The organism is Bradyrhizobium sp. McL0616 (assembly GCF_049993385.1).
Taxonomy (GTDB): Bacteria; Pseudomonadota; Alphaproteobacteria; order Rhizobiales; family Xanthobacteraceae; genus Bradyrhizobium.
In genome coordinates, this window is the sequence record NZ_CP188255.1 from 8241530 (window position 1) to 8297190 (window position 55661).

Consider the following 55661-nt stretch of genomic DNA (forward strand, 5'->3'; position numbering starts at 1 on the left):
CGCGCTCTGCTCGGGCAATGGCGCACCCAGCAGATGGTCGCGGCGGAGTGAGACCCGGTCAGTAGTCGGTCGAGACGCTGAGCGCGCGCCACTTCTCGAGCTCTTCGAGACGAAGCTTGTCGGTCGCCGCGATGGCATTGACGGCGTCGCTGCCGAGCGCGATCCGCAGGGGCGGGCGATCCATGTCGGCGAGCTTCAGTACGACGGCGGCCGCCTTCTCCGGGTCGCCCGGTTGGCGGCCATCGTAATCACGCTGCATCCTCACTGCAGCGCCAACGACCGCGTCGTATTCCGGGCGTCCTTCGTTCGTTTCATGCGCGGCTTGGGCAAAGCCGGTGCGGAAGCCGCCGGGCTCGACGATCGTCACGTGCACGCCGATCAGCGCCATCTCGCGCGCAAGCGACTCCGAAAACCCTTCGATGCCCCATTTCGCCGCTGAATAGGCCGCGCGTGCCGGCGCACCGATCCGTCCGCCGACGGACGAGACCTGCACGATGTGGCCACGGCGTTGCCGGCGCAGTACAGGGATCGCGGCCTTCGTGACGATGATGGTTCCGAGCAGGTTGGCGCCGATCTGTTGCCGGAATGACTCCAGGCTGGTGTCCTCGACCGATCCGAGATCGCCATAGCCCGCGTTGTTCACGACCACATCGATGCCGCCGAACGCCTCGGCAGCCAGGCCGATAGCGGCTTGCGCAGCCACCTCGTCGGTGACGTCGAGCTTTGCGAGCCGGAGCTTCCCGCCAAAGCGCTGAAGCAGCGGTTCGAGCGGCCGGAGATCCCGCGCGGTCGCAACCACCCGGTCTCCCGCTGCGAGTGCGGCTTCCGTGATGGCGCGGCCAAGGCCGCGCGAGCTGCCGCTAATGAACCAGGTCTTCAAGATAGCCTCCGCATGGTCTCAGGGCGCAAGCCGGGTGAAAACGTAGTCGTGCCCCTTCGCGCGGGCTTCGTGGCAGGCAAAGCAGGTGCGGTGCTGCGCCTCATCCACCGGCTTGCCGTTGATGAAGCGGCCAAAACCCCAGCCGCCGGTCGCGGCATATTTCTTCGAATCCTTGACCATCACCTGCACCGTTGTGGCGGCACCGGGAATCGTTGCGGATGCGAAATCAGGAGATTGCGTGCGCTTCCAGGCGCGTTTGACGAGGATGGTGCCGTCAGGGAATGGAAGCTTGCCGCCTTGATAGGCGTCGATTGAAGTCTGGTTGCCGACGACGGCGCGAAGCTCGTTCAGAGGTGCCGCCTCTTCGGCCGGCGCGATCAGCTCCCACTGCTTGTAGCCCGCGGGAATCGTGACGCCGAAGATCGGCGAGGCATCTGCCGTCGCAGGGCTTTCCGCGAGCGCGATCGAAACCAGGTACGGCACGCTCGTCAGGAGAACGACGAGAAGCAGCACGGCCAACGTGATGACCGTGGCGCTGGAGGATTTTTTCTTTTGAGATTCGATTGTCGTCATGGTGTTTCTCGAGCTGGGATCGGGGCGCTTCCTCGGTCCAGCCGCGCCGGACCGAGGTGTTCGACGAACGCTCAGGCGCCGCCGTCGGCGTCGATGACGGCCTTGGCAAAGGCCTGCGGCGCTTCCTGGGGCAGGTTGTGACCGATGCCGCCGGTGATCAGGCGATAGTCGTAGCGGCCGGAGAACCTCTTGGCGTAGGCGCTCGAGTCGGGATGCGGCGCGCCGTTGGCGTCGCCCTCCATCGTGATCGTCGGCACGCCGATGATGGGGGCTGCCGCAAGCTTCTTTTCGATTTCCTCGTACTTCGCCTCACCTTTGGCGAGCCCGAGCCGCCAGCGGTAATTGTGGATCGTGATCGCGACATGATCCTTGTTGTCGAGCGCCGCTGCACTCCGGTCGAAGGTGGCGTCGTCGAACTTCCACTGCGGCGAGGCCAGCTTCCAGATCAGTTTTGCGAAATCATGCGTATACTTCTCGTAGCCGGCACGGCCACGCTCGGTCGCGAAATAGAACTGGTACCACCATTGCAGTTCGGCCGAAGGCGGCAGTGGCGCGCTGCCCGCGGCCTGGCTGGAGATCAGATAGCCGCTGACCGACACCAGCGCGCGACAGCGCTCCGGCCACAATGCCGCAATGATATCGGCGGTGCGCGCGCCCCAATCGAAGCCTGCAACGACCGCCTTCTTGATGTCGAGCACATCCATCAGCGCGATGATGTCGACGGCCATCGCCGCCGGCTCGCCGTTGCGCGGCGTCTCGCTGGAAAGGAAATGCGTCGTGCCGTAACCGCGCAGGTGAGGGATGATGACGCGATAGCCAGCCTGCGCCAGGATCGGCGCGACGTCGACGAAGCTGTGAATGTCGTAGGGCCAGCCGTGGAGCAGGATCGCCACGGGACCGCCCGCCGGACCGACCTCCGCATAGCCGACGTTCAGGACGCCGGCATTGATCTGCTTGATCGTGCCAAAGGACGCATTCGCGGCGGAGGAGCGCGGCGCTTCCGTTTCGGCATGCGCGAGGTCGATCACGCCGAGACCTACAGCGACGGTTCCTGCGGCGACACCGAAAAACTGACGACGGTGCTGGTCGACAATCTGTTTCATCTTCGTAGGACCTTGTTGATGGGTGGTGGATTCTTCAGATCAGCTCGACGGTGACGCCGATATTGTCGCGGACGGCTTTGGAATAGGGGCAGGTCTGGTGCGCCTCGTTGATGAGAGCACGCGCGACGTCGCGGTCGAGGCCGGGCAGGCTGACATTGAGGCGCGCCCTGAGCGCATAAGCGTCCTCTTCGAGGACGAGGTCGATCTCGGCGTCGATCGCGCATCTGCTGGGCAGCGCGATCTTCCGCTTGCGGGCCGCGATCTCCATGGCGCCTTCGAAACACGCGGACCAGCCGGCCGCGAACAATTGCTCGGGATTGGTGCCGATGCCGGCGCCACCCGGCGGCGATAGCCGCACGTCGAGCCGCCCGTCGGAGCTGCGCGACATGCCGTCCTGGCGCCCGCCGGTGGTGTGGGTGCGGGCCGTGTAGAGCAGTCTTGCCGTTTGCGCCATGAAGGTCTCCTTGCCGTCGCGCAACTGACTATCAGCGGCTGCCGCCGGATACCCGTTTGGACTTGTGAGAAGTTGTGAGGCCGGCATGGAACCCGGTTATGAGGCCTGCAAACGCGGTCTGATGCCGATGCAAAGCCGGCCTTGCCGGATTGCTGGCGGCTGGCTATCCGGTTCGCCAGATGAGCAAGGTTTCGCGATGACCGAACTGGCCGGGCCCGCCGCAGCAATATTGTCGTTCGGGCCGTTCACCGTGACGCCGCATGAGAGGCTCTTGACGCGCGACGGCGTCGCGCTGCCGATGGGCGCCAAGAGCTTCGATACGCTGATCGCGCTGATGTCGCGGCCAAACGAGGTCATCAGCAAATGGGATCTGATGGGCCTGGTCTGGCCCGGCATGAGCGTCGAGGAAGCGAACCTGCGCTTTCACATCGCATCGCTGCGGAAAGCGCTCGGCGACGGCAAGGATGGCGCCCGCTACATCACGACGCTGTCAGGCCGCGGCTATTGCTTCGTGGCGCCGATCGCGCGAGCCGGCCTTCCGGCCGAGCGAAGCGCTGCGCCGCGGGCGGAATTGCCGCCCGTAAAACTACCCAACCGACTGCAACGGATGGTCGGGCGCGACGATGCGGTCGGCGCTGTGTCGGAAAAGCTCATCGCTTCGCGCTTCGTCACGATCGTGGGCCCCGGCGGCGTCGGCAAGACCGCAATTGCGGTGGCGATCGCGCACGACCTGCTCGCGACATTCGCCGGTGCCGCACATTTCGTCGACCTTGCCGCGCTCGGCGATCCCGATCTCGTGATCACCTCGCTGCTGCTGATGCTCGGCCTGCCGGTCCAGGCCGACGATCCGATGCCTGCCTTGCTGGCGCATCTGCACGACAAGAAGATGCTGCTGATCCTGGACAATTGCGAGCACGTGATTGCGGCCGCGGCGCCGCTGGCCGCAGAGATCTTTCAGGCCGCGCCGCAGGTCCATATCCTGGCCACGAGCAGGGAAGCCCTGCGCGTCGAAGGCGAGCAAGTCTACCGGCTGGCGCCGCTTGCCGTTCCACCCGACGTCCCCGCACTGACGGCTGCGGTTGCCCGGACCTATCCCGCGCTCGAACTGTTTCTCGAACGTGCGGCCGCCGGCGGCGCGCAGATCACGCTCGACGATTCCAATGCCGCCATTGCCGCGGGCATCTGCCGCAAGCTCGACGGCATGGCGCTCGCGATCGAGCTCGCCGCCGGCCGCGTCGAAGCCTACGGCCTGGAGCAGACCGCGACGCTGCTCGACGAGCGCCTCAATCTGCTCTGGCAGGGGCAGCGCACCGCGCCGCCGCGGCAGAAGACATTGCAAGCCACGCTGGACTGGAGCTACGGGCTCTTGTCCGACCTCGAACGCCTCGTGCTGCGCAGTCTTGCGGTTTTTGCCGGGCATTTCACCATCGATGCCGCGCTCGAAATCGTGCCTGACGAGCAGGTCGACCGCTCCCGGCTGTTCGATGCCATCGACAGTCTCGTCGCCAAATCGATGGTCGCGCCGCGGCCGATCGGCGCCATGATGCGCTACCGTCTCCTCGACACGACGCGCGCCTATCTGCTCGCGATCGAGGACGACAAGCCGGCACTTGCTGCCCGCCACGCCACCTACTACCGGCGGTGGCTGCAACAGGCCGGCACCAAATGGGCGACGGTGCCGAGCGCCGATGAGCGCGCCATTCATTTCTCCGCGCTCCACAATGTGCGCGCCGCGCTCGACTGGTGCTTCGGCCCGAGCGGCGATGCCGGCACCGGCGTTGCGCTGGCCGCCGCGGCGGCGCCCATTTTCCTGGCGATGTCCCTGCTCACCGAATGCCGTCGCTGGTCCGAGCGCGCGCTGCTCGCGATCGATCCTCCCTCGCGCGGCAGCGCCGAGGAAATGCACATCCAGGCCGCGCTCGGATTGACCTTGATGTTCACGCGCGGCGGCAGCGAAGCTGCGCACAGCGCCCTGACCAGGAGCCTCGCGATTGCCGATGCGCTGGGCGATGCGCCGAACCAGCTCCAGCTGCTCGGCCGGATGCATATCTTTCATGAACGGATCGGTCAGTTCGATGCTGCGCTCGGCCATGCGCAGCAGAGCGTCGCAGTCGCCGAAGCGCTGAGCGACCCCGCCTCCCTCGCACTTGCCCAATCGCTGCTCGGCGTCTCGCTGCATCTGGGCGGCGACCATCGCGGCGCGCTGAAGATGCTGGAGGCCGCCTGGCGAGGTCCGGGCACGGAGCGGATCAGCACGGTCTACGGCTTCGACCATCGCAATCGGGCCGGCATCACGCTGGCGCGGGAGCTCTGGTTACAGGGTCAGCCTTCGCAAGCACGGCAATTGGCGCAGCAGTCGGTGGCTGATGCCGCGCAGATGGATCATCCGATCACGCTCTGCATCGCACTGATCTGGGCCGTATCGATCGATCTCTGGAGCGGTGACCTCGCCGGCGCGGAAGAGAATATCGATCGTTTCATCGCTCACGCCCAGTCGCGCTCGATGGGGCCTTATCTCGCTGTCGGGAGAGGCGTCAAAGGCGAGCTTGCAATCCGGCGCGGAGACGCGGAGAGCGGCGTCGAGACGATCAGGCGCTGCCTGCAAGAACTGCACGACGCAGGCTATGAGCTGCTGACCACGACCTTCAACATCGCGTTGGTACACGGTCTTCTGGCACTCGATCGGGTCGAGCAGAGCGCGCAGGTGATCGACGATGCGATCCGGCTCGTCGCAGAGAACGGCGATCGCCTTTATATGCCCGAGCTGCTGCGCATGAAGGGCAAGGTGTTGCTTTCACTGCTCAAGTCCGACGAAGCGGAAGCCCACATCATGCAATCGCTGGAGCTGAGCCGCAGCAAGGGTGCGAAGGCCTGGGAACTACGCGCCGCGATCGATCTTGCCAAGCTCTTGGCCGAACGCGGCCAGCGCGAGGACGTGAAGCGACTGCTTCAATCGGCCCTGGAAGGCTTCGTCGAGGGTTCCGATACGGCAGATACCAGAGCCGCCAAAGCGCTCATGGAGACGCTGTAGCGAGAACTACCCCGTCGGGGTGCCCTGCTTCCACTGCCCGCCGGCGATCCTCGCGGCGGCGATCACGGCCTGGGTCCGGCTCTCGACGCCGAGCTTTTGCAGGATCGCGGAGACATGCGCCTTGATGGTCGCCTCGGAGACGCCGAGCTCATAGGCGATCTGCTTGTTCAGCAGCCCCTCCGACAGCATCATCAAGACCCGCATCTGCTGCGGCGTCAGCGTCACCAGGCGGTCGCGCAGACGAGTCATGTCGGGGTCGGCGGGGGCCGACAGGTCAGTGTCGGCGGGAACCCAGACGTCACCGTCCATGACCTTGAGGATGGCGTCACGTAGCGTCTCGACGCCGAATCGCTTCGGGATGAAGCCGGAGGCGCCGAAATCGAGCGAGCGGCGAATCGTGGCGCTGTCGTCCGAGGCCGAGACGATCACGACAGGGATCGCCGGATATTGCGCGCGCAGATAGATCAGGCCGGAAAAGCCGGAGATGCCGGGCATCGAGAGGTCGAGCAGGATCAGGTCGACGTCGGAGGTCTGCTCCAGCAGCTTCGTCAGATCCTCGAACGAGCCGGCCTCGTCGATCTTCGCCGTGCTCAGGACACCTGCCACCGCCTGCCGCAGCGCATCGCGGAACAGCGGATGGTCATCGGCAATGACGAGATGGGTGGAGGAAGCGTTCATCGATCTCTTGCTGTCGTTTACAACCGCGCCAGTAGTCCGGTCCGGCGCCGCGGTCAATTCTTCCCCGACCGGCCGTGGCATGCAAGGGCACATTATTCCTTTGCGGGAAGGGGGTTAATCCGCGCCCTCGTTCCGCCGCGCTGCACCGGACGCCCACAACGTCAGGTACGTGTCAGTGCGCAAGGCCGAAAGTCGTATTGGGGCCGGTTTCACGCCGATGTTACCTTGGGGGCAAGACCCAGATTGATCCGGCGCGTCCGGACATCCCGGGGCGCGAGGAAACGAAATTCGGGGAGTGGAACTATGACAATGGCAGCGGCCGCCGGCGGCGTCAGGGCACGGGTAATGACCGGCGAAGAGAAGAAGGTCATCTTCGCATCCTCTCTCGGTACCGTGTTCGAATGGTACGATTTCTACCTGTACGGCTGGACCGCGGCCCAGATCGGCAAGGCGTTCTACTCGGCGTTCGACGCCAATACGCAGTTCATCTTCGCGCTCCTGACCTTTTCGGCAGGCTTCCTGGTTCGTCCCCTCGGCGCGCTGGTGTTCGGCCGCGTCGGCGATCTCGTCGGCCGCAAATATACCTTCCTCGTCACCATCACCATCATGGGCCTGTCGACCTTCCTGGTCGGCCTGACGCCGGGCTACCAGACGCTCGGCTGGCTGGCTCCGACGATCCTGATCGGTCTGCGTCTTCTGCAAGGACTCGCTCTCGGCGGCGAGTACGGCGGCGCCGCCACTTACGTCGCCGAGCATGCGCCGCAGGGCCGTCGTGGATTCTACACGTCCTGGATTCAGACCACCGCGACGATCGGCCTGTTCCTGTCGCTGCTCGTTGTCTACATCGTCCGCAACAGCATGAGCGCCGATGCATTCAGCGATTCGAGCCTCTCGGGCGGCTGGCGTATCCCCTATCTGCTCTCGATCCTGCTGCTCGGCATCTCGATCTGGATCCGCATGCAACTGTCGGAATCGCCGCTGTTCCAGAAGATGAAGGACGAAGGCAAGGCGTCCAAGGCGCCCCTGACGGAAGCCTTCGGCAACTGGCAGAACGGAAAGATCGCGCTGATCGCCCTGCTCGGCCTCACCGCGGGTCAGGCCGTGATCTGGTACGGCGGCCAGTTCTACGCGCGCGTCTTCCTCGTCAACACGCTCAAGGTGCCGGCGAACTCGGCTGACATTGCGCTCATTATCGCGCTGGCGATCGCGACCGTCGGCTTCCTGTTCTTCGGCTGGCTCTCGGACAAGATCGGCCGCAAGCCGATCATCCTGGCCGGCTGCTTGCTCGGCGCATTGACCTATCATTTCGCCTTTAGCCTGCTGACGTCCGCCGCCAACCCGGCGCTCGAGAAGGCGCTGGCCAATGCACCGGTGACCGTCATCGCCGACCCGAAGGACTGTAACGTGCTGTTCGACCCGGTCGGCGGCAGGGTGTTCACCAGTTCCTGCGACGTCGCCCGCAACGCGCTGATCGCGTCGTCGGTGAACTTCAGGCTGGAGCCCGGTGCGCCCGGCAGCCTCGCCAAGGTCGTCGTCGGCAGCAAGTCGTTCGACTCGGTGAACGGCGCCGGTGCCGATCCCAAGGCCTTCGCAGCCGCCCGCACCGCGTTCACGGGCGCCGTGACCGCTGCGGTCGGCGAAGCAGGCTACCCCGTCAAGGGCGCCGATCCGGCCGCGATCAACATGCCGATGCTGATCGTCGTCCTGACCTACCTCGCGATCCTCGTGACCATGGTGTACGGCCCGATCGCAGCCGCTCTCGTCGAGCTGTTCCCGACGCGGATCCGCTACACCTCCATGTCGCTGCCCTATCACATCGGCAACGGCTGGTTCGGAGGTCTGCTGCCGCCGATTGCGGTCGCGCTGGTCGCAGCAACAGGCAATATCTACGCAGGCCTCTGGTACCCGATTGCGATCGCGTCGATGACCTTCATCGTCGGCCTGATCTTCGTCCCCGAGACCAAGGACGTCGACATCACCAAGACCTGATCGCGTCGCGACGCGTCTGATCAGCCGGCCGCGGAGCGATCCGCGGCCGGTTTTCTTTTGGGCTCTATTTTTTGAGCATGATCTTTTCGGAAAACCGCTTCGCACTTTTCCGGATCAATCTCTACTGATTGCCGCCGATGAACTGCAGCACGACCTCCCGTCGATGCGGACGCGCGCGATGCTCGACCAGATAGATCGCCTGCCAGGTGCCGAGCGCGAGCGCGCCGCCCAGCACCGGCACATGCAGCGAGGTCTGCGTCAGCATCGTCTTGACGTGCGCCGGCATGTCGTCCGGCCCTTCGGTGTCATGGGTCCAGGGCGCATTTTCAGGTGCGAGCCGCGATAGTGCCGTCGTAAGATCGACGAGCACGGAAGGATCGGCGTTTTCCTGAATCGTCAGCGAGGCCGAGGTGTGGCGAATGAACAGCGTCAGTGCGCCGTCGCGCGCGTGAACGTCCCTGATGAATTTTGCGACTTCCGCGGTGAGATCAGTGAAGCCGCGGCCCGGCGTCTGCACGGTAAGCAGTGACGATGAAATGGTGGTGGCGTGCACAGTGGATGGCGCTGAGCGTGTCAGTGATCTCGTTGATGTCATGAACGACTCTCGTTACGTCGTCCTGGCGAAAGCCAGGACGACACCGGAGAAACCTCTCAAATCTTCCCCGACACGTCCTTCTGCACGCGGTTGGCCAAGTCGATCAGCCGCCGCCAGGCCTTTTCCAGGAACGACATCGCTCGGTCGAGGTCCTGGTCGCTCGGCAGCGGGATCTCGATCCTGCGGTCGCCCTCGGCGACCTTCGGCTCTGCCTTCTTCAGCGGATCGGATTTCGGCAGCGCCTCATCGACCTTGCCCGAGACGGTCGGCCCGGTCGCGAGCTGGCCCTTCAGCTTCTCGACCTCGGCCTCGAGCCTGCCGATCTCGGCGTCGAGCGCAGAGCGCTCGTCGGGCACGGAATAGCAGGCCCAACCGGCGCCGTTCCTGGTGCAGGTCGAGACCATGCCGGTGCGGGTGTCGAGCCGCAGCACGCCCTCGGGGATCGGTGTCATGCTGTAGCGGCCGTTTTCACCGTCAGGCGCCGATTGCGCGGTCACCAGGCCGCCGCTGGTGGCCATCACCGCGGCAATCGCCGCCGCCGCGAGCCATGATGTTGTGGATGATTTCGCTGCTCTCATCGCGCTCTCCGCCACGACGCGCCGGTGGTACATCGTGGGAATTCTACACCCCGGCGAGCGACGGCGCATCGCCCGGTCGCTCGAATCCGCCGCCAAAACGCATCTGCGAAATCAACGACCGCCGCAGTCCGTTTGATCCCGGCAGCGCGGCGAAATGTCGGCCATATCCGCGGATCGCAGGGAGAGCTGCTGCGGTGCGGCGTCACGCTGTGTGCAGCGCTGGCGTGCAAGGCAATATCACCAATCAAATCAAATATATAACCGAACGCGACGCAATCGTGACTTGGCTTGACTTGATTATGGGCCATCAGTATGGTCCGCGCGGCTTTTGAGGGTGGCGGGCGTAATTTCCATTCAGCCGCGTCGTTTCGGGTCTTCGTTGCATGGCACAGGGCACGGGGCACGGCGAGAATGGAGATCGCGATAGATCGCTCGAGGAAGCCGCGCTTTCCGAACGGCTCGGAAATCTTGATCAGCGGTTGTCCGAATTTCGCGACCGCCACGTCAAGACCGAGCAACCCGCAGGTGACGGTGAAGACAGAGCGGCCAGAGCTTCGGCGATGGCGCTTGGTTTCAGGTTATCCTCCGAGTTGGTCGCCGGGGTCGTTGTCGGAGCGGGGATTGGCTGGGGTTTCGACCGCTTGCTGTCGACGTCGCCCTTCGGGTTTATCGTGTTCCTGCTGCTGGGCTTCGTGGCCGGCGTGGTGAATGTGGTGAGAACGGCGGGCGCGGGTCAAAACAGGCGCGGTGATTCTTAAAGCCAATCCGACGTGGAGAGGAATGATCGCGCCGGCTTCGCCGGAGCGGGCCGGCCCGGCCGGCAGACCGAGACCAGCCGGCTAAGCCCGGCAGACCAAGAGATGCCGCGCCGATGAAAATCGATCCGATCCACCAGTTCAACATCGAGCCTCTCTTCACGATCGGCCATATCGGCAATCAAACGATCGCCTTCACCAATTCATCGCTCTACATGCTGGTCGCGGTGGCGATCATCTCGATCCTGATGCTGGCCAGCGGCACGCAGCTGGTTCCCGGGCGCCTCCAGTCGGTCGCCGAGATCTCCTACGAGTTCGTGGCCTCGACCATCCGCTCGACCGCCGGCTCGGAAGGCATGAAGTTCTTCCCGCTGATCTTCTCGCTGTTCATGTTCATCTGCGTCTCGAACCTGGTCGGCATCATCCCCTATACGTTCACGATCTCGAGCCATCTGATCGTCACCGCGGCGCTGGCGCTGCTGGTCTTCTTCACCGTCCTGATCTACGGCGTCGCCAAGAACGGCCTGAAATTCTTCTCGATCTTCGTGCCCCACGGCGTCCCCGGCTACATCCTGCCGCTGGTGATGTTCATCGAGATCCTGTCGTTCTTCCTGCGGCCGGTCTCACACAGCGTCCGTCTGTTCGCCAACATGCTGGCCGGCCACATCGCGCTGAAGGTGTTCGCGGGCTTCGTCGCCATGCTCGGCTTCTCGCTCGGCGCGCTGGGCTGGTTCGGCGGCGTGCTGCCGCTGGCGCTCACGGTCGCGCTGTACGCTCTCGAGATTCTGGTCGCGTTCCTGCAAGCCTATGTGTTTGCGATCCTGACCTGCATCTACCTCAACGACGCCATTCATCCGGGACACTAAGCGGTCCGGGGAATTTCCACCCAAAACCCAATCTTTCTTCCAAGGAGTCTAAAATGGATCCGGCAGCAGCAAAACTTATCGGCGCGGGCATCGCATGCATCGGCATGGGCGGCGCGGGCGTCGGCGTGGGCGTGATCTTCGGCAACTACCTCGCCGCGGCCGTTCGCAACCCGTCGGCCGCTCAGGGCCAGTTCGGCAACCTGATCTTCGGCTTCGCCGTGACCGAAGCGCTCGGCATTTTCTCGCTGCTGATCGCGCTGCTGCTGCTGTTCGTTCCGCTCTGAGGACGAATTTTCGCGCCGCTTCAACCGAAGCGGCGCGCATGACGGCAACAGGAGTAATCCATGGCTGAGAGTCATGGCGGGGCGAAAAGTCCGGCGGCGGGCGCCCACACCGAGTCCGAAGGCGGTCACGGTGGCGGTTTTCCGCCGTTCGAGAGCAGCACCTATGCTTCGCAGCTGGTGTCGCTCGCGATCTTCTTCGTCGCGCTTTACGTGATCGTGTCCAAGCTCGCTCTGCCGCGCGTCGGCGGTGCGATCGAGGCGCGTCAGAACAAGATCGAGGGCGACCTCGCCGAAGCGCAAAAGCTGAGGGACCAGTCCGACGCGGCGCTGAAGGCCTATGAAGGCGAGCTCGCTTCGGCGCGCACGCGGGCGCAGGCGATCGGCAACGAGTCCCGCGACAAGGCGAATGCGCAGGCGGACGCCGAGCGCAAGGCGCTGGAACAGCAGCTGGCGGCCAAGCTGGCGGAGGCGGAAAAGACCATCGCCTCGACCCGTGCGACCGCCATGAGCAACGTCCGCGGCATCGCGGCCGATGCGGCAGGCTCGATCGTGCAGCAGCTCACGGGCGTCGTTCCGGATGCGGCGTCGGTCAATGCCGCCGTTGACGCGTCCTTGAAGGGTTAGTCGATATGGTCTTCGAACCTGAATTCTGGGTCGCCGTCGCCTTCGTGATCCTGATGGTCGCATTCGGCTATCTCGGGGTCTTCAAGAAGGCGATGGTTGCGCTCGATCATCGCGCCGACCGCATCAAGGCCGAGCTCGACGACGCGACGCGCCTCAAGCAGGAAGCCGCCAAGGTGCTCGCCGACTACAAGGCGCGTACCGCCTCGGCCGAACGCGAGGCCGCCGACATCATCGCCAACGCCAGGAGCGAAGCCGAGCGCATCGCAACTGAGGCCAAAGCCAAGGTGGAAGACTTCGTCGCCCGCCGCACCAAGACCGCGGAAGGCAAGATCGCACTCGCCGAAGCACAGGCGCTCGCCGACGTCCGCGCCGCAGCCGCAGAAGCCGCCGTCCGGGCCGCTTCAACGATCCTGTCGCAGTCGGTCAAAGGCCATGTCGCCGACGATTTGCTCGCCAAAGGCATCACCGAGGTACGGCAGAAGCTGAACTGAGGGTTTCGCCTTCACCAATCAAAAAGCCGGCGCGATGAGCGCCGGCTTTTTTGTTGGCTCGGTACAGCAACCGCAAGCTCGATGGTCATCACCCGCGAAAGCGGGGGCATGACAGCTGAAATTGCCGCCCCTTACTTCTTCTTCCCCCGCGCCTTCGGCTCCGGCGCGAGCGCCTGCGGGTCGAAGCCGACATAGAAGATGTAGGAATCGGCGACTGCGGCCGACGGCACCGGATAGGTCAAATCTTCGGCGACGAAGGTGAACGGCACGCTGCCTCCCTCCGACATCTCGACCGTGGTCCGGTAGGCCTTCGAGGCGATCACCTTCTCGCCGACGCCGCCCTGGACCACGGCGACGCGCATGGGGACCTCGACCGTGGCAGGCGCGCCGGCGGGGCCCGCGATGACGCGGCCCTGGATGCCGACGCGCACCGTGATCTCGGCTCCATTGCGGGTGCATTCGCGCGCCATCTTGGTGATGGAGGCCTGGAAACGCACGTCATTGCCGACGGCCGGCTTGCCCGTCGCGCCGACCCCATAGGTGGACGCTCCGGCGCGTACCGTGACCTGAGGACAATCGACGTCGTCATCGGCGGCCGGCTGGCCCGGCGCGGGCGCCGGCTTGGCCGGCTCGTCGGACTTGCCGCCGAACAGGCCCTTGAAGCGATCGGTCAGCGACTGCGCCGCGACCGGCGAAACGGCCACGAGTGAAACCGACAGTGCCAGCGCGATCACCGGACCTCGCCGCAGCGCATTCCGCAATGACCGAAGCTCGTTCATCAACGCCTGTACTCCATGACGACATCCCGGCCAATCGCCGGCTCGATGCGGGTTATATCGCCAAAATCGGCGATCCCAAGGCAGGAAAAAAGCGGAGTTTGGCCGTTACGAGAAGCCCGGCTCAGCCGCGAAAATCCTCGTGCAGCAGGCCGAACAGCAAATGATCCTGCCAGACCCCGTTGATGCAGAGATAGCGACGCGCCAGCCCCTCGCGGGAGAAGCCGCATTTCTCCAGCACCCGGATCGACGGTGCATTGGTGGGGATACAGGCGGCCTCGACCCGGTGCAGATTGAGCTCGCCGAACAGCGTCGGCAGCAGCACCCGCAACGCCGCCGTCATGTAGCCGCGATGGGCGTGGGGCTGGCCGACCCAATAGCCGATAGTGCCGGCCTGCACGATGCCGCGCCGGACATTGGCGAGCGTGATGCCGCCGACCATGGCACCGTCGAGCTCGCGGAAGATCAAAAAGGGGTAGGAGCGATCCGCCGCGATATCCTCGGAATAGCGGCGCAGGCGGCGGCGGAAGCCGGACCGGGTAAGATCGTCTGACGGCCAGATCGGCTCCCAGGGCGTCAGGTAATCGCGGCTGGTCTCGCGCAGATGCGCCCACTGCAAGAAGTCCGACATCTGCGGCGCACGCAGCAACAGCCCATTGCCGCGGGGGGCGAGAGCAGCAGGTCCACTGGATGGCAGGCGAAAGAGGGCCATGGTGATGCTTCCCGAGTGGGCGGGGGCGCCTTTGCGCGGCTCCTAATGCAGCCGCGCCTTGGCGCGCGCCTTGGTCAATCCTTCCGCAAAAGACACCGCCGTGTCCAGACCCCTGCCGCTGCCCAATGCAACTACCGCAGGGCGGCTGCGCGAAAGCAGTGCACGCGCCGCATCGCGGGTCGACTCGACACTGACCGCGTCGATCCGGGCCACCAGCTCCTGCGCCGTCTGCGGCCGTCCATAGGCCAGAACGTGCCGGGCGAGCTGCTCGGCGCGCGACGAGCAGCTCTCCAGCGCCATCAGCAGGCCCGCCTTCATCTGCGCCTTGGCGCGGGCGATCTCGGCCTCGGTCAGCGTCTCCACCGAATCATTCATGACATCGATGACGACCTCCATCATCTCCGGCGCGTCGGCGGGATCCGTGCCGGTATAGAGGCCAAAGAAGCCGGTGTCGGTATAGGGCGCGTGGAACGAGTAGATCGAGTAGCAGAGGCCACGCTTCTCGCGCACCTCCTGGAACAGCCGCGACGACATCCCGCCGCCGAGGATGTTGGTGAAGACCTGGAGCGAGAACAGCGACAGATCGCTCTGCGGCACGCCTTCCAGCGCCAGCGTCAGATGCGCCTGCTCGAGCTCGCGATGCACCACCTTGGTGCCTCCTTTGCCAAACATGGCCGCCTGGGGCTTCGGCCCCGGCGTTCCCTCGAAGCTCGCAAAGCGCTTTTCGACCTCGGCGACGACCTGCTTGTGATCGACGGCGCCCGCCGCTGCCACGACCATGTCGGGCCCGCGATAATGCGTCGAGAGATAACCGCGCAGCATGTCGCGGTTGAAGCCTTTCAGCGTCTTGGCCGTGCCGAGCAGCGAGCGCCCCATCGGCTGGTCGGGATAGCAGAGCTCGTTGAGATGCTCGAACACGACGTCGTCGGGCGTGTCCTGGGCTGCGCCGATCTCCTGAACGATGACGTTCTTCTCGCGCTCGAGCTCTTCAGGCTCGAAGGCGGGATTGGCCAGGATGTCGGCGAGCACGTCGAGTGCCAGCGGCACGTCGGCCTTCATCACACGCGCATAATAGGACGTCGTCTCGGTCGAGGTGCCGGCATTGAGGTCGCCGCCGACCGCCTCGATCTCCTCGACGATCTCGCGCGAGGAGCGCCCGGTCGTGCCCTTGAACGCCATGTGCTCGAGAAGATGTGAGATGCCGTGCTCGTTCGGCTTCTCGTCGCGGCCGCCGACGCCGGCCCAGACGCCGAGTGCGGCGGTCTCGAGGTGAGGCATGTTGTCGGTGACGACGGTCAGGCCGGACGCAAGCTTGGAAATCTCGACGCTCATCCGGCAACTCCCTGTTTCACGGCGCGGCTGACCGACAGCACGAACCGCTCGACCTCGGCCTGGTCGTTCTTCACCACCTTCATGTGTTCGGATTTGGTCATGAGACCGTCGAGCCATGCCGGCAATTGCGGCCGCTGGCCACAGGCCGCCTGCACGGCGTCCGGGAATTTGGCCGGATGCGCGGTGGAGAGCACGATATTGGGTACGGTCGTGTCGGTGGTGTCGCGGTCGGCGACCGCGAGCGCCACGGCGGTGTGGGGATCGACGAGCTCGCCCGCCTCGCGCCAGGCGGCGCGGATCGCGGCCGCAGTCTCGGTCTCGTCGGCGCGGCCGGCGTCGAACTCCTCGCGGATCGCGGCCAGCGTGGCATCGGGCAGCACGAAGCGCCCGGACTGTTTCAGTGACTCCATCAACCGCCGCACGCCGGCCGCATCGCGCCGGCCGGCTTCGAACAGCAGCCGTTCGAAATTCGAGGAGATCTGGATGTCCATCGACGGCGAGGCGGTCGCATGCACCTCGCGCACCTCGTAGATGCCGGTCTTGAGCGTGCGCGCGAGGATGTCGTTGACGTTGGCGGCGATGCGCAGCGTGCGCACAGGCAGACCCATGCGCTTGGCGACATAGCCTGCGAAAATATCGCCGAAATTACCGGTCGGCACGATGAAATCGACCGCGCGCGCCGGCGCGCCGGCGGCAACGGCCGAGGTGAAGTAGTAGACCACTTGCGCGACGATGCGCGCCCAGTTGATGGAATTGACGCCGGACAGCGCGGTCGCATCGCGGAAGCGATGGTTGTTGAACATCCCCTTCACCAGCGCCTGGCAGTCGTCGAAGTTGCCCTCGATGGCGAGCGCGTGGACATTGGCCGCGCCCGTCGTCGTCATCATGCGCTGCTGCACCTCGGAGATGCGGCCGTGCGGGAACAGCACGATGAGGTCGACATTCTCGAGCCCGGCGAACGCATCAACGGCGGCGCCGCCGGTGTCGCCGGAGGTCGCAACCACGATGGTGGTGCGCTGGCCACGCTTGGCCAGCACATGGTCCATCAGCCGCGAGATCAGCTGCATCGCCACGTCCTTGAAGGCGAGCGTCGGACCGTGGAACAGCTCCAGCACGAATTGATGCGGCGACATCTGGCGCAGCGGCACCACGGCCGGATGACGGAACGTGGCATAGGCCTCGTTCGCCATGCGGCCGAGCTCGGCATCGGAAATTTCACCGCCGACGAAAGGACGGATCACGTCGACCGCGACCTCCCAATAGGGGCGACCGAAAAAGCCCGCGATCGTCTCGGCCGAAAGCTGCGGCCAGATGGTCGGCACATAGAGGCCGCCGTCGCGGGCAAGCCCGGTCAGCATCACGTCACAGAAGCCAAGTTCGGGGGCCTCGCCCCGGGTCGAGATATAACGAGTCAAACTGCCCTCCAAAGGCCGGCCCGGCCTGAATCCGGGCCTTAAGCCTTTGATTTCACGATATTCCTAGTTCGCCTTGACAGGCTTTGCGGCACCATAGAGTGTTTTGCGGCGTCGGGAAACCGCTTCCCGGGCAACGAAAAAGGGCTGCGGCGATGCCGCAGCCCTTTCTCTTGGAAGGTCTGTCGTTGATGTGTGCAGACCGGCTTTCCGCGTCGGGGCGCCTGCCCCCGAAATCGTTGTCCGAGCTATCGTCGCCCGTCATGGAATCGTCAAGGACAAAAACGGCGCGCGTCGCCAAATGTTCCTGTTTTTCCCGATACGCTTCGGCTGCGCTCCGCATCAAACGGCACGGAGCACGATCTCACTGCTGCTTTTTCCCGATCAAACCTGTCGAATAAGGAACGAACGCCGCGTCGGCCCATTGTGTCGGCGGATGGTGTCAGCCGTCGTCACTCATTGCCCGGACGCACGGCGTTGCCGATCCGTCGACCGAACCGGCCGCATCCTGGAGCAGCCGGTTCGGTCCCTGACGGGTCAGTTCATCCCGATTTCCACCGCGATCCGGATCAGGTCGGAATGGTTCTTGGCGCCGAGCTTCTGCTTGAGCAGGGATGTGGTGTTGGCGACCGTCTTGTAGGAGATGCCGAGCGCCTCGGCGACCTCGACAATCTTGTCGCCGCGCCCGAGCAGGCGGAGAATTTCGAGCTCCCGCGGCGTCATCAGCGAGGCTGGATTGGCCTTGATTGCGGCGCCGGAGAACGTCACGGCCTCCGCGAGCTGCGGCGAGATGAAATTGTCGCCCGCAACCACCTTGCGCACCGCCTTGAGCAGGATGCGCGGATCGTCGCCCTTGGAGACATAGCCCTGCGCGCCCAGCTCGACCGCGCGCACCACGAAGGCCGGATCGTCGTTCATGCTGAACATGATGATCTTGGCGTCCGGGTCGTCCTTGCGAATCCGGCGCATCAGCTCGAAGCCGGAGACATCGGGCAGGCTGATGTCGATGACGGTGACGTCGGGACGCTTGCTGATATAGGCCCGGTGCCCGGACTTGGCGTCGGTTGCCTCGTCGATGCGGATCGAATGATCGGACGCAAACAGGGTGCGACAACCTGACAGCACGACGGGATGGTCGTCGACGATCAGGATCCTGGTCGCCGGCTTGGCGGTATCTTGCATCGCAACTCTCTTGTTTTTCGAGTCATAAACCGCCGGGAACAAATGGAAAGAGCAAATCCCGCCGATGCGCGTTAGAATTGGCCTAATGTGGCAACGGCTCTCCTTCAGGACGCAACTGTTTGTTCCGCTCGGCGTGATATTCATCACGGCCTTGGTCATGGGCGGCGTCCTGCTGCACGTCTTCACGACCGGCCAGCTCGCCGAAGAGAACCAGCCGGCCCAGCGGTCGACCCGCGCGGTCGCCGAAGCCCTCAACAACACGCTGCGTTCGTCCGACAACCCGCGAAAGACCCTGGATGCCTTCGTCCGGATGCTGGACCCATCTTCAGATATCCAATTCCTTGCTGTGGAAACCGGTTCTCCCCCGTTTACGCCGAGGCCCCTGCACAGCCAGCATGGCCCGCCGGCATGGTTCATCAATCTGCTGACCATTCCGGACCTGCACACCGCATTTCCCGTAACCATCGGCAGCCAACATATCGGCGACATCTTGTTTGTGCCCGACCTGTCCGCTGCATTGTTCGAGACGTGGGTCGGCTTTCTCGCACTTGCCGGCTTCGTTGTCGTGCTGAGCGGGCTGACCGGCGTCATCGCTTACGTCCTGGCGGGGTCGGCGTTGCGTCCGCTGCAGGCTCTCGGCGACGGGCTGACGCGGATGCGCCGCGGCGATTACGCGAAGCCGATCCCGGTCGGGGGGCCGCCGGAGATCCGCCAGAGCTGCGCGGAAGCCAATGCGCTCGCCGCCACGCTCGCGCAATTGAGCCAGGATAATCGTGACCTGTTGCACCGTCTGGTGTCGCTCCAGGACGACGAGCGGCGCGACCTCGCCCGAGAAATGCACGACGAACTCGGCCCGCTATTGTTCAGCATCCGCGCCGGCACGGTCGCGCTGGTCGAGGCCATGCCGGCTCCGGGACATCTCGGCAATTCGGCCCACGAGGTACTGCAATCGGTCGAAGCGCTCCAGCAGACCAATCGCCGCATCCTCGACCGGTTGCGGCCGCTCTACATCGAAGAATTGGGGCTCGAGACCAGCGTGCAGACGCTGCTCCGGAATTTTCGCCGGCAGGCGCCGCATATAGGCCTGACGGCAACGATCGACCCTGCTCTCAACGGGATCGACGGGCCGCTGGCCCAGACCGTCTACCGCGTGATCCAGGAAGCACTGACCAACGTGCTGCGCCACGCGAGAGCGCGCAACGCCCATGTGCAGGCGGCGATTGCCGGCGATGCGCTCGCGGTCGAAGTCTCCGACGACGGCGGCGGCTTTGCTGCCGACAATGTCTTCGGCCGCGGCCTGACCGGCATGCACGAGCGCGTGCGGGCGCTCAGCGGATCGCTGTCACTCCTGCGAGCGGACGAACGCACCTATGTGCGCTGCCGTTTGCCGGTCGGGGAGATGCGCGGTGCGCCGATCTCCGGCTAGCACGCGCCGCAATTCTGCGAGCCCTGCCGCGCGGGCACGCAAAGTGTGCTGTGGATCTTGCCTTCCGGGCTGAAGCGAAACGAGGCGTGGATGCGCAACGCGCCCGCGACCGAATACTCAAGATCAACGCCGTTCGGCACAGGATTGATTTCTTCGAGGCCAAAACCCGCCGACGAAAAGGCGTTGAGCCGCGGCCCCCAATAGGTTTCGAGCTCGCGCCGGCCGCGATAGAGATGCGTGCCGTTGCACGTGCATTCGATCTCGGCATCGTCGGCATAGAGGTCGAGCAGCGTCGCGAGGTCGCCCTTCCGGCAGGCATCCAGCCAATCGACGACAATTCCCATCTGATCGAAATCGCGCACGCCAAGTATCCTGTCTGCCGCGAAAAAATCTAAAGGCGGCTTAGGATCACACTCGTGAATATGCGCTGAATAATAAAGCCCGGGCGATCCCGGGTCCCCCCCCCCGGGGAACTTACGGGCTCGCGTCGCTCCGCCGCCGTCCTCTCACCCAGACGGCAAACGCGATCAGCACGGCAGCTGCGAGCGCGAACCAGGTGATGGCGTATTGCAGATGATCGTCCTTGAGATACACATCGAGCGGTCCGGGGCGCGGAATGTTGTTCTCGGGCGCCGGCTGCTCCAGGTCGATGTAGAACGGCGCAACCGCACCCCAGCCGAGCGCGCCTGCGATCGCCAGATGATCGCGTACGAACCAGAGACGCGTCTCGTGGTTCTCAGCCGGCGTGAGCCAGCCCGGCTGTTCCGGAAAACGCAGATAGCCCGTAAGCGTGACAGGCGCGCCGGTGACGAGCTTCTTCACCGCGCGATCCTCGACGCTGCGTTCCTGCATCGTGTTCTCGACGAAGCCCGCATCGATCACGACGATCTCGCCGGTCGAGAGACGCGCCGGCAGAAAGGCCCAGGTGCCGGGACCGGAGGCATCCTTGCGCACGGCGGAGCCGGACGAATAGACCATCGCATCCGGCGAGGCTGCGTAGGTCGCGGTGAAGCTGACGCGGCGGAATTCATCGCGCGCGGGATTCAGTGCGGCCCATTGCGCCGGTGGCGGCAGCGCGACCGGCGCTTCCGCAAGACGCTCGGTGAGCGCGGCGATCAGCTCGTGCTTGGCGGCGCGTCGTTGCAATTGCCAGCCGCCGAGCGCGACGAAGGCCGCGGTCAGGAGAAGCGTGAACAGCGCGAAGCCGGCCACGCGGGGCTTGTGCGTCGCAGTCTCGTTCATTTCGCGCGGTCGACCAGCCGGCCCGGCGCGGCCTTGTGGTGGAATTGCAGCGCGATCAGCAGCGACTTCATGGCGCGCAGCGGCAGCAGCGTGGTGGCGAGGATCAGCGGGAACCACAGCACCGCATGCAGCCAGAACGGCGGCTGGTACTTGACCTCGACGACCAGCGCACAGCCGACCACGATCGCGCCGGCCAGCATGATGATGAAGATCGCAGGGCCATCGCCGGCATCGATGAAGGCGTAGTCGAGCCCGCAGCGCTTGCAGGACGGCGCCAGTGTCAGGAAGCCCGCATAGAGCTTGCCCTCGCCGCAGCGCGGGCATTTGCAGGCAAGCCCGCGCAGCGCGCTTTGCAGGACCGTGGTTTGAGGCTCGGAGGTGCCGGTCGTTTCATTCATGACGAGCTGAGTCTATCACAATTTCCGCCGAAGCCGCGGCCGCTGGAAAGTGAAAGGGCGGCCCCGCGGCCGCCCTTTCCTGATCGATCAGTGGCGGCTCAGTGCGCGCCGTGGGCCATCGTCTCGGCGCCGTGTCCCCAGACATAGATGCAGAGGAACAGGAACAGCCAGACCACGTCGACGAAGTGCCAGTACCAGGCGGCGAACTCGAATCCGAGGTGCTGGGTCGGCGTGAAGTGACCGGCATAGGCGCGCGCCAGGCACACGATCAGGAAGATGGTGCCGACCAGCACGTGGAAACCGTGGAAACCGGTCGCCATGAAGAAGGTCGCGCCGTAGACGTTGCCGGCGAACGAGAACGCCGCGTGGCTGTACTCGAAGGCCTGCACGCAAGTGAAGGTCGCACCCAGCAGGACGGTGAGGATCAGGCCGTATTTCAGGCCCTGGCGATCGTTCTCGAGCAGCGCGTGATGCGCCCAGGTCACCGTGGTGCCGGAGGTCAGCAGAATCAGCGTGTTCAGCAGCGGCAGGTGCCAGGGATCGAAGGTCTCGATGCCCTGCGGCGGCCAGACGCCGCCGAACAGCGCTTCTCGGGTGGCGTGAACGGGATCACCGGGGAATAGCGCCGCGTTGAAATAGGCCCAGAACCAGGCAACGAAGAACATCACCTCGGAGGCGATGAACAGGATCATGCCGTAGCGATGGCTGATCTGTACGACCCGGGTGTGGTCGCCCTTGTACTGGGCTTCCTGGATCACGTCGCCCCACCAGCTCGCCATGGTGTAGAGCACGCCGATGGTGCCGATACCGAAGATGATCGGCGCGGCCGAGAGCATGTGATGCATCCAGGTGATCGCGCCGACCGCCATGACGAAGGCCGAGATGGAGCCGACCACCGGCCACGGAGACGGATCGACCAGATGATAGTCGTGGTGCTTGCCTTGCGCGGTGGCCATTTCGGTCTCTCTCCTCAATCCCGTGCCTGTCCGGCACTTATCCCCTTGTTCCGACCCCGGAGCGTGAAACCGGCGGTCAGAGATTTCCCTTGCGTTTGTCGTCATCGCCCGACGCGAGCGGCTTCGCCACCGGATCGCGCACCGGATAGAACGTGTAGGACAGCGTGATCGTGCCGAGCCCGTCATTGTCGTGATCCTCGACGATTGACGGATCGACATAGAACACCACAGGCATTTCCCGCTTCTCGCCGGGCGCCATGGTCTGCTCGGTGAAGCAGAAGCAGTTGATCTTCTGGAAATAAGACCCGACCGTCAGCGGCGCGACGTTGTAGGCGGCTTGCCCTGCGGTGGTGCGCGCGGCCTGGTTGGTGACGGTGTAATAGATGGTGGTGACCTGGCCGATATTGACCTCGACCTCGCTCTGCTCCGGTTCGAACTTCCAGGGCAGGCCGGGCGCGACGTTGGCATCGAAGCGCACCGCGATCTTCCGCGCGATCGGGCCGGTCGCGGGTGCGGAGGTTGCGACCTGGGTCGTGCCGTTAAAGCCGGTGGCGCGGCAGAACCAGTTGTAGAACGGCACTGCCGCATAGGACGCGCCGACCATCAGCGCGACCACACCGCCGCAGATCGAGGCGACCAGCGCGTCGCGACCCAAACCACGGCGCACCGCCTTTGGGGTCACGTCCTGCGATATGATCGGCTTCTGATCCATCTGTCTCATATCGGGCGAACTAGAACCGCCGGTCCCTTGACCATGGTGACGGCGAAAAACAGCACGACAAGCACACCGAGTGCGAGCGCGATCGCGATCGAGCGCTGACGACGGCTCTTCTTCTGCGCCTCGGTGAGGACAATTCCAACTGGCTCGGGTTTGTCAGCCATCCCGTTCTCATGCGCCCCCTACCATCGGAGCAAGCGCTCGGTACACGACCTCGGCAAGCAGGGTCGCAAACAGCGCAAACAGATAAAGGATGGAGAACGCAAACAACTTGCGGGTCGCCCGCAGCGACTGGCTGCGTTCGCGGCGCAGATAGACGTTGATCGCGAGCACCAGCATGCCGGCACCGAGCACCAGCGAGGTGACGCCATAGATGGCGTCGAAATAGCCGAGCGCCCAGGGGGCGGCGGCCACCGCGATCAGCACGATGGTGTAAAGTAGGATCTGGAGCCGCGTCGCATCGGGGCCGGCGACATTGGGCAGCATCGGAATGCCGGCGCGGGCGTAGTCGTCGGAGCGGAACAGCGCCAGCGCCCAGAAGTGCGGCGGCGTCCAGAAGAAGATGATGGCGAACAGCAGCAACGGCTCGACATCGACCGTGCCGGTCACCGCAGCCCAGGCCACCACCGGCGGCAGCGCGCCGGCAGCACCCCCGATCACGATGTTCTGCGCGGTCCAGCGCTTCAGGACCATCGTGTAGATCACGACGTAGAAGAAGATGGTGAAGGCGAGCAGCGCGCCCGCGATCCAGTTGACGAGGATGCCGAGCGTCATCACCGAGAAGAAAGCGAGCGTCATGCCGAACGCCATCGCCTCGGGCCGGGTGATGCGGCCGCGCGGGATCGGCCGGTTGGCAGTGCGCGACATCTTGGCGTCGATGTCGCCCTCCAGCGCCATGTTGAGCGCACCGGAGGCGCCGGCGCCGACGGCGATGCAGAGCAGCGAGGTGATCGCGAGCACGGGGTGGAAATGTCCCGGTGCCATCGCCATCCCGACCAGCGCGGTGAAGATCACGAGCGACATCACCCGCGGCTTGAGCAGCGCGATGTAGTCGCCGACCTCCGCTTCGGAGATCCGGGGATTGACGTCGACGGCGTTCTGATCGAGGACGGACACTTAAACCTGCTCGCTTCGTTATAGAGTCGCGGCACCCGTCATGGGCGCCGCGGACGTTTGCTTACTGCACGCGGGGCAGCACTTCGAACTGGTGGAAGGGCGGCGGCGACGGCAGCGTCCACTCCAGCGTGGTGGCGCCGGCACCCCAGGGATTGTCGCCTGCCGGGACCTTCTTCATGAAGGCGTCGAACACGCAGTAGAGGAAGATCAGCACGCCGAAGCCGGAGATGTAGGAGCCGAGCGACGAGACCAGGTTCCAGCCCGCGAACGCGTCGGGATAGTCGACGTAGCGGCGCGGCATGCCCGACAGACCAAGGAAGTGCTGCGGGAAGAACACCAGGTTGACGCCGATGAAGGTGACCCAGAAGTGCGCCTTGGCGATCGTCTCGTTGTACATGTAGCCCGTCATCTTCGGGAACCAGTAGTACCAGCCGGCGAAGATCGCGAACACCGCGCCGAGCGACAGCACGTAATGGAAGTGCGCGACGACGTAATAGGTCTCCTGGAGCACGCGGTCGACGCCGGCATTCGCCAGCACGACGCCGGTGACGCCACCGACCGTAAACAGGAAGATGAAGCCCACTGCCCAGATCATCGGGGCGCGGAACTCGATCGAGCCGCCCCACATCGTGGCGATCCAGGAGAAGACCTTCACACCGGTCGGAACCGCGATGACCATGGTGGCGGCGACGAAATAGGCCTGCGTCGCCGACGACATGCCGACCGTGTACATGTGGTGCGCCCACACCACGAAGCCGATGCCGCCGATCGCGACCATGGCGTAGGCCATGCCGAGATAGCCGAACACGGGCTTGCGCGAGAAGGTCGAGACGATCTGGCTGATCATGCCAAAGCCGGGCAGGATCAGAATGTACACCTCGGGGTGACCGAAGAACCAGAACAGATGCTGGAACAGCACGGGATCGCCGCCGCCGTCGGGCGCGAAGAAGGTGGTGCCGAAATTGCGATCGGTCAGCAGCATGGTGATCGCACCGGCGAGCACCGGCAACGACAACAGCAGCAGGAACACCGTCACCAGGATCGACCACACGAACAGCGGCATCTTGTGCAGGGTCATGCCCGGCGCGCGCATGTTGAAGATGGTGGTGATGAAGTTGATGGCGCCGAGGATCGACGACGCGCCCGCCAGATGGAGCGAGAGGATCGCGAAGTCGACGGCCGGTCCCGGATGGCCGGAGCTCGACAGCGGCACATACATGGTCCAGCCGGCGCCGACACCGTTGGCGCCCGGCTCGCCCTCGACGAAGGTCGAGATCAGCAGCAGCGCGAAGGAGGCCGGCAGCAGCCAGAACGAGATGTTGTTCATGCGCGGGAACGCCATGTCCGGCGCACCGATCATCAGCGGCACGAACCAGTTGCCGAAGCCGCCGATCATCGCGGGCATGACCATGAAGAAGATCATGATCAGGCCATGGGAGGTCACGAACACGTTATAGGTGTGCGTCTCGTGGAATATCTGCACGCCCGGATACATCAACTCGGCACGGATCGCGACCGACATCGCGGCACCGATGACGCCGGCGATGACCGCGAAGATCAGGTACATCGTGCCGATGTCCTTGTGATTGGTCGAATACACGTAGCGCCGCCATCCCGTCGGATGGGCGTGCTCGTCATGTCCGTGGTCTTGCGCGTGATCGCCGTGTGCCGCTGCGCTCGTTGCCATTGTCAAATCCTGCCTTGCGTCCCATTCGGACCTTCGGAGGTCCCGCCCTTTATGTCGCTTTCAGTCCCTCAAGCCTCACCCGACGCTTACTGCGCCGGGCCGGCCGCGGAGGCGAAAGTGCTGGTGCCGCCGCTCGCAAATTTCTTCTTCGCCGTTTCGACCCAGGAGGCGAACTCCTGGTCGCTCACCACGCGAACCGCGATCGGCATGAAGGCGTGGTCCTTGCCGCAGAGCTCCGAGCACTGGCCGTAGAACATGCCGGTCTTGGTGGCCTTGAACCAGGTCTCGTTCAGCCGGCCCGGAATGGCGTCGATCTTGACGCCGAAAGCCGGCAGCGCGAAGGCGTGGATGACGTCGGCGCCGGTGACCTGGACACGAATCACCTTGTTGATCGGCACCACCAACTCGTTGTCGACGCCGAGCAGACGGGGCTGCTTGTCCGCCGCCATCAGCGAGTCGAACTCGAACTTGCCGTTGTCCGGATAGGCGTAGGACCAGTACCACTGCTTGCCGGTGGCCTTGATGGTCAGGTCCGCCTTCGGCACGTCGAGCTCGAGGAACAGCAGGCGGAACGACGGCACCGCGATGCCAACCAGAATCAGCACCGGAACCAGCGTCCAGGCCACCTCGATCAGCGTGTTGTGGGTGGTCCGCGACGGCACCGGATTGGCCTTCGAATTGAACTTCACCACCACGACGACGAGCAGCGCCAGCACGAACAGCGTGATCACGATAATGAGCACGGACAAGACGTCGTGGAACCACACGATGTTGTCCATCACCGGGGAACCAGAGGCTTGCAAATGCCATTCCCACGGCTCGGGCTGCCCGAGCTCGGCGAATGCCGCGCCACCCGTCGCCAGCGTCATGCCAGCCGCCACCAAGGCGATGGTGGCCATTCCCAGCAAATGCCGGACCACCCGACCTATCGACATCCTCATGCCGTTCGCGCTCCCCTAACGAAATCACCCCAAGTGCATTCCCCTATTTCCGGGAAATGCTTATTCGACCCGCCCGTCTGACAAACCGCCGCGCAAGAATACCTCTAAGAGGAATTGGGGCCAGATCGCTAGAACGCCGAAATCAAGCCTCTCAAACCATAATTCTTGATCTATCGCAATGCAGTCTTGAGCCCCTCTGCCATCGATCACCCGCAAGATATTTCCTAGTAACATCAGACAAAAATACCGTTTCCCGGGATGCCGCGGCTTGACAGCGGGATTGCCCGCGGTAGGCACTGGCGGACAGTCGTGCAGGAACCTGATTCGTGCCGGCGATGGCGGGCCGAGGCGGCGCGGGATTTGCTTGGGAATTGCCTTCAAGACGCCGTCATTCCCGTATCAGTCCACCAGCGCGAGCGACCCAAGCGAGCAGAGGGACCGACCCCAATGGGGCTTTCGAGATGCATGGCAAGGCCGGCTAACAGCCTCAAGGGGCTGATCGGCCTCCTGGCCGCCACCCTTCTCCTTGCATTGCCGGGGCTTCTCTTACCAAGCCTCGCCCATGCGCAGGGCGCGGTGCGCTCCGTCCATGGCGACTGGCAGATCCGCTGCGACACCCCGCCGGGCGCCCAGGCCGAGCAATGCGCCCTGATCCAGAGCGTGGTGGCCGAGGACCGTTCCAACGCCGGCCTCACCGTGATCGTGCTCAAGACCGCCGACCAGAAGAGCCGCCTGATGAGGGTGGTTGCCCCCCTCGGCGTGCTGCTGCCCTCCGGCCTCGGGCTGAAGCTCGACAACCAGGACGTCGGCCGCGCCGGCTTCGTCCGCTGCCTGCCCAATGGCTGCGTCGCCGAGGTCGTCATGGACGACAAGCTGCTCGGCCAGCTCCGCAGCGCCAAGACCGCGACCTTCATCATCTTCGAGACGCCGGAGGAAGGCATCGGCTTCCCGCTCAGCCTGAACGGGCTCGGTGAAGGGTATGACAAGCTGCCTTAGAAAGCGGCGTCTGGTAGTGTCTCAGAACAGCACGGACATCATCACGATATCGTGGAGAACGCCGTCGACCTGAACGGCGCCGCGCTGACATCCCTCGACTTCAAAGCCGACCTTCTCATACAGCGCGATCGCATTGACGTTGTCGCGCCGCACCGTCAACTCGACGCGACGGAATCCAAATGCCTTCGCCGCATCGAGAGCCCTGAGAATCAGCCTCTCGCCAAGCCCCTGCCGCCGGAACGCCGGCAGCAAGGCGATCCCGAGCACGCCGCCATGCGCATGCACCGGCCGCGCCTTGCGAACCACGTCACACCAGCCGACCACCGCCCCTGCCGAAAGCGCGACAAACTGCGGATAGCCGTTCGCGATGTTGTCCAGAACAAAGGCCCGCGTGGATTCGATCGGCGGCGCTTCCAGGAATGCAAGATATCGGCGCTCGCGCGACACCGTGTCGAGCGCGCGGTGAAAGCTTTCGATCTGCGTTTCCGATATTGCAATGATTTCAATCATGTCGTTTCAGTAATGTGACGGCCGGCCCTCTCGCCGAACGGCCGCGAAGCCATTATCTTGCCAGACATGTCTCCGACAATGGGTGATCGATGACCGACCCTGCCACAACCTCCCTGCTCGACCGTGCCAATCTCGACCGCGACCAGGTTCGCCACGAGCTCGCGCGCGGGCTTGCGGGCGCCGACGACGGCGAATTGTTCCTGGAATACAGCCAGACCGAAGCGCTGATGTTCGACAATGGGCGGCTGAAGCAGGCGACCTACGACACCTCGCAGGGTTTTGGCCTGCGCGCCGTCAAGGACGACGCGGTCGGCTACGCGCATTCCTCGGACGTGTCGCTGCCGGCGCTGATTCGCGCCGCCGACGCGGTCGCAGCCGTCCGTGGCGGCTATTCCGGCAGCTTCGCAGCCCCGCCCCCGCACACCAATGTGCGGCTCTATGCCGACGACAATCCGCTGGACGCACCCGGCTTCGAGACCAAGGTCAAGCTGCTCGCCGAGATCGACGCTTATCTGCGGGACAAGGATCCACGGGTCCGGCAGGTCAGCGTCAGCCTGGGCGCAACCTGGCAGGTCGTCGAGATCCTCCGGCCCGATGGCGAGAGCTATCGCGACATTCGCCCGCTCGTGCGCGTCAACGTCTCCGTGGTCGCCGGACAGGGCGATCGCCAGGAGAGTGGCAGCAAGGGTTATGGCGGCCGCGCTGGCTATGCCGAGTTCATCGAGAGCAAGAACTGGCGCGACGCCGCCGACGGCGCGCTCCGCGAAGCCCTGGTCAATCTGGAATCAATTCCCGCCCCCGCCGGCGAGATGGACGTCGTGCTCGGCGCCGGCTGGCCCGGCGTGATGCTGCATGAAGCGGTCGGCCACGGCCTCGAGGGCGATTTCAACCGCAAGAAGACCTCGGCTTTCGCCGGCCTGATGGGCCAGCAGGTCGCGGCCAAGGGCGTTACCGTGGTCGATGACGGCACCATTGCCTCGCGGCGCGGCTCGCTGTCGATCGACGACGAGGGCACGCCGACCAACCGCACCGTGCTGATCGAGGACGGCGTTCTGGTCGGCTACATGCAAGACCGCCAAAACGCGCGGCTGATGAACATGAAGCCGACCGGCAACGGCCGCCGCCAGGGCTATGCCCATGTGCCGATGCCGCGCATGACCAATACCTACATGCTCGCGGGCGACCGCGACCCGGCCGAGATCCTGGCGTCGGTGAAGAACGGCGTGTTCGCCGCGAATTTCGGCGGCGGGCAGGTCGACATCACCTCGGGCAAATACGTGTTTCAGTGCACCGAGGCCTACAAGATCGAGAACGGCAAGATCGGCGCGCCCTTGAAGGGCGCCATGCTGATCGGCAACGGGCCGACCGATTTGCATCGGATCCGCATGGTCGGCAACGACCTCGCGCTCGACACCGGCATCGGCACTTGCGGCAAGAACGGCCAGGGCGTGCCGGTTGGCGTCGGCCAGCCCTCGCTATTGATGGAGCGCATTACAGTGGGTGGAACGGGCGCATGAGCGTTGAGAAAGTGACTGTCACCACGAAGCGGAAGAGCAGCGGCTGGGCCGGCCAGCTCGTGCAACTCGCCGGCATCGTCGCTGCCGTGTTCATCGCCAAGGGCGCGCTGGCCGAACCGTTTTACGTGCCGTCGGGCTCGATGGAGCCGACGCTGTTGATCGGCGACGCGCTGCTCGCCTCGAAATTCCCCTATGGCTACGGCACCTCGTCGCTGCCGATCCAGATCAACCTGCCGGAAACCGGCCGCGTGTTCGCGGAGACGCCGAAGCAAGGCGACGTCGTGGTGTTCCGCTGGCCCGGCGATCGCTCGCAGGCCTGGGTCAAGCGCGTCGTCGGCCTTCCCGGCGACCGCATCCAGATGCGGCAGGGCCAGCTTTTCATCAACGACCGTCCCGCCGAGCTGAAGCCGGATGGCGTCGGTGCGGCCGAGGACGATAACGGCGGCAGCGAACCCGCCTACCGCTATGTCGAGACGCTGCCGAACGGCGTGTCGCATCTGATCTTCAAGATGCGCGACAACGGCCCACTCGACAACACGCAGGAAGTCACGGTTCCGGCCGGACATCTCTTCGTGCTCGGCGATAACAGGGACAATTCCGCCGACAGCCGCGTGCCGCTGCGCTCCGGCGGCGTCGGCCTCCTGCCGGTCGACAATCTCGTCGGCCGTGCTGACGCCGTGCTCGGGTCCTGGGATCTCGGCATGCGCGGCCAGCCGGTATGGACCTGGCTGTCCGGCTTCCGCCCCGCGCGGTTCTTCACCGCCGTGCGCTGAGCCTTTCCCATGACCTTCGACGACGTCAGAAAATTTGCACTGACGTGGCCGGAGGTCGAGGACGGCACCTCCTACGGCACGCCGGCGCTGAAAGTGCGCAAGAAGCTGCTGGCGCGCCTGAAGGAAGATGGCGACAGCCTGGTGATGCCGGATGTGCCGATCGACGAGCGCGCGATGCTGGTCGAGAGTCAGCCCAAAGTCTTCCATTTCACCGATCACTACGCCGACTATCCGATCGTGCTGATCCGCCTGTCCAAGGCCAAGCGCGCAATCGTCGAGGCTTTCCTGCGGCGGCGCTGGCGCGCGCTGGCCTCGAAGGCTGCACGAGCGAGCTATGATGCGCGCGAGGGCGCGTGAGTGGCGCGATGGACGAGGCCCGTTTCCTCGCGCTGGCGCTGACAAACCCGGTCAACATTGCGATCATCGATGAGCTCGCGAACCTGGCACTGCCGGATGCCTGGGTTGTGTCGGGATGCCTGGTGCAGTCGGTGTGGAATGCGCTCACCGGGCGCGCGATCGATCACGGCATTGCCGATTACGACGTGTTTTATTTCGATCCGGACACCTCGTGGGAGGCGGAGGATGCCGTGATCCGGAACCTGCATACGCGGCTCGGGCATATCGACGTCAAGATCGAGACCCGCAACCAGGCGCGCGTGCACCTCTGGTATCCGGGCAAGCACGGCCTGCCCTATCCGCCCTTGACGTGCTCGACCGACGGCATCGACCGTTTTCTCACGCAGAACACGCAAGTGGGAGTGAGGCGCACAGGCGATGGTTACGCGGTCTACGCGCCGCATGGCTTCGATGATATTGCAGGGCTGTTCGCGCGGCCCAATCCGGGACCAAATTTCTCCGCAACGAACTACTCAGTGAAGGCCGCGCGGTGGAAGGCGCTATGGCCGGAGCTCACGGTGATTGCAGCGGAATGAGATGCGCGATGCATCCTGATCGTCGGAAAGAGCTACGCCTACCGCACCACACCCGACGTGAATCCCGCCTTCCTGCGCGGCGGCTTGATTTCCTTTTTCAGGAAGCAGCGCGCCTCGCGCCCGGTATAGCCGGGGCGGGCGTAGGTGAAGGCGCGGCATTTGTTGTCGGCGGTGCAGGCGGCCTTGCAGGCGTCCTCGCCCTCGCCTTCCTTGAGCTCGAAATTGCGCAAATCGCCGCCAGGGCGATCGATCGAAGTCTCCACGCCCTCGACGCGCGGCTCGATCACGCCGGCGCCGCGCACGCCGGAAATGCAGCAGCTGCCCGGCACCCGCGGCGGCACGGTGTTCTTGAGCCAGCACACCGCCGAGGCGCCGTCGATGTCGGGATAGCTGAAGCTCCAGGAGCGGCAGCGGCGATCGCGCTCGCACAGCAGCGCGCAATCCTCGGGATCACCTGAGGTGACCGGCGTGCTGAAATAGTCGCCGCCGGGCCGGTCGAACGCCGTCTGGGCACGTGCGGGCACGCTCGCAAACAGGAGCGTAAGCAGCGTGGCGCATGCCACGACGCTCGCCATGACGGCCCGGGACAGGCGGCCCTTCCCCATCGGAACAGCTTTCGAGTTATTGACGACGCTCAGGTTTTTTCCGCCGTCATTTGATCGCCGCAAACCTGTATGGGCGATGAACGGCCTAAATTCTGGTCGTTGGTCTATCGGCCTAGCGTTTTCGAGCGAAGTGGGCGCCGGTTCGCGCAAGTAAAACGCGTCAAAATAAGAATCTTGAGCCCCGTTCCGATTTATCGGAACGGAAATGGCCCTAAAACGCGTATTCCGCGTAGGCCGGTTCCACCGAGCCGTTCCAGGCGCCCTTGAACTTCTCGAGCATCTCCTCGGCCGGTGTCCGGCCGGAATCGATGATGCGGTCGAGCGGCTCCAGATGCCGGGTCTCGTCGCGGCCGAGCTGGTCGATGCGGCCGCGCCGGCGCAGGCCTGCATGTGCCAGAACAAGGCTTTCTTTAGCGATCTCGAACAGATAGCGGTCCTTGATCCGCGCCTTGAAGCCGAAGCGCGGCACGTCGTCGCGCAAGGCCTGGCGCTCAGGCGCGGTCCAGTGCTTCACCATGTCCCAGGCGGCATCGAGCGACACATCGTCGTAGAGCAGCCCGGCCCAGAACGCCGATAGCGCCGGCAGACGGCCCCACGGGCCACCATCAGAGCCGCGCATCTCGAGATAGCGCTTGAGCCGCACCTCCGGGAAAATCGTCGAGAGATGATTGGCCCAGTCCGACAACGTCGGACGCTCGCCGGGCAAATTGTTGTTGCGGCCATCGAAGAAGGCGCGGAACGAGGAGCCCGACACATCGATATAGTCTTCGCCGCGCTTGACGAAATACATGGGGACGTCGAGCGCGTAGTCGACATAGCGCTCAAAACCCATGCCGTCCTCGAACGCCCACGGCATCATGCCGGAGCGCGCATTGTCGGTGTCGCGCCAGATCTCGGAACGGAACGACAGGAAGCCGTTCGGCTGGCCTTCGGTGAACGGCGAATTGGCAAACAGCGCAGTTGCAACCGGCTGGAGCGCGAGCGACACACGCAGCTTCTTGACCATGTCGGCTTCGGAGGAGAAGTCGAGATTCGTCTGCACCGTGCAGGTCCGGTACATCATGTCGAGGCCGTATTGGCCGACCTTCGGCATGTAATTGGTCATGATCTTGTAGCGGCCCTTGGGCATCACCGGGATGTCGGCGCGCGACCAGGACGGCGTCATGCCGAGCCCGAGGAAGCCGATGCCAAGCGGGGTTGCGATCTCGCGCACCTGCGCCAGATGCGCCATCAGCTCGCTCTGGGTCTGGTGCACGTTCTCGACCGGCGCGCCGGAGAGTTCGAACTGTCCGCCGGGCTCGAGCGAGATCGCGCCGCCGCCGGTGACGTCATAGAGGCCGATGATGTTGCCCTTCTCCATGATCGGCTCCCAGCCGAGCAGGAGCTTCATGCCTTCGAGCAGCGCGCCGATGCCGCGCGCGCCCTCGTAGGGCACGGGACAGTGGCCTTCGAGCGTGAACGGCGTCTTCTCGTGCTCGGTGCCCATGCGGAATTCGGACGGGTCCTTGCAGCCTTCCTCGAACCACGCGACGAGCTCGTCGCGCGATTGCAGCGGCGTCATATCGATCTGGTCTCGCGCCATATCAAACTCTAATCAAAAGCGCTTCGGCCGAACGCGCGCGGGTGACAGGGATGGTCCGCGAACCCACCGGCTGCGCGGACGTGCTGGTTTGCCGCGCGATCATCGCGGCGGCGTGCTTTCGTTGACGTTGACGACGGGCGGCAGTTTCATCTCGCCGCACGAGCAGCCCAGCCGGTCGAGCAGACCGCTGAGCTTGATGGCATCGGCATCCGACAGTTTCGAGCCGACATATTTCTCGATCGCGGCCGAATAGGCGCCCCACATCCGCTTCTGCAACTCGCGGCCGGCCTCCGTGATCTCGACGAACTGGCCGCGCTTGTCGATCTTGCATTCGCGCCGCGAGGCCAGCCCCTCGTCGACCAGGCGGTCGATCAGCCGCGAGGTGGAATATTGCGGGATCAGCATCTGCCGTTCGAGTTCCACCGGGCGGAGCTCGCCCGAGGGTGCGCGCGACAATTCGAGCAGCGCGTCGTACCAGGCCAGCGGCGGAAAGCCGGCCTTCTTCAGGTCCTGCTCGACGCAGTCGAGCACACGGCTCTGCACCCGCATCAGGCGGATCCAGGCGGCTGTTGCCTCGGTCGATGGTTTGCGTTTCATGGTCCCGCTCAAACTCGTCGCTCGCTTCTTACCCCACTCGATGCACCTGCATCAATCTTGCTATTCCATGCAGGTGCATGTAGGCGTAATTTCGCCTGAGCCAAGACAAAACAGGAGGAAATTCCATGAAACTATATTATTCGCCCGGCGCCTGCTCACTCTCCCCCCATATCGCGCTCCTGGAGGCCGACCTGCCCTATGAGCTGGTCAAGGTCGATATCCGGGCCAAGAAGCTCGAGAACGGTGACGACTATCTGAAGGTGAATCCGAAGGGTCAGGTCCCCGCGCTGGGCCTCGACAGCGGCGAGATCGTGACCGAAGGCCCGGTCATTGTCCAGATAATCGCCGACCAGGCCGCCGCAAAGACGCTGGCGCCCGCTCACGGCAGCTCCGAGCGCTACAAGCTGCTGGAGTGGCTGAACTTCCTCACCTCGGAGGTGCACAAGAGCTTCGGCCCGCTGTTCGCGCCGGCGCTGAACGACGAGGCCAAGGCGTTCTTCAAGGACCGCGTCATGGGCAAGCTGAAATACATCGACAGCCAGCTCGCCGGCCGCGACTACCTGATGGGCAAGCAGTTCACCGTCGCCGACGGCTATCTCTTCACGATGCTGACCTGGGGCGACCGGATGAAATTCGACCTCTCGACGATGCCGAACCTCACCGCCTACAAGGCCCGCGTCGCGGCGCGGCCGAAGGTGCAGGAAGCCCTGAAGAAGGAAGGGCGGGCGCAGGCCGCCTGAGCAGAAGTCTCATCTAAACTCGAAAGGCCGGATCGACGATCCGGCCTTTCTGTTTTCACACTGCGAGGTGCTTAGCCCGGATCATCGTACCTTAGACGTGAATTATGAACGTCTGTTCGCGGCCCGTCAGTAATTCTGCCTTGTTACTGCCTGCAAAGCGGACAAAGCTCAGTTGCAGATTGCTTGTACTCTCATTGGAGTTGAGCTTGACGATTGCCTTATTGCTGATGTTGGCAAGTGCGTTGGTGGGAATGGCGACCGGTTTCGTGTTCAATATCTGGGCTCTGATCCTGATCTCGCCGCTCATCGCAATATTCTGCGCGATTGTTTTACGTGCCTCCGAGTTCGGCCTCGTCGCCGGCATAACCGTCATTGCCGTCAGTATGGCCGCCTGCCAGCTCGCCTATCTGGCCGCAGCTTATCTCCGGCATCCGCGGGGCATATCACCCCATGACGAGGTCGACGGCGAGCCAGGCGAGACTAGCCAGCACAAAATCCGCCGCCAGCACAAGTAACGCCAAAGCGGCCCAAAACACCGGACCCTTGCGACGCAGACGTGCAGGCTTCTGCTGTGCCGAGAGGCGGCCAAGTGCGGACACAACATATTTCGGGGCGATATCGCGATCGAGCGCGGTCTTCCGCAGCACCAAAGAGTTCATCAAGGACACTTTCTTATTTTCGTCTTCAACTTGCCGATAGAGCGGCAAGTGTCCCAACAAGGTTTGTTCCCTGACCCAGAGCAAGACTAGTGCCAAGGCCAAGCAAAAGAACGGCGCCGCTTTGACGCGCCTATGACAATTGCGCGACAAGACGACACCGTGATTATCCACGGTTCTCTACGCGGATTCTGTGATCGGTTCCACAAACCGGAACGACCCTGACGCAACCGTGATGCGACCGTCTGGACATGCGAAGGGCCGGATCGATGATCCGGCCCTTGCTGATTCACGATCACGGTACGTAGCCCGGATCGAGCAAAGCGCAATCCGGGTCTTTACGTGCGGCGAAGTTGCCCCGGATTTCGCTTCGCTCGATCCGGGCTACGCGTTCAGCAGATCAGGCCGCCGCCTTCTTCGGCGCGAAGCGGCCGTAGAAGGTTTCTCCCTTCGCCGCCATCTCCTCGAGAAGCTTCGGCGGTGTGAACCGCGAGCCATATTTGGCTTCGAACTTGTGGCAGAGCTCGACGAACGTCTTGGTGCCCATGAAGTCGATGTAGGACAGCGTGCCGCCGGTGAACGGCGCGAAGCCGAAGCCGAGGATCGAGCCGACATCCGCCTCGCGCGGATCGGTGATGACGTGATCCTCGACCGTGCGCGCGGCTTCGACCGCCTGCACCACCAGGAAGCGCTGCTTCAACTCTTCGATGTCGAGCGTATCAGGATCGAGCTGCTTCGGCTGCAGCGCCGAGAGGCCAGGCCACAGGCTCTTCTGACCCTTGCCCTTCTCAGGATAGTCGTAGAAGCCCTTGCTGTTCTTGCGGCCCAGGCGGCCCTGCTTCTCGACCATCTCGACCATCAGCTTCTTCTGATCGGGGTTGATGGCGTTGGGGCCGAGATCGGCCTCGGTCGCCTTCATGATCTTGAGGCCGAGATCGAGCGCGACTTCGTCCGACAGCGAGAGCGGGCCAACCGGCATGCCGGCCATCTTGGCGCAGTTCTCGATCATCGCCGGAGGCACGCCCTCCAGGAACATCTCGTTGCCTTCGGCGACGTAGCGGCCGACGCAGCGGTTGGCGAAGAAACCGCGAGAGTCGTTGACCACGATCGGCGTCTTGCCGATCTGCCGGACGTAGTCGAGCGCGGTCGCGAGCGCGAGATCGCCGGTGTTCTTGCCCTTGATGATTTCGACCAGCATCATCTTCTCGACCGGAGAGAAGAAGTGGATGCCGACGAACTTGCCCTGGTCCTTGAAGGATTCGGCAAGAGAAGTGATCGGCAGCGTCGAGGTGTTCGACGCGAAGACCACGTCCGGCTTCAGGTATTCCTGCGCTTTCGCAAACGTCTCCGCCTTGACCTTGCGATCCTCGAACACGGCCTCGATGACGAGATCGACATCCTTCAGCGCCGCATAGTCCGCAGTCGGCGTGATGCGCGCGAGCAGCGCTTCGGCGTCTGCGGGCTTGGCGCGGCCCTTCTTGATCTGATCCTCGATCACCTTCTGCGCATGCGCCTTGCCCTTGTCGGCGCTCTCCTGATCGCGGTCGATCAGGATGACGTCAAGGCCGGCACGGGCCGAGACGTAGCCGACGCTCGCACCCATGAAGCCGGCGCCGATCACAGCGATCTTCTTCACCTTGGTCGGGGCGATATCCTTCGGACGGCGCGCACCCTTGTTCAGTTCCTGCATCGACAGGAACAGGCTGCGGATCATCGCAGCCGCCTCCTTCGAGCGCAGCACAGACGTGAAGTAGCGCGATTCGACACGTAGCGCAGCGTCGATCGGCAGCTGCAGACCTTCATAGACGCAGCTCATGATCGCGCGCGCAGCAGGGTAGTTGTCGTAGGTCTCGCGGCGATAGATGGCGTTGCCGGCCGGGAACATCATCATGCCGGCCTTGGAGAACACCGGGCCGCCCGGAAGCTTGAAGCCCTTCTCGTCCCAGGGCGCGACGGCCTTGCCGCCGCCCTTGATCCAGTCCTTCGCGGCCTTGATGAGATCAGCGGCCGGAACGATGGCGTGAATCAGATTGAGCTGCTTGGCTTTTTCGAGCGTGACCGGATCGCCCTTGAGCAAAATGGTCATCGCGTCCTGCGGCGGTACCAGACGCGGCACGCGCTGCGTGCCGCCGGCACCGGGGAACAGGCCGACCTTGACCTCGGGCAGGCCGAGACGGGTCTTGGGATTCTCCGCCGCCACACGGTAGTGGCAGCACAGCGTGATCTCGAAACCGCCGCCGAGCGCGAGACCATTGATCGCGGCCGCCCAGGGCTTGCCGGAGGTCTCGATCGAGCGCAGCACCAGCGAGAAGTGCCGGGCCTGGTCGAACAGCATCTGGTTGGCCGGGGTCTCGCCCTGCTCTTTGAACACCTTGGCGTAGGCCTGGTTCATGCCTTCGAGCATCGACAGATCGGCGCCAGCGCAGAACGCCTCCTTGGCCGAGGTGATGACGACACCCTTCACCGCAGCGTCAGCGGTCGTGTCCTTGACGATCGCGTCGAGCTCGCTGGTCGAGGTCTCGTCGAGCACGTTCATCGAACGGCCCGGGATGTCCCAGGTGACCAGCGCGATGCCGTCCGTGTCGGTCTCAACCTTGAAGTTCTTGTAAGCCATGTTGGTTGCTCCCTACCCTTAGACGCGCTCGATGATGGTCGCGGTGCCCATGCCGCCGCCGATACACAGCGTCACCAGGGCGGTCGACTTGTTGGTGCGCTCGAGCTCGTCGAGCACGGTGCCCAGAATCATCGCACCGGTGGCGCCGAGCGGATGGCCGAGCGCGATGGCGCCGCCATTGACGTTGATCTTGGCGTTGTCAATGTCGAAAGCCTGGATGTAGCGCAGCACGACGGAGGCGAAGGCCTCGTTGAGCTCGAACAGGTCGATGTCCGACTTCTTCATGCCCGAGCGCGCGAACAGCTTTTCGGTCACGTCGACCGGGCCGGTCAGCATCATCGCCGGCTCGGAGCCGACATTCGCAAATGCGCGGATTTTTGCGCGCGGCTTCAGGCCGTACTTGCTGGCCGCCTCCTTGCTGCCGAGCAGCACGGCGCCGGCACCGTCGACGATGCCCGACGAATTGCCGGCATGGTGCACGTAATTGACGCGCTCGATCTCCGGATGCGACTGCACCGCGACACCGTCGAAGCCGCCCATCTGCGCCATCATCGTGAACGACGGCTGCAGCTGCGCCAGCGACTGCATCGTCGTCGAGGGACGCATGTGCTCGTCCTTGGCGAGGATGGTGAGGCCGTTGATATCCTTCACCGGCACGACGGACTTGTTGAAGCGGCCCTCGTCCCAGGCCTTGGCGGCGCGCTGCTGGCTCTGCACCGCATAGGCGTCGACGTCATCGCGGGAGAAGCCGTATTTGGTGGCGATCAGATCGGCCGAGACGCCCTGCGGCATGAAGTAGGACGGCACCGCCATCGACGGATCCATCGGCCAGGCACCGCCGGAGGCACCGATGCCGACGCGGCTCATGGACTCGGCACCGCCGCCGATCACCAGCTCATGCTGGCCGCTCATGACTTGCGCGGCGGCAAAATTCACGGCGTCGAGGCCGGAGGCGCAGAAGCGGCTGATCTGCACGCCGGGCACGGCTTCGCCGAGGCCCGCCTTGAGCGCGGCAAAACGCGCGATGTCGGAGCCGGCTTCACCAACGGGATCGACCACACCGAGCACGACGTCGTCTACTGTGTCTTCGGGAAGGTTGTTGCGGTCCTTCAGCGCCTTCAGAGGCACCGTGGCGAGCGCGAGCGCGGTGACTTCGTGCAGCGCGCCGTCCGCCTTGCCGCGACCGCGGGGGGTTCGGACGTGATCGTAGATATAGGCATCTGCCATGTAAGCCTCCTGATGGTAGCTATTGGTGACGACCGCGGCGCGATCGAGATGATTGGGAAGCGAAAATCCTCAGAAAGCTTCCGCAGGCAGTTCCATGATGGTGGCGCAGCCGGCCTGGATGCGTGCGAGATTGGCCGCGGTCTCCGGCAGCATCCGCTCCATGAAGAACCGGCCGGTGACGAGCTTGGTCGAGAGATAGGGCGTCGCCCCGCTCTCGGCAATCTTGGCATTCGTCACCTTGGCCATCTTCGCCCACATGTAACCGAGCGCGACGAAGCCGAAGAGATGCAGATAGTCGGTCGCAGCAGCGCCGGCATTGTCCGGCTTCGCCATCGCGTTCTGCATCAGCCAGGTGGTGGCCTGCTGGAGATGGCCGAGCGCGGTCGAGAGCGGAGTGATGAAGGGCTTCATCACCTCGTCGCCGCCGTTCTCCTTGGCAAAGGCCATGACCTCGCCGAAGAACGCCATGATGGCGCGGCCGCCGTCGCGCGGCAGCTTGCGGCCGACGAGGTCGAGCGCCTGGATGCCGTTGGCGCCCTCATAGATCATGGCGATGCGGGCATCGCGCACGAACTGCTCCATGCCCTGCTCGGCGATGTAGCCGTGACCGCCATACATCTGCTGCGCCTGCACCGCGTTGGCGAAGCCGTATTCGGTGAGGAAGCCCTTCAGCACCGGCGTCATCAGGCCCATGTGATCGTCGGCGGCCTGGCGGTCCTTGGGGTCTTCCGAGCGATGCGCGACGTCGCTCTTCAGCGCGGTCCACATCACGAAGGCGCGCGCGGCCTCGTTGAAGGCGCGAATCGAGAGCAGCGTGCGGCGCACGTCGGGATGCACGATGATCGGGTCAGCCGGCTTGTCCGGCGCCTTCACGCCGGTCAGCGAACGGCCCTGGATGCGCTCGCGGGCATAAGCGACCGCGTTCTGATAGGCGACCTCGGACTGCGCGAGGCCCTGCACCGCGACGCCGAGGCGGGCCTCGTTCATCATCACGAACATACCCTGCATGCCCTTGTTCTCTTCGCCGATCAGCCAGCCGGTGGCGCTGTCGTAGTTCATCACGCAGGTCGAATTGCCGTGAATGCCCATCTTGTGCTCGATCGAGCCGCAGACGACGCCATTGCGCTGCCCCACCGAACCGTCGGCGTTGACCAGAAATTTCGGCACCACGAACAGCGACACGCCCTTGATGCCGGCGGGTGCGCCCTCGATGCGGGCGAGCACGAGGTGGATGATGTTGGGCGCGAGGTCATGCTCGCCGGCCGAGATGAAGATCTTGGTGCCGGTAATCTTAAAGCTGCCGTCAGCCTGGCGCACCGCCTTGGTGCGGAGCATGCCGAGATCGGTGCCGCACTGCGGCTCGGTCAGGTTCATGGTGCCGGTCCACTCGCCCGCCACCATCTTCGGCACGTAGGTCTTCTTCTGCTCCGGCGAACCGTGAACGATCAGCGCCGCCGTCGCCCCCATGGTGAGGCCGCCATACATCGAGAACGCCATGTTGGCGGAGATCTGGAATTCGTTGACGGCTTGCGAGAGCGTCACCGGCAGGCCCTGGCCGCCGAACTCGGTCGGCGCCGACAGACCGAGCCAGCCGCCTTCGGCGACCTGCTTGAACGCCTCCTTGAAACCCTTCGGCGTGGTGACGCTACCATCATCGGCGCGCTTGCAGCCTTCGAGATCGCCGACGCGATTGAGCGGCTGGAGAACCTCTTCGGCAAGCTTGGCGGCTTCGCCCAGGATCGCGTCACGCACATCGCTCGACGCGTCAGAGAAGCCGGCGAGATTGTCGTAGCGGTCGATCTGGAAGACGTCGTTGAGCAGGAAGTTCACGTCTTCGACGGGGGCTTTATAGATCGGCATGGTGGTCTCCCGGCATGGGGCTGTTCAGTGAAGTTATCATGATTGGGCGGCAAGCTGCTCCGCCATCAGGCGATGCAGCATGTTGATGGCCTTGAGCGGACGCACCATCACCTTGAAATGGGTGATGCGGCCTTCGGAATCGAAGGTGATGATGTCGACGCCGTTGATCTCGATACCGTCGATCATGGTCTTGAATTCGAGCACGGCGCCGCTCGCGCTTCGCCACTCGCCGACGTAGGTGAAGCCGGGACCACCGAGCACCTTCTCGGCGCTCGCGAGATATTTGAAGGTGATGTCGCGGCCGCGCTGTGGCGAGTGCACGACGGGGCTTTCGAAGACGGCGTCGGGATGGAGCAGGTCCCAGAGCGCTTTACCGTCATGGGACTTCATGTAGCCGTACCAGGAATCGAGGCCGGTCATTGTCAGGGTGCCTCCCTAAAGGCCGTGGCAAAAAAGCTGAAAAACAACCCCATGCACAGTAGCGCGAACGCTGATTCCATTGAGGTTTTGGGAGCCTCTTTCTGGGCTCGCCTCATATGCACATTGACGCATATGCACCAATGCGCATAAAGTCAAGTCAATTGGTCGGGAACTCGAAGGGAGCAGGTGTCATGGCACTGGGCGACGCAATTCTCGCATGCCTGACGGAACGTCCGATGACAGGCTATGAGCTTGCCAAGACGTTCGACTCCTCGATCGGCTTCTTCTGGAAGGCCGACCACCAGCAGATCTATCGCGAACTCTCCAAGCTGCGCGACCGCGGCTACATCCAGGGCCGCGAGGTCGTGCAATCCGGCAAACCCAATAAACTCATCTATACGCTCACTCCGGAAGGGCGAACAGCGCTGCGGCACTGGGCCGCGCGGCCGAGCACGCCGCCCTCGATCAAGGATGACCTCCTGGTCCGCCTCCATGCGCTCGACAGCATCGACATCGAGCCAATGCGGACCGACCTGATGGCCCGGCTGGAGCACCACCGCGACCGCCACGAGAACTACGAGCGAATCCTGAAGAAGCGCTTTCCCGAGGGCACAGCGTCGGGCGTGCTCGACCTCGGCAATTTGCTGCTGCTCCGGCTCGGCGCCCGGCACGAGCAGTTGGTGGCGGACTTCTGCGAGGAGACGCTCGAGGCGCTCTCGGCGATGAGCGGCAAAGGCACGGTGGTGCCGCTGGACGACGGCAAGCGCGAGGGGAAGGGTTGAGGGCCGAGGCGGTCGGTGTCACCTCTCCCGCTTGCGGGAGAGGTCGCGCCGAAGGCGCGGGTGAGGGTTCTTTCCTCTTGGGGGTTCTCGATTGCGGAGACACCCTCTCCCCAACCCTCCCCCGCAAGCGGGGGAGGGAGCGCACCGACCATTTGGCGGAAGCTAAAAGGTCACCCCGGTCCCTGCCGCCCAACTTTAAGACCCCGGCGACGCGTTCCTTAACCCGTTATTTACCGTAACGGACAAAAGTCGGTGTTCGAGGCAGACGACCCGCGCATAATTCGATTGTCTTTGCAACCGGAACGCGTGGGAAGGCTGGAGGCGCCGGTTGGGCGCCGAAGTCGGAACCGGACAGAGTCATGAATTCGCGCGTATCGGGGAGTGTTGACGGCATCGATCCATCCGTGAGGGAGCGGGCCGAAGCTGCTGCGCGTCGCGCTGGCATGTCACTCAACGATTGGCTGAACTCCACGCTCGGCGATTCCGCCCCACCCAACTTTCGCGGGCCTTACGAGCAGCGTCAGGATCAACGTCAAGAGCTGCGTCCCGATCCGCGTTCGCCGCAACTGCCGAGCCAAGGACCTAGCCAGGGACCGAGTCAGGAAAGCCGCGAAGTCGCGGACATCCACCAGCGGCTCGACGCGATCACCCAGCAGATCGAACGGATTTCAAAGCCCGCGCCGCGCCAGGACTCCTCGCGTGACCAAGGCGTCTCGCGCGAGCAGGGCGTCGCACGCCAGCTCAACGATGCGATCTCGCGGCTCGATGCGCGGCTGTCGCAGATCTCGCGGCCACAACAGCCTCAACCGCAGCAGCCCCAGGCGCCCCGCTCCGCGCCGGTCGAGACGCGCCAGCGCCAGGCCGATGCAGTCGAGCGCGCGGCCACACAGGTTTATCGCAACTCTCCTCCCTTAAGCCCCGCCTCGTTCGACGTCGCCGTCGCCCAGATCACGGCACGGCAGAGCGAGCTCGACGGATTCGCGCCGCGGCAGCTGCCGCCACGCGCCGCGCCGTCGATCGCGCCGACAGCTGCCTTTGCCACGCCCTTGCCGCCGATGGCGCCGCCCACGCCGGCCTACACGCCGCCGCCGCAGCAGCAGCCGGGTCCGGATTTCACGTCGCTTGAACGCCATCTGCTCAAGATCACGAGCCAGATCGAATCGCTCCAGCGTCCTGACAATACCGAGCAGGCGATCAACGGCTTCCGCGCCGAGCTCGCCGAGATCCGCAACGCCATCACCGAGGCGATGCCGCGCCGCGCGATCGAATCGATCGAGAACGAGATCCGCTCGCTGCACCGTCGCATCGACGAGACCCGCTCCAACGGCACCGACGGTCAGGTGCTGTCCGGCATCGAGCGCGCGCTGGCCGACATCAAGCAGGTGCTGCGCACGCTGACGCCGGCCGAGCAGCTCACCGGCTATGACGAGGCGATTCGCAATCTCGGCGCCAAGCTCGATCTGATCCTGCGCGCCAATGACGATCCGTCGACGGTGCGACAGCTCGAAGGCGCGATCTCGGCGCTGCGCGGCATCGTCTCCAACGTCGCCTCCAACGAAGCGCTGGCACGGCTCTCCGAAGACGTGCAGCTGCTGTCGTCCAAGGTCGACCAGGTCACCCGCTCTTCGGGCCACAACGACAGCTTCGCGGTGCTGGAGCAGCGCATCGCCGCGCTCACCTCCGCGCTGGAAACGCGCGAGCGGCCTCAGCCTGCGGAAAGCACCGAACATCTGGAAAGCGCGATCCGCGCGCTATCGGACCGTTTCGACCGCATGCAGGTCGGCAACGACTCGACCTCGACCTTCGCGCATCTCGAACAGCGGGTCTCCTATCTGCTGGAGCGGATCGAGACCGCCTCCGATCCGCGCGGCGGAAACTTAAGCCGCGTCGAGGACGGGCTGCACGACATCCTGCGCCACCTGGAGCGGCAGCAGGCGACCTATTCCGCACTCGCCGAGAGCCGCAGCTCGGCACCGCCGTCCGATTCCGACGTGGCCGACCTGCTCAAGCGCGAGCTCTCCGACATCCGCTTCAGCCAGTCCGAGACCAACCGCAACACCCAGGATTCGCTCGAAGCGGTGCACAACACGCTCGGCCATGTCGTCGATCGCCTCTCCATGATCGAGGGCGATCTACGCGCGGTGCGTACCGCGCCGCCGGCCGCTGCGCCGCAGCCGATGCAGCAGGCGATGCCCGGGCTCATGTCGATGGCCGCCCCGATCGAGCCGGCACCGATGGCGCGCGAGCCGCAGCCCCAGCCGCAGCAGCCGCAATACGATCCGAAGCCTGAGCTTCAGAACCCCGCCGCCGCGCAGCACGCGCAGGGCGCGTTCGTCGCTGCGCCACGCGAATTCCATGCCGCAGCGCCTGCCGCGCCGCCGATGCCGATGGCGCCGCCGGTTCCGCCGCGCGCGATCAGCGAGATCCTGGAGCCGCACACCGCGCCCGCACGCGCAGCGATCGCGCCCGAACTACCGCCAGACCACCCGCTCGAGCCGGGCACCCGACCGGGCGGACGCGCCGCCACGCCGTCGGAGCGCATTGCCGCGTCCGAAAGCGCGATCAGCGAAATTCCTGCAGCGCCAAAAGAGCCGGTGTCGTCGTCGAGCTTCATCGCCGCCGCGCGCCGTGCTGCGCAGGCCGCTGCCGCGCAGCCCCCCGAGAAACCCGGCCGCGGCGCCAAGGCGGCAATCGCCGGCCGCGCCAAGGCCAAGGGCGAGGAAGGCGGCTCGACCTTCACCTCGAAGATCCGCTCGCTGCTGGTCGGCGCGAGCGTGGTCGTGATCGTGCTCGGCACCTTCAAGATGGCGATGAACCTGCTCGAAGGCGGCAGCACATCGCCGGCGCCGCAGGCGATGGAGAATTCCAGCGAGCCCGCGCCGCAGGCGCCGCCGCCGGTCGAGATCAAGCCCGCCGCGCCGGAGCAGGTCACGCCGTCGATGACCTCGCCGACGCCGATCGGGAAGCAATCCCTGAACAATGCCGCGCCGGCTGCAACGAATCCCAGTGGGACGGCATCGGTCGAAATCCCGCCCGCTCCCGCCGCAGCGCCACCCGCGGCCTCCAGCGACGTCACCGGCGCACTGTCGGGCATGAGCCGCGCGCGGCTCGGCCTCGTCCAGGTGCCGCCGAGCGAAAAACTGCCTGATGGCATCGGTGGCCCAGGCTTGCGCACCGCCGCAATGAAGGGCGACGCGACCGCGGCCTACGAGATCGGCGTCCGCTTTGCCGAGGGCAAGGGCGTCGCCGCAAACTACGACGAAGCCGCGAAATGGTACGACCGCGCGGCGCAGGCCGGCGTGGTGCCGGCAACCTTCCGCCTCGGCACGCTCTACGAAAAGGGCTTAGGGGTGAAGAAGGACGCCGACATCGCCCGCCGCTACTACACGCAGGCGGCAGAGCGCGGCAACGCCAAGGCGATGCACAATCTCGCGGTGCTCGACGCCGACGGCGGCGGACGCGGCGCCAACTACAAGAGCGCGGCGCAGTGGTTCCGCAAGGCCGCCGACCGCGGCGTCGCCGACAGCCAGTTCAACCTCGGCATCCTCTATGCCCGCGGCATCGGCGTGGAACAGAATCTCGCCGAATCCTACAAATGGTTCACCCTTGCAGCCGCGCAGGGTGACGCGGACGCTGCCGGCAAGCGCGACGATGTCGCCAAGCGCCTCGATCCGCAGTCGCTCGCCGCCGCCAAGCTCGCGATCCAGACGTTCAGCGCCGAGCCGCAGCCCGACGACGCCGTCAACGTGATGACGCCCGCCGGCGGCTGGGACGGTGGTCCGCAGGCGACCACGAAGCCGGCGCCGAAGCCGGTTGCGAGCAAGAAGTCAGCTTCGGCGGCGCACTGATCAAAATAGGCTTAGGTCAAATCAGCTAACCACGGGCTCGCTTAACCTCTCCTGCTTGCGGGGGAGGTCGACGCGCGAAGCGCGGCGGGTGGGGGGCTTTCTCCACACCGGGAGTCTCGATTGCGGAGACACCCCCTCCCCAACCCTCCCCCGCAAGCGGGAGAGGGAGCGCACCTTCGTTGTAGCGATCGGGTTTAATCTCATCGCGCTCCAATCGCGCTCCATTCACCACGCGCAAATTTCCTGATCCCGCCCGCCTGCAAATTCAGCTATTGAAGAGCGCGGCAATCGTTCTGCCCTTCCTGCGAGCATTCCGCGAAATCGATCCGTCTCGCCGGAGCGTGGGTCCGATGCAGCTCTACCTTCCGATCGCCGATCTTCCGGTCAATGTCTTCCTGGTGCTGGCGATGGGCGCCGCCGTCGGCTTCGTTTCCGGCATGTTCGGGATCGGCGGCGGCTTCCTGATGACGCCGCTGTTGATCTTCATCGGCATCACGCCGGCGGTCGCGGTTGCTTCTGTCGCAAGCCACATCGCGGCCTCTTCCTTTTCCGGTGCGCTGTCCTATTGGCGACGACGCGCGATCGATCCGGCGCTGGCGGGCGTCTTGCTCTGCGGCGGCGTGACCGGCACGGCACTCGGGGTGTGGACCTTCACGCAGCTTCGCGCACTTGGCCAGCTCGATCTGATGATTGCGCTGTCCTATGTCGTGCTGCTCGGCACGGTCGGCAGCCTGATGTTTTCGGAAGGCCTGCGCGCGCTGATGCGGACCCGGCGCGGCACCGTGCCGCCTCGGCGAATGCACAACTGGATCCACCGCCTGCCGCTGAAAATGCGGTTCAAGCGCTCCAAGATCTATCTGTCGGTCATTCCCGTTGTGATCGTCGGCCTCGTGATCGGCTTCATCGGCGCCATCATGGGCATCGGCGGCGGCTTCATCCTGGTGCCGATCATGATTTATCTGTTGCGGGTGCCGACCTCGACGGTGATCGGGACCTCGATGGTGCTGACGCTCGTCACCATGCTGTTCGCGACCATGCTGCATGCGGTGACCAATCATCTGGTCGATGCGGTGCTGGCGCTGATCCTGATGGTCGGCGGCGTCACCGGCGCGCAGTTCGGGGCACGCGCGGGCCAGAAAATCCGCGGCGAGCAGTTGCGGCTGCTGCTGGGCCTGCTGATCCTCTCGGTCGGCGTCCGCTTTGCGGTCGAGCTGGTGATCCGGCCCGAGGATCTCTTCACCATCCGCGAGCTGGGGGCGAACGGATGATGCGCGCACTCCTGGCCGCTCTTGTCGTTCTGCTGTTCAGCGGCGCCGCGCGCGCCGAGCGGCTGATCGTGTCGGTTTCCAACCACCGCGTCACGGTGACGCCGAACTATTCCGGCGAGGAGCTGGTGCTGTTCGGCTCGGTCGAGAAGGATGCAACGACGCCCGCGGACCGCACGACCTACGACCTCGTGGTCACCGTGATGGGCCCGCGCGCCGACATGGTGACGCGGCGCAAGGAGCGCAGATTCGGCATCTGGATCAACACCGATTACCGCCAGTTCCTGCAGGTGCCGAGCTACCTCGCGCTGTTCGCCAACCGCTCCCTCGACCTCATCACCTCGCCCGAGATCGCGCGGAGGCAGCAGATCGGGCTCAACAATGTGCTGCTGACGCAGCGCGTCAGCGGCGACTATGCCGACGTGGTGCCGAACGACGCGTTTCGGTCGGCCTTCATCCGCCTGCGCACCGAGCGCGGGCTCTACCGCGAGGATGCGAGTGCGGTGACGTTCTTGACGCCGACGCTGTTCCGCACCGGCATTCCGCTGCCCGCGGAGGTGCCGATCGGAACCTATGAGGTTGAGATCAAGCTGTTTGCCAACGGCGCGTTCGTCGGCAAGACCGAGACCGCGTTCGAGATCGTCAAGGTCGGCTTCGAGCAGTTCGTCGCGACGACCGCGCGGCAGAACGGGCTCGTCTACGGCCTCATCACCGCGGCGATGGCGCTGATGACGGGATGGATGGCGTCGATCGTGTTTCGGAAGGATTAGCCGCATTCTCCGTCATTGCGAGCGAAGCGAAGCAATCCAGACTGCCACCGCGGAGGGACTCTGGATTGCTTCGCTTCGCTCGCAATGACGACTTAACTTAAGGCGCCTCCACCACCGTCGGCACACCGGGCTCCAGCAGCCGCAGCCGCGTCCCAAAACCCAGCACGTCGAACGTCTTGCGCAAATCCTCGCTGTTCTGGCGGAAATGCGCCCAACCCTCGGTGTGCAGTGGCACGATCATCGCATCGGGAAAGGCGCGCGCGGTCTCGATGGTGTCGTTGGTGTCCATGGTGAGATGGAACGGCCCGAGCGTTTGCGCCGCGCCCGCAAACGGCAGCACGACGCCGCATTTGAAGCGGCGCGCAACTTCGGAAACGCCATCGAACCAGGTGGTGTCGCCGCTGATGTAGATCGGGCGCGTATCCTTGCGGCTCGACGCCACCACGAAGCCAATGACATCGCCGGACAACGGCTCGATGCCGGCCGGGCCGTGGCGCGCGGGCGTCGCGGTGATCGTCAGCGAATTGCCGTCGCGATCCCTGACATGCGCGGTAGCCCAGGGCGCGAGGCCCTCGACATGGCCGGCGAGGCGCTTGGCGCCGGCCTCGGTCGTCAGCACGCGCTTGGCGTGCTTGAGATACTCACGGCCGGAATTGTCGAGATTGTCCGAATGCTGGTCGTGGCTGAGCAGGACCGCATCGATCGGGCCGATCGCGTCAGCCTTGAGCGCGGGACCGATGGTCTTCTCCAGCTTCACATGCGGCAATTGATAGTCCCCGGGCGCATCGAAGGTCGGATCGGTGAGCAGGCGGAAGCCGTCGATCTCGATCAGCGCGGTGGGGCCACCGATCAGGGTGATGGAAATGGGCATGAAGAACCTTCCTTACGATGCTGACTTTTACGAAAGCGCCTTGGCCGGCCGCGTCACCAGATAGATGCCGAGCGCCACCGGAATGATCCCGAGCAGATCGCGCGCTTCGAGATGCTCGCCGAGCACGAGATACGCGAACAGCATCGCGAGCGGCGGCATCAGGAAATGATAGGCGCTGGCGGCGGTGGCGCCACACACTTTCAGGAGATGAAACCAGAGCCAGTAGGCGAGGATCGAGCCGCCGAGCACGAGGAACGCGAAGGCGCCGATCAGGCCCGGCGTAAAATCGATGGCATGGACATCGGCGAAGGTGAACGCGACCGGCGTCAGCACGATGCCGGCAGCGAGATTCTGCACGCCGTTGCCGATCCACAGGGAACCCTTGGGCGCGAGCAGCTTGAACAGGATGGTGCCGGCAACGATGGAAGCGAGCGAGGCCAGCGTGAACATGATGCCGTGCAATGAGTCGGTGCCGACCGACAGGCGATGCCAGACGATCGCCATCACGCCGATGATGCCGAGCAGCAGGCCGATCGCCTTGCGCCAGGTCATACCTTCGCCGAGCAGGAGCGCGGCGAGCGCCGCCGTGAACACCGGATTGGCCGAGACGATCAGCCCGCCGAGGCCGGCGGAGACCGATTGCAGGCCGGTGTAGCCGAGCCCGAGATAGAGCGCGTTGTTGGCAATCCCGAGCACGGCAAAGATCGCGGCATCACGCCAGGACAGCGACCAGTCACCACGAATCAGTGTCGCGCCCAGGATTAAAATGCCGGCGAGCGAGAAGCGCGCGGCGAGCAGGACCAGCGGTGGGCAATGGGTGACGCCGATCTTGCCGGCGACGAAGGCGTAGCTCCAGAGCAGGCAGAACACGCCGATGGCGAGCGGCAGGCTGTTGAAGCGGCTGCGGGGAACCGAAATCGAGGGGGCGAGCGACATGTGGGCATTCTCCTGAACCCTCGATTTAGAGGCTAGGCTTGCCATTTGAAAATTAAATGATTAACTTACTATCAGTGGATTTTCGAATGGAGGCGCCCATGCTCGATCTGGAGCTTTTGCGCAGCTTCGTCTCGGTGGTCGATGCCGGCGGCTTCACCCGCGCCGGCGAACGCGTCCACCGCACGCAATCGACGGTCAGCCAGCAGATCAAGCGGCTGGAAGAGGATGTCGGACAGGTGCTGTTGCATCGTGACGGCAAGGATGTGCGCCCGACCGAGGCCGGCGAGCGGCTGCTGTCCTATGCGCGGCGGCTGCTCACGCTCGCGGAGGAGGCGCGCGACGTGCTGCGCGAGCCTGACAGCGAAGGCGCGATCCGGCTCGGCATCCCCGAGGATTTTGCGGCGTATCAACTGGCAAAGCTGCTGGGGACGTTCTCGCGCTCGCATCCGGGCCTGCGGCTCGACGTGCGCGCCGACCAGAGCAAGAATCTGGCCCGCGATCTCGAACGCGGCGAACTCGACCTTGCATTGTTCAAGCGCGAGGCCGGCGAAAAGGGCGCCATTGCCGTGTGGCCGGAGCAAGTGCACTGGGTCACCAGCAGGAGCCATCCGATCCACGCGGATGTCGCCTCGGTGCCGCTGATCGGCTTCCCGCTCGGCTGCCTCTACCGCGCCGGCGCCATCCACGCGCTGGAGAGCGCGGGCCGCGTCTGGCACATGTCCTATACGTCATCGAGTCTCGCCGGCATCCAGGCCGCGGTTGCTGCCGGCATGGGGCTGAGCATCTTGTCGGAGATGTCGATCCAGTCCGATCATCGCGTGCTGACGGCGAAGGACGGGTTTGCGCCGATCAACCGGACGGAAGTGGCGCTGATGGCCGCCCCCGGCGCCAGCCCTGCGACGCTGCGGCTTGCAGATCGGCTCGCGGAGTTCTGCGACGACGTGCAGGCAAAGGCGGCTTAGCGAGCCGACGGCTAAGGGGCGACCAAAGCTTCTTTTGCCAGCACCCAGCCAGAAAGGCCGTACGACGAACTTAGAACGAAGCCCTTAATGCCCTTTGCCGCGAGCACCTTCGCCGCAACAGCCAAATCGGCAGCCCATGGCCCCGGGGCACCCGCCATTCGATAAGACTCCGCGATTCTGGAGCCGTAGTCCGCAAACACCTGCTCAATGGAGACGGCCGCCAATGAGGAGATGATGTTTCCGAATGCGTCGTCGTCAAATTGGTATCCCTCGACACCATTGAAAACGATTGTGCGGGGTCGCTGTTCGCGCTTTGCAGCGTCTCTGGGATCCGGCCCTGTGTGAAGTTTGATCTGGCGAGTTTCGCAGTTCACCTCGTATGAAACGACGCAATCATCGTGAAGCGAGGGCAGCATGACCGCGTCCTCAATAACACCGCGACGCGGCGATCGCGTGAACACGACGATCGCCGAGCAGATGCGCGACAAAACCGGTCTTCGGAAAGATCTTTGCGAATGCGGCGTCACGGATGCTGAGGCCGCCGGCATAGGCGCCGAAGGCGGGCATCACGGCGCGCATCCCGTCACTCGCGAAGCAGCGGCGCTCCATCGAACGGCCGCGCGTGGAGACGCGGGCCTTGGGATGGAGATGGCCGCCGATCTCGCCCTGCGCACCGGTCGGCTCGTGACGGAAGGTGATCGGGCCGATCGCGACTTCATCGGCGACAGTGCCGCCGAGATCGCGCGGCAATGCCGGATCGTGATTGCCGGAGATCCAGATCCAGTCGCGGCCGGTTTGCAACGCAGCCACAGCCTCGCGATCGTCGCCCGACAGGCGGCCATGCGCGGTGCGGTCGTGAAAGCTGTCGCCGAGCGCGATGACCACGCGCGGATCATGGCGGGAGATGACAGCAGCGAGGCGGCCGAGCGTCGCGATGGTATCGTAGGGCGGCAGCAGCACGCCGCGCGTGGCGTAGCTGGACCCTTTTTCGAGATGCAGGTCGGAGACAACGAGCAGGCGCCGCTCTTCCCAGAACAAAGCGCCGGACAGATCGGCCGCGAATGTCACGCCAGAGATGGTGACCTTCGAAACGCGCATCTCCTCGATATCCCCTGAAACCAGCGCCCCTGCCGTCACGTCTTACCCTGCCGCTATCCCATCGCCTCTTTGACCAGGTCGTCGGCGGCCTCCGCCAACAGCTCGTCGCCAGCTTCGCCATAAACTGACTCGCGGCCGATTTCCAGCATCACGGGGACGGCGAGCGGGGAGACGTGGTCGAGTTCCCGGTGCGTGATGCGGCCCTGGATGCGGGTGAGCATGTCACTAAGCCGACGCAGATCGAGCAGCCCGGTGGCGGCATCGGCGCGGGCGGCGCGCAACAGGACGTGATCGGCCTGGTGTTTACGCAGCACGTCGTAGACGAGATCGGTGGAGAACAGCACCTGGCGGCGGCTTTTCTCCTCGCCGGTGTGCCGGCGGGCGATCAGGCCGGAGATGATCGCGCAATTGCGGAAGGTGCGCTTCATAAGTGCGGATTCGGCGAGCCAGGCTTCGAGGTCGTCGCCGAGCATGTCAGGATCGAACAGCGCGTTGAGATCGAGCTTGCCGTTGCGGATCATGAAGGACATGTCGCCGAGTGCCCAGATCGCGACTGCATATTCGTTGGCGACGAAGCCGAGCGGCCGCGCGCGCGCCCGCTCCAGCCGGCGCGTCAGGAGCATGCCGAGCGTCTGGTGCGCGAGGCGTCCCTCGAAAGGATAGAAGACGATGTAATGTTTGTTGGCGCGCGGGAAGCTTTCGACCAGGAGCTCGCGCACCGCGGGCACGCGCGAGACGTCCCGTTGCAGCGACAGCCAGTCGCGCACCTGCTCCGGCAACGCATGCCAGGCGCGGCCGTCATCGAGCAGGCGACGTACGCGTTCGGCGAGATAGGTCGAGAGCGGAAACTTGCCCCCCATGTAGGACGGTACCTTCGGGTCCTTGTCGTTGGCGCGGGACACGTAGACCTGATCCTCGACCAGCGCCTCGTAGCGCACCACTTCGCCGCCGAACACGAAAGTATCGGCCGGGCTCAGGCCCTCGATGAAGCCTTCCTCGATCTCGCCCAGCAACCGCCCGCCGCGCGCGATCACCCCTGTCGAGCCACCTGCTTTTCCTTGGCCGCCGCCGCGCGAGCGCACCAGGCGCACCTTCAGCATGTCGTCTTCCACGATGGTGCCGACATTCATGCGGTAGCTCTGCCGCACCTTCGGATTGGCGACGCGCCAGCGCCCTTCCCTGTCCTGCTTGATACGGGCGAAGCGCTCATAGGTTTTCAGCGCGTAGCCACCGGTGGCGACGAAATCGACGACGTCGTCGAAATCCTGCCGCGTGAGATCGGCGTAGGGCGCTGCAGTGCGCACCTCGTCGTAGAGTTCGTCGGAGAAAAACGGCTCGCCGCAGGCACAGCCGAGCACATGCTGGGCGAGCACGTCGAGGGCACCGATGCGCAGCGGCGGCGTGTCCTGCGCGTTCTCGGCGATGGCGTCGATCGCGACGCGGCACTCCAGCACTTCGAAGCGGTTGGCCGGAACCAGCACCGCGCGCGAGGCCTCATCGAGGCGATGGTTGGCGCGGCCGATGCGTTGCATCAGCCGCGAGGAGCCCTTCGGCGCGCCGATATTGACGACGAGATCGACGTCGCCCCAGTCGACCCCGAGGTCGAGCGAGGAGGTGCAGACCACGCCGCGCAGTTTGCCTGCCGACATCGCGTCCTCGACCTTGCGGCGTTGGGCGACGTCGAGCGAGCCGTGATGCAGCGCGATCGCAAGGTTGTCGTCGTTCATGCGCCAGAGATTCTGGAACAGCATCTCGGCCTGGCTGCGGGTGTTGACGAAGACCAGCGTGGTCCTGTTCGCCTTGATCAGCTGGTAGATTTCGGGCAGCGCATGGCGCGCGCTGTGACCGGCCCAGGGCAGCCGCTCGCGCGTGTCGAGCATCTCGACCTGCGGCGGCGCCGCGCCGCCGGCGATGACGATATCGGCGGACTCCGCCTTGTCCTTCGGCTGCGGCACGAGAAAGCGGGCCAGCGATTCCGGCTCGGCCACAGTCGCCGACAGACCGATGGCGCGCATCTGCGGCGCCAGCCGCCACAGCCGCGCAAGGCCCAGCGAGAGCAGATCGCCGCGCTTGGACGTCACCAGCGCATGCAATTCGTCGAGCACGATACGTTTCAAGGAGGAGAACAGGAACGGCGCGTCGTCGGAGGAGATCAGAAGCGCGAGCTGCTCCGGCGTCGTCAGCAGAATATCCGGCGGATAACGCCGCTGCCGTTGCCGCCGCGACGTCGGCGTGTCGCCGGTGCGGGTCTCGATCTTGATCGGCAAGCCCATCTCGGCGACCGGCCGCTCCAGATTGCGCGCGATGTCGACGGCGAGCGCTTTTAGCGGCGAGATGTAGAGCGTGTGCAGGCCGCCGCTGCGCTGCACGGCGCGGCCGGTGGACACCACGGATTTTGTCGAGACCGCGGGCGCGGAACTCAGCTCCACCAACGTCGGCAGAAATCCCGCGAGCGTCTTGCCGGCGCCGGTCGGCGCGATCAAGAGCGCCGAGCGATCCTCGCGCGCCTTTTCCAGCAGCTCCAATTGATGCGCGCGCGGCGACCAGCCCCGCGCTGCGAACCATTGCTGGAAGCGGTCGGGCAGCAGCGCGGCCGGCTCGGCCGAGATTTTGCGGATACGGGGCGGCACGGCATCACAGGTAAGCCGTGGGGGCGGGTTCGTCGAGGGGGTGGTGGTCTTCGCCTCTCCCCGCTTGCGGGGAGAGGCCGGCGCGAAGCGACGGGTGAGGGGGAGTCTCCGCGAGTCCAACTGTCCCCGTCCTCGCGGAGAGAGCCCCTCACCCCGACCCTCTCCCCGTAAGAACGGGGCGAGGGAGAAGAGCTACTCCGTCATCGGCTGGTCGGAGATGTCCCAATCCTTGCCGCTGAAGATCGAGATGTAGAGCGTCTTCATCGGCGTGTAGTCGTCGGGCGTGTAGCTGTAATTGATGCCGTCGAGGAAATAGGGCGAGTGGAAGCCGGCGAGGTTCGAGGCCTGTTTCAGCACGTTGGCGCGGGTAAGGTCGTCGCCGCAGCGGCGCAGAATCTCGCCCATGGTGACGGCCTGGCCGTAACCGGCGAACGCGATGGTGTTGTCGGGATCGATGGTCGGTACGTATTTCTTGCGCAGCTCCTCGAACGCCATCACGTCGGGATCCTTCTCCCACCGGGGCACGCCGACCTCCTTGTTGTAGCGGATGGCGACGATGCCGGCGGCGTTCTCCAGCCCGGCGGCATTGAGGATCGAGCGGCCGGTCGAGCCCGCCGACAGCAGTTGCAGCGGCTTCCAGCCGAGCTCGGCGACCTTGCGGATCGACTGCG

56 protein-coding genes (2 of these 56 running past the window's edge) are annotated in these 55661 nt (G+C 64.7%); 21 read left to right on the forward strand and 35 right to left on the reverse strand.

Features of this window, described 5'->3' with window-relative positions:
• Positions 1-51 carry the 3' end of a PAS domain-containing hybrid sensor histidine kinase/response regulator gene (locus ACPPVR_RS39750; protein WP_426611923.1) on the forward strand. It extends 3459 nt beyond the left edge of the window, so 51 of the gene's 3510 nt are visible here — the last part of the coding sequence; its start codon lies off the left edge, out of view; its stop codon occupies positions 49-51.
• A gap of 7 nt (positions 52-58) precedes the next feature.
• On the opposite strand, the gene ACPPVR_RS39755 is transcribed toward ACPPVR_RS39750, so the two are convergent.
• The 4 genes from ACPPVR_RS39755 to ACPPVR_RS39770 form a co-directional block, all read right to left on the reverse strand.
• Entirely contained in the window at positions 59-883 is an 825-nt protein-coding gene (locus ACPPVR_RS39755) for an SDR family NAD(P)-dependent oxidoreductase (protein ID WP_426616281.1), read from the reverse strand.
• Between the two features lie 15 nt (positions 884-898).
• Positions 899-1453, reverse strand: coding sequence for a cytochrome P460 family protein (locus tag ACPPVR_RS39760; protein ID WP_426611924.1), 555 nt, complete (start codon positions 1451-1453; stop codon positions 899-901).
• A gap of 71 nt (positions 1454-1524) precedes the next feature.
• Complete coding sequence (locus ACPPVR_RS39765) at positions 1525-2556, reverse strand: alpha/beta fold hydrolase (RefSeq protein WP_426611925.1); 1032 nt, start codon at positions 2554-2556, stop codon at positions 1525-1527.
• 34 nt (positions 2557-2590) lie between these two features.
• The gene (locus ACPPVR_RS39770) at positions 2591-3010 is read right to left on the reverse strand and encodes an organic hydroperoxide resistance protein (RefSeq protein ID WP_426611926.1); all 420 of its coding nucleotides are present in this window, start codon (positions 3008-3010) and stop codon (positions 2591-2593) included.
• Between the two features lie 196 nt (positions 3011-3206).
• On the opposite strand from ACPPVR_RS39770, the gene ACPPVR_RS39775 reads away from it, so the two are divergent.
• Complete coding sequence (locus ACPPVR_RS39775; RefSeq protein WP_426611927.1) at positions 3207-6041, forward strand: ATP-binding protein; 2835 nt, start codon at positions 3207-3209, stop codon at positions 6039-6041.
• Between the two features lie 6 nt (positions 6042-6047).
• Here ACPPVR_RS39775 and ACPPVR_RS39780 read toward each other — a convergent pair whose 3' ends face one another.
• A complete protein-coding gene (locus ACPPVR_RS39780; RefSeq protein WP_426611928.1) occupies positions 6048-6719 on the reverse strand; it encodes a response regulator in 672 nt (223 codons plus the stop codon).
• Positions 6720-7022: 303 nt separating this feature from the next.
• Between ACPPVR_RS39780 and ACPPVR_RS39785 the strand changes: the two genes are divergently transcribed.
• The gene (locus ACPPVR_RS39785; RefSeq protein ID WP_426611929.1) at positions 7023-8708 is read left to right on the forward strand and encodes an MFS transporter; all 1686 of its coding nucleotides are present in this window, start codon (positions 7023-7025) and stop codon (positions 8706-8708) included.
• A gap of 121 nt (positions 8709-8829) precedes the next feature.
• Here ACPPVR_RS39785 and ACPPVR_RS39790 read toward each other — a convergent pair whose 3' ends face one another.
• Positions 8830-9303 (reverse strand): secondary thiamine-phosphate synthase enzyme YjbQ, encoded by a 474-nt coding sequence (locus ACPPVR_RS39790; RefSeq protein WP_426611930.1) that lies wholly within the window; start codon positions 9301-9303, stop codon positions 8830-8832.
• Positions 9304-9359: 56 nt separating this feature from the next.
• Positions 9360-9881: a hypothetical protein gene (locus tag ACPPVR_RS39795; protein ID WP_426611931.1), complete on the reverse strand. Its 522-nt coding sequence runs from the start codon at positions 9879-9881 to the stop codon at positions 9360-9362.
• Positions 9882-10264: 383 nt separating this feature from the next.
• Between ACPPVR_RS39795 and ACPPVR_RS39800 the strand changes: the two genes are divergently transcribed.
• The 5 genes from ACPPVR_RS39800 (at position 10265) to ACPPVR_RS39820 (ending at position 12901) form a co-directional block, all read left to right on the forward strand.
• The gene (locus ACPPVR_RS39800) at positions 10265-10639 is read left to right on the forward strand and encodes an AtpZ/AtpI family protein (RefSeq protein WP_426611932.1); all 375 of its coding nucleotides are present in this window, start codon (positions 10265-10267) and stop codon (positions 10637-10639) included.
• 113 nt (positions 10640-10752) lie between these two features.
• A complete protein-coding gene (locus tag ACPPVR_RS39805) occupies positions 10753-11502 on the forward strand; it encodes a F0F1 ATP synthase subunit A (RefSeq protein ID WP_426611933.1) in 750 nt (249 codons plus the stop codon).
• Positions 11503-11555: 53 nt separating this feature from the next.
• Entirely contained in the window at positions 11556-11786 is a 231-nt protein-coding gene (locus tag ACPPVR_RS39810; protein WP_007599451.1) for a F0F1 ATP synthase subunit C, read from the forward strand.
• Positions 11787-11846: 60 nt separating this feature from the next.
• Positions 11847-12410, forward strand: coding sequence for a F0F1 ATP synthase subunit B' (locus ACPPVR_RS39815; protein ID WP_426611934.1), 564 nt, complete (start codon positions 11847-11849; stop codon positions 12408-12410).
• A gap of 5 nt (positions 12411-12415) precedes the next feature.
• Positions 12416-12901, forward strand: coding sequence for an ATP F0F1 synthase subunit B (locus tag ACPPVR_RS39820; protein WP_426611935.1), 486 nt, complete (start codon positions 12416-12418; stop codon positions 12899-12901).
• 131 nt (positions 12902-13032) lie between these two features.
• On the opposite strand, the gene ACPPVR_RS39825 is transcribed toward ACPPVR_RS39820, so the two are convergent.
• From ACPPVR_RS39825 to ACPPVR_RS39845, 5 genes are all read right to left on the reverse strand, one after another.
• Complete coding sequence (locus ACPPVR_RS39825) at positions 13033-13683, reverse strand: hypothetical protein (RefSeq protein ID WP_426611936.1); 651 nt, start codon at positions 13681-13683, stop codon at positions 13033-13035.
• Between the two features lie 118 nt (positions 13684-13801).
• Positions 13802-14389, reverse strand: a complete 588-nt coding sequence (locus ACPPVR_RS39830; protein ID WP_018316343.1) for a GNAT family N-acetyltransferase — start codon at positions 14387-14389, stop codon at positions 13802-13804.
• Positions 14390-14431: 42 nt separating this feature from the next.
• Entirely contained in the window at positions 14432-15721 is a 1290-nt protein-coding gene (locus tag ACPPVR_RS39835) for a M16 family metallopeptidase (RefSeq protein WP_426611937.1), read from the reverse strand.
• Positions 15718-17136, reverse strand: coding sequence for a threonine synthase (gene thrC, locus ACPPVR_RS39840; RefSeq protein WP_426611938.1), 1419 nt, complete (start codon positions 17134-17136; stop codon positions 15718-15720). Before thrC ends, ACPPVR_RS39835 begins: the two co-directional genes overlap by 4 nt.
• A 534-nt stretch (positions 17137-17670) precedes the next feature.
• Positions 17671-18315 (reverse strand): response regulator transcription factor, encoded by a 645-nt coding sequence (locus tag ACPPVR_RS39845; protein WP_426611939.1) that lies wholly within the window; start codon positions 18313-18315, stop codon positions 17671-17673.
• An 85-nt stretch (positions 18316-18400) separates the two neighbouring features.
• Here ACPPVR_RS39845 and ACPPVR_RS39850 point away from each other — a divergent pair, with 85 nt between their 5' ends.
• On the forward strand, positions 18401-19741 hold the full coding sequence (locus ACPPVR_RS39850) for a histidine kinase (protein ID WP_426611940.1): 1341 nt from the start codon (positions 18401-18403) through the stop codon (positions 19739-19741).
• Here the strand turns inward: ACPPVR_RS39850 and ACPPVR_RS39855 are convergent.
• The 9 genes from ACPPVR_RS39855 to coxB all read right to left on the reverse strand — a co-directional run bounded on the left by ACPPVR_RS39855 (position 19738) and on the right by coxB (position 26799).
• Complete coding sequence (locus tag ACPPVR_RS39855; RefSeq protein ID WP_426611941.1) at positions 19738-20103, reverse strand: nuclear transport factor 2 family protein; 366 nt, start codon at positions 20101-20103, stop codon at positions 19738-19740. The two genes, ACPPVR_RS39850 and ACPPVR_RS39855, sit on opposite strands and share 4 nt — an antisense overlap.
• 112 nt (positions 20104-20215) lie before the next feature.
• Positions 20216-20983 carry an SURF1 family protein gene (locus ACPPVR_RS39860; RefSeq protein WP_426611942.1) on the reverse strand — a complete coding sequence of 256 codons (768 nt, stop codon included), beginning with the start codon at positions 20981-20983 and terminating at the stop codon, positions 20216-20218.
• Positions 20980-21381, reverse strand: coding sequence for a DUF983 domain-containing protein (locus ACPPVR_RS39865; protein ID WP_426611943.1), 402 nt, complete (start codon positions 21379-21381; stop codon positions 20980-20982). Before ACPPVR_RS39865 ends, ACPPVR_RS39860 begins: the two co-directional genes overlap by 4 nt.
• 98 nt (positions 21382-21479) lie before the next feature.
• Positions 21480-22337, reverse strand: coding sequence for a cytochrome c oxidase subunit 3 (locus ACPPVR_RS39870; RefSeq protein ID WP_426611944.1), 858 nt, complete (start codon positions 22335-22337; stop codon positions 21480-21482).
• Between the two features lie 76 nt (positions 22338-22413).
• The gene (locus ACPPVR_RS39875; protein ID WP_426611945.1) at positions 22414-23049 is read right to left on the reverse strand and encodes a cytochrome c oxidase assembly protein; all 636 of its coding nucleotides are present in this window, start codon (positions 23047-23049) and stop codon (positions 22414-22416) included.
• A 5-nt stretch (positions 23050-23054) separates the two neighbouring features.
• Positions 23055-23219, reverse strand: coding sequence for a CoxF protein (locus ACPPVR_RS39880; RefSeq protein ID WP_426611946.1), 165 nt, complete (start codon positions 23217-23219; stop codon positions 23055-23057).
• Between the two features lie 7 nt (positions 23220-23226).
• Positions 23227-24171, reverse strand: coding sequence for a heme o synthase (locus ACPPVR_RS39885; protein WP_426611947.1), 945 nt, complete (start codon positions 24169-24171; stop codon positions 23227-23229).
• A gap of 61 nt (positions 24172-24232) precedes the next feature.
• Positions 24233-25858: a cytochrome c oxidase subunit I gene (ctaD, locus tag ACPPVR_RS39890; RefSeq protein WP_426611948.1), complete on the reverse strand. Its 1626-nt coding sequence runs from the start codon at positions 25856-25858 to the stop codon at positions 24233-24235.
• Positions 25859-25944: 86 nt separating this feature from the next.
• Positions 25945-26799, reverse strand: coding sequence for a cytochrome c oxidase subunit II (gene coxB, locus ACPPVR_RS39895; RefSeq protein ID WP_426611949.1), 855 nt, complete (start codon positions 26797-26799; stop codon positions 25945-25947).
• A 447-nt stretch (positions 26800-27246) separates the two neighbouring features.
• Here coxB and ACPPVR_RS39900 point away from each other — a divergent pair, with 447 nt between their 5' ends.
• Positions 27247-27795, forward strand: coding sequence for an invasion associated locus B family protein (locus tag ACPPVR_RS39900; protein WP_426611950.1), 549 nt, complete (start codon positions 27247-27249; stop codon positions 27793-27795).
• 21 nt (positions 27796-27816) lie between these two features.
• Here the strand turns inward: ACPPVR_RS39900 and ACPPVR_RS39905 are convergent, their stop codons facing one another.
• Positions 27817-28305, reverse strand: coding sequence for an N-acetyltransferase family protein (locus tag ACPPVR_RS39905; RefSeq protein WP_426611951.1), 489 nt, complete (start codon positions 28303-28305; stop codon positions 27817-27819).
• A gap of 89 nt (positions 28306-28394) precedes the next feature.
• Between ACPPVR_RS39905 and tldD the strand changes: the two genes are divergently transcribed.
• The 4 genes from tldD to ACPPVR_RS39925 are packed head-to-tail and all read left to right on the forward strand — an operon-like array spanning position 28395 to position 31527.
• On the forward strand, positions 28395-29822 hold the full coding sequence (gene tldD / locus ACPPVR_RS39910; protein WP_426611952.1) for a metalloprotease TldD: 1428 nt from the start codon (positions 28395-28397) through the stop codon (positions 29820-29822).
• The gene (gene lepB / locus ACPPVR_RS39915) at positions 29819-30595 is read left to right on the forward strand and encodes a signal peptidase I (protein WP_426611953.1); all 777 of its coding nucleotides are present in this window, start codon (positions 29819-29821) and stop codon (positions 30593-30595) included. The genes tldD and lepB overlap by 4 nt, the downstream gene beginning before the upstream one ends.
• Before the next feature lie 9 nt (positions 30596-30604).
• Positions 30605-30952 (forward strand): MmcQ/YjbR family DNA-binding protein, encoded by a 348-nt coding sequence (locus ACPPVR_RS39920; protein ID WP_426611954.1) that lies wholly within the window; start codon positions 30605-30607, stop codon positions 30950-30952.
• Between the two features lie 8 nt (positions 30953-30960).
• Entirely contained in the window at positions 30961-31527 is a 567-nt protein-coding gene (locus tag ACPPVR_RS39925; protein WP_426611955.1) for a nucleotidyltransferase family protein, read from the forward strand.
• A gap of 38 nt (positions 31528-31565) precedes the next feature.
• Here the strand turns inward: ACPPVR_RS39925 and ACPPVR_RS39930 are convergent, their stop codons facing one another.
• The 3 genes from ACPPVR_RS39930 to ACPPVR_RS39940 all read right to left on the reverse strand — a co-directional run bounded on the left by ACPPVR_RS39930 (position 31566) and on the right by ACPPVR_RS39940 (position 34311).
• Positions 31566-32132: a PAN domain-containing protein gene (locus ACPPVR_RS39930; RefSeq protein ID WP_426611956.1), complete on the reverse strand. Its 567-nt coding sequence runs from the start codon at positions 32130-32132 to the stop codon at positions 31566-31568.
• Positions 32133-32343: 211 nt separating this feature from the next.
• Entirely contained in the window at positions 32344-33714 is a 1371-nt protein-coding gene (locus tag ACPPVR_RS39935; RefSeq protein ID WP_426611957.1) for a glutamate--cysteine ligase, read from the reverse strand.
• A 99-nt stretch (positions 33715-33813) separates the two neighbouring features.
• Positions 33814-34311: a MarR family winged helix-turn-helix transcriptional regulator gene (locus ACPPVR_RS39940; protein ID WP_426611958.1), complete on the reverse strand. Its 498-nt coding sequence runs from the start codon at positions 34309-34311 to the stop codon at positions 33814-33816.
• Between the two features lie 125 nt (positions 34312-34436).
• Here ACPPVR_RS39940 and gstA point away from each other — a divergent pair, with 125 nt between their 5' ends.
• The gene (gstA, locus tag ACPPVR_RS39945) at positions 34437-35051 is read left to right on the forward strand and encodes a glutathione transferase GstA (RefSeq protein ID WP_426611959.1); all 615 of its coding nucleotides are present in this window, start codon (positions 34437-34439) and stop codon (positions 35049-35051) included.
• 206 nt (positions 35052-35257) lie between these two features.
• Entirely contained in the window at positions 35258-35566 is a 309-nt protein-coding gene (locus tag ACPPVR_RS39950) for a hypothetical protein (protein WP_426611960.1), read from the forward strand.
• Positions 35567-36107: 541 nt separating this feature from the next.
• Here the strand turns inward: ACPPVR_RS39950 and ACPPVR_RS39955 are convergent.
• From ACPPVR_RS39955 to ACPPVR_RS39970, 4 genes are all read right to left on the reverse strand, one after another.
• The gene (locus ACPPVR_RS39955; RefSeq protein WP_426611961.1) at positions 36108-38321 is read right to left on the reverse strand and encodes an FAD-dependent oxidoreductase; all 2214 of its coding nucleotides are present in this window, start codon (positions 38319-38321) and stop codon (positions 36108-36110) included.
• 18 nt (positions 38322-38339) lie between these two features.
• A complete protein-coding gene (locus ACPPVR_RS39960; RefSeq protein WP_426611962.1) occupies positions 38340-39548 on the reverse strand; it encodes an acetyl-CoA C-acetyltransferase in 1209 nt (402 codons plus the stop codon).
• Positions 39549-39617: 69 nt separating this feature from the next.
• A complete protein-coding gene (locus tag ACPPVR_RS39965) occupies positions 39618-41408 on the reverse strand; it encodes an acyl-CoA dehydrogenase C-terminal domain-containing protein (protein ID WP_426611963.1) in 1791 nt (596 codons plus the stop codon).
• Positions 41409-41444: 36 nt separating this feature from the next.
• Positions 41445-41828 (reverse strand): nuclear transport factor 2 family protein, encoded by a 384-nt coding sequence (locus ACPPVR_RS39970; RefSeq protein ID WP_426611964.1) that lies wholly within the window; start codon positions 41826-41828, stop codon positions 41445-41447.
• Between the two features lie 191 nt (positions 41829-42019).
• On the opposite strand from ACPPVR_RS39970, the gene ACPPVR_RS39975 reads away from it, so the two are divergent.
• From ACPPVR_RS39975 to ACPPVR_RS39990, 4 genes are all read left to right on the forward strand, one after another.
• Complete coding sequence (locus tag ACPPVR_RS39975) at positions 42020-42610, forward strand: PadR family transcriptional regulator (protein ID WP_426611965.1); 591 nt, start codon at positions 42020-42022, stop codon at positions 42608-42610.
• 359 nt (positions 42611-42969) lie between these two features.
• Positions 42970-46458: a hypothetical protein gene (locus tag ACPPVR_RS39980; protein ID WP_426611966.1), complete on the forward strand. Its 3489-nt coding sequence runs from the start codon at positions 42970-42972 to the stop codon at positions 46456-46458.
• Between the two features lie 350 nt (positions 46459-46808).
• Positions 46809-47726: a sulfite exporter TauE/SafE family protein gene (locus ACPPVR_RS39985; RefSeq protein WP_426611967.1), complete on the forward strand. Its 918-nt coding sequence runs from the start codon at positions 46809-46811 to the stop codon at positions 47724-47726.
• Positions 47723-48493: a TIGR02186 family protein gene (locus ACPPVR_RS39990; protein ID WP_426611968.1), complete on the forward strand. Its 771-nt coding sequence runs from the start codon at positions 47723-47725 to the stop codon at positions 48491-48493. Before ACPPVR_RS39985 ends, ACPPVR_RS39990 begins: the two co-directional genes overlap by 4 nt.
• A gap of 97 nt (positions 48494-48590) precedes the next feature.
• Here ACPPVR_RS39990 and ACPPVR_RS39995 read toward each other — a convergent pair whose 3' ends face one another.
• Together ACPPVR_RS39995 and ACPPVR_RS40000 are read right to left on the reverse strand one after the other, a co-directional pair.
• On the reverse strand, positions 48591-49364 hold the full coding sequence (locus ACPPVR_RS39995; RefSeq protein ID WP_426611969.1) for an MBL fold metallo-hydrolase: 774 nt from the start codon (positions 49362-49364) through the stop codon (positions 48591-48593).
• Positions 49365-49391: 27 nt separating this feature from the next.
• Positions 49392-50300, reverse strand: a complete 909-nt coding sequence (locus tag ACPPVR_RS40000) for a DMT family transporter (protein WP_426611970.1) — start codon at positions 50298-50300, stop codon at positions 49392-49394.
• A gap of 98 nt (positions 50301-50398) precedes the next feature.
• Between ACPPVR_RS40000 and ACPPVR_RS40005 the strand changes: the two genes are divergently transcribed.
• A complete protein-coding gene (locus ACPPVR_RS40005) occupies positions 50399-51262 on the forward strand; it encodes a LysR family transcriptional regulator (RefSeq protein WP_426611971.1) in 864 nt (287 codons plus the stop codon).
• A gap of 11 nt (positions 51263-51273) precedes the next feature.
• Here the strand turns inward: ACPPVR_RS40005 and ACPPVR_RS40010 are convergent, their stop codons facing one another.
• The 4 genes from ACPPVR_RS40010 to ACPPVR_RS40025 form a co-directional block, all read right to left on the reverse strand.
• A complete protein-coding gene (locus ACPPVR_RS40010; protein ID WP_426611972.1) occupies positions 51274-51678 on the reverse strand; it encodes a hypothetical protein in 405 nt (134 codons plus the stop codon).
• 10 nt (positions 51679-51688) lie between these two features.
• Positions 51689-52360, reverse strand: a complete 672-nt coding sequence (gene pdeM, locus ACPPVR_RS40015) for a ligase-associated DNA damage response endonuclease PdeM (RefSeq protein ID WP_426611973.1) — start codon at positions 52358-52360, stop codon at positions 51689-51691.
• A gap of 53 nt (positions 52361-52413) precedes the next feature.
• Positions 52414-54990: a ligase-associated DNA damage response DEXH box helicase gene (locus ACPPVR_RS40020; protein ID WP_426611974.1), complete on the reverse strand. Its 2577-nt coding sequence runs from the start codon at positions 54988-54990 to the stop codon at positions 52414-52416.
• Positions 54991-55182: 192 nt separating this feature from the next.
• Positions 55183-55661: the 3' end of an ABC transporter substrate-binding protein gene (locus ACPPVR_RS40025; RefSeq protein ID WP_426611975.1), read on the reverse strand. The gene runs 751 nt beyond the window's last position; the window shows 479 of its 1230 coding nt (coding positions 752-1230); its start codon lies off the right edge, out of view; the stop codon is at positions 55183-55185.

Excerpts from the sequence above, each read along its gene's own strand:
- ACPPVR_RS39760 (WP_426611924.1), bottom strand. The coding sequence starts at position 1,453 with ATGACGACAATCGAATCTCAAAAGAAAAAATCCTCCAGCGCCACGGTC.
- ACPPVR_RS39765 (WP_426611925.1), bottom strand. The coding sequence starts at position 2,556 with ATGAAACAGATTGTCGACCAGCACCGTCGTCAGTTTTTCGGTGTCGCC.
- ACPPVR_RS39770 (WP_426611926.1), bottom strand. The coding sequence starts at position 3,010 with ATGGCGCAAACGGCAAGACTGCTCTACACGGCCCGCACCCACACCACC.
- ACPPVR_RS39775 (WP_426611927.1), top strand. The coding sequence starts at position 3,207 with ATGACCGAACTGGCCGGGCCCGCCGCAGCAATATTGTCGTTCGGGCCG.
- ACPPVR_RS39780 (WP_426611928.1), bottom strand. The coding sequence starts at position 6,719 with ATGAACGCTTCCTCCACCCATCTCGTCATTGCCGATGACCATCCGCTG.
- ACPPVR_RS39785 (WP_426611929.1), top strand. The coding sequence starts at position 7,023 with ATGACAATGGCAGCGGCCGCCGGCGGCGTCAGGGCACGGGTAATGACC.
- ACPPVR_RS39790 (WP_426611930.1), bottom strand. The coding sequence starts at position 9,303 with ATGACATCAACGAGATCACTGACACGCTCAGCGCCATCCACTGTGCAC.
- ACPPVR_RS39795 (WP_426611931.1), bottom strand. The coding sequence starts at position 9,881 with ATGAGAGCAGCGAAATCATCCACAACATCATGGCTCGCGGCGGCGGCG.
- ACPPVR_RS39800 (WP_426611932.1), top strand. The coding sequence starts at position 10,265 with ATGGCACAGGGCACGGGGCACGGCGAGAATGGAGATCGCGATAGATCG.
- ACPPVR_RS39805 (WP_426611933.1), top strand. The coding sequence starts at position 10,753 with ATGAAAATCGATCCGATCCACCAGTTCAACATCGAGCCTCTCTTCACG.
- ACPPVR_RS39810 (WP_007599451.1), top strand. The coding sequence starts at position 11,556 with ATGGATCCGGCAGCAGCAAAACTTATCGGCGCGGGCATCGCATGCATC.
- ACPPVR_RS39815 (WP_426611934.1), top strand. The coding sequence starts at position 11,847 with ATGGCTGAGAGTCATGGCGGGGCGAAAAGTCCGGCGGCGGGCGCCCAC.
- ACPPVR_RS39820 (WP_426611935.1), top strand. The coding sequence starts at position 12,416 with ATGGTCTTCGAACCTGAATTCTGGGTCGCCGTCGCCTTCGTGATCCTG.
- ACPPVR_RS39830 (WP_018316343.1), bottom strand. The coding sequence starts at position 14,389 with ATGGCCCTCTTTCGCCTGCCATCCAGTGGACCTGCTGCTCTCGCCCCC.
- ACPPVR_RS39835 (WP_426611937.1), bottom strand. The coding sequence starts at position 15,721 with ATGAGCGTCGAGATTTCCAAGCTTGCGTCCGGCCTGACCGTCGTCACC.
- ACPPVR_RS39845 (WP_426611939.1), bottom strand. The coding sequence starts at position 18,315 with ATGCAAGATACCGCCAAGCCGGCGACCAGGATCCTGATCGTCGACGAC.
- ACPPVR_RS39850 (WP_426611940.1), top strand. The coding sequence starts at position 18,401 with ATGTGGCAACGGCTCTCCTTCAGGACGCAACTGTTTGTTCCGCTCGGC.
- ACPPVR_RS39860 (WP_426611942.1), bottom strand. The coding sequence starts at position 20,983 with ATGAACGAGACTGCGACGCACAAGCCCCGCGTGGCCGGCTTCGCGCTG.
- ACPPVR_RS39865 (WP_426611943.1), bottom strand. The coding sequence starts at position 21,381 with ATGAATGAAACGACCGGCACCTCCGAGCCTCAAACCACGGTCCTGCAA.
- ACPPVR_RS39870 (WP_426611944.1), bottom strand. The coding sequence starts at position 22,337 with ATGGCCACCGCGCAAGGCAAGCACCACGACTATCATCTGGTCGATCCG.
- ACPPVR_RS39875 (WP_426611945.1), bottom strand. The coding sequence starts at position 23,049 with ATGGATCAGAAGCCGATCATATCGCAGGACGTGACCCCAAAGGCGGTG.
- ACPPVR_RS39880 (WP_426611946.1), bottom strand. The coding sequence starts at position 23,219 with ATGGCTGACAAACCCGAGCCAGTTGGAATTGTCCTCACCGAGGCGCAG.
- ctaD (WP_426611948.1), bottom strand. The coding sequence starts at position 25,858 with ATGGCAACGAGCGCAGCGGCACACGGCGATCACGCGCAAGACCACGGA.
- coxB (WP_426611949.1), bottom strand. The coding sequence starts at position 26,799 with ATGAGGATGTCGATAGGTCGGGTGGTCCGGCATTTGCTGGGAATGGCC.
- ACPPVR_RS39900 (WP_426611950.1), top strand. The coding sequence starts at position 27,247 with ATGGGGCTTTCGAGATGCATGGCAAGGCCGGCTAACAGCCTCAAGGGG.
- ACPPVR_RS39905 (WP_426611951.1), bottom strand. The coding sequence starts at position 28,305 with ATGATTGAAATCATTGCAATATCGGAAACGCAGATCGAAAGCTTTCAC.
- tldD (WP_426611952.1), top strand. The coding sequence starts at position 28,395 with ATGACCGACCCTGCCACAACCTCCCTGCTCGACCGTGCCAATCTCGAC.
- lepB (WP_426611953.1), top strand. The coding sequence starts at position 29,819 with ATGAGCGTTGAGAAAGTGACTGTCACCACGAAGCGGAAGAGCAGCGGC.
- ACPPVR_RS39920 (WP_426611954.1), top strand. The coding sequence starts at position 30,605 with ATGACCTTCGACGACGTCAGAAAATTTGCACTGACGTGGCCGGAGGTC.
- ACPPVR_RS39925 (WP_426611955.1), top strand. The coding sequence starts at position 30,961 with ATGGACGAGGCCCGTTTCCTCGCGCTGGCGCTGACAAACCCGGTCAAC.
- ACPPVR_RS39930 (WP_426611956.1), bottom strand. The coding sequence starts at position 32,132 with ATGGGGAAGGGCCGCCTGTCCCGGGCCGTCATGGCGAGCGTCGTGGCA.
- ACPPVR_RS39935 (WP_426611957.1), bottom strand. The coding sequence starts at position 33,714 with ATGGCGCGAGACCAGATCGATATGACGCCGCTGCAATCGCGCGACGAG.
- ACPPVR_RS39940 (WP_426611958.1), bottom strand. The coding sequence starts at position 34,311 with ATGAAACGCAAACCATCGACCGAGGCAACAGCCGCCTGGATCCGCCTG.
- gstA (WP_426611959.1), top strand. The coding sequence starts at position 34,437 with ATGAAACTATATTATTCGCCCGGCGCCTGCTCACTCTCCCCCCATATC.
- ACPPVR_RS39955 (WP_426611961.1), bottom strand. The coding sequence starts at position 38,321 with ATGGCTTACAAGAACTTCAAGGTTGAGACCGACACGGACGGCATCGCG.
- ACPPVR_RS39960 (WP_426611962.1), bottom strand. The coding sequence starts at position 39,548 with ATGGCAGATGCCTATATCTACGATCACGTCCGAACCCCCCGCGGTCGC.
- ACPPVR_RS39965 (WP_426611963.1), bottom strand. The coding sequence starts at position 41,408 with ATGCCGATCTATAAAGCCCCCGTCGAAGACGTGAACTTCCTGCTCAAC.
- ACPPVR_RS39970 (WP_426611964.1), bottom strand. The coding sequence starts at position 41,828 with ATGACCGGCCTCGATTCCTGGTACGGCTACATGAAGTCCCATGACGGT.
- ACPPVR_RS39975 (WP_426611965.1), top strand. The coding sequence starts at position 42,020 with ATGGCACTGGGCGACGCAATTCTCGCATGCCTGACGGAACGTCCGATG.
- ACPPVR_RS39980 (WP_426611966.1), top strand. The coding sequence starts at position 42,970 with ATGAATTCGCGCGTATCGGGGAGTGTTGACGGCATCGATCCATCCGTG.
- ACPPVR_RS39985 (WP_426611967.1), top strand. The coding sequence starts at position 46,809 with ATGCAGCTCTACCTTCCGATCGCCGATCTTCCGGTCAATGTCTTCCTG.
- ACPPVR_RS39990 (WP_426611968.1), top strand. The coding sequence starts at position 47,723 with ATGATGCGCGCACTCCTGGCCGCTCTTGTCGTTCTGCTGTTCAGCGGC.
- ACPPVR_RS39995 (WP_426611969.1), bottom strand. The coding sequence starts at position 49,364 with ATGCCCATTTCCATCACCCTGATCGGTGGCCCCACCGCGCTGATCGAG.
- ACPPVR_RS40000 (WP_426611970.1), bottom strand. The coding sequence starts at position 50,300 with ATGTCGCTCGCCCCCTCGATTTCGGTTCCCCGCAGCCGCTTCAACAGC.
- ACPPVR_RS40005 (WP_426611971.1), top strand. The coding sequence starts at position 50,399 with ATGCTCGATCTGGAGCTTTTGCGCAGCTTCGTCTCGGTGGTCGATGCC.
- ACPPVR_RS40010 (WP_426611972.1), bottom strand. The coding sequence starts at position 51,678 with ATGCTGCCCTCGCTTCACGATGATTGCGTCGTTTCATACGAGGTGAAC.
- pdeM (WP_426611973.1), bottom strand. The coding sequence starts at position 52,360 with ATGCGCGTTTCGAAGGTCACCATCTCTGGCGTGACATTCGCGGCCGAT.